Source organism: Mycoplasma sp. 3398 (assembly GCF_053851555.1).
Window position 1 is genome coordinate 1 of record NZ_JBSQAW010000006.1, and the last position, 47092, is coordinate 47092.

At 28.1% G+C, this 47092-nt stretch carries 47 protein-coding genes and 2 tRNA genes; 28 read left to right on the forward strand and 21 right to left on the reverse strand.

Going from position 1 to position 47092, the window contains the following annotated elements; genetic code table 4:
* Positions 1-1186, forward strand: a 1186-nt coding sequence (locus tag ACWXVK_RS02215; protein ID WP_456017113.1) for a hypothetical protein, incomplete at its 5' end; no start/stop codon positions are given.
* 432 nt (positions 1187-1618) lie between these two features.
* Here the strand turns inward: ACWXVK_RS02215 and ACWXVK_RS02220 are convergent.
* On the reverse strand, positions 1619-1744 hold the full coding sequence (locus ACWXVK_RS02220) for a hypothetical protein (protein ID WP_456012073.1): 126 nt from the start codon (positions 1742-1744) through the stop codon (positions 1619-1621).
* On the opposite strand from ACWXVK_RS02220, the gene ACWXVK_RS02225 reads away from it, so the two are divergent.
* The 5 genes from ACWXVK_RS02225 to ACWXVK_RS02245 all read left to right on the forward strand — a co-directional run bounded on the left by ACWXVK_RS02225 (position 1683) and on the right by ACWXVK_RS02245 (position 7668).
* A complete protein-coding gene (locus tag ACWXVK_RS02225; protein ID WP_438340915.1) occupies positions 1683-1898 on the forward strand; it encodes a transposase in 216 nt (71 codons plus the stop codon). The genes ACWXVK_RS02220 and ACWXVK_RS02225 overlap by 62 nt on opposite strands.
* Positions 1899-2300: 402 nt before the next feature.
* On the forward strand, positions 2301-3296 hold the full coding sequence (locus ACWXVK_RS02230) for a coiled-coil domain-containing protein (protein WP_456017115.1): 996 nt from the start codon (positions 2301-2303) through the stop codon (positions 3294-3296).
* A 242-nt stretch (positions 3297-3538) separates the two neighbouring features.
* Positions 3539-4690: a hypothetical protein gene (locus tag ACWXVK_RS02235; protein WP_456017116.1), complete on the forward strand. Its 1152-nt coding sequence runs from the start codon at positions 3539-3541 to the stop codon at positions 4688-4690.
* A 64-nt stretch (positions 4691-4754) separates the two neighbouring features.
* Positions 4755-6005, forward strand: a complete 1251-nt coding sequence (locus ACWXVK_RS02240; RefSeq protein WP_456017117.1) for an IdeS/Mac family cysteine endopeptidase — start codon at positions 4755-4757, stop codon at positions 6003-6005.
* Positions 6006-6195: 190 nt separating this feature from the next.
* A complete protein-coding gene (locus ACWXVK_RS02245; RefSeq protein ID WP_456017118.1) occupies positions 6196-7668 on the forward strand; it encodes an IdeS/Mac family cysteine endopeptidase in 1473 nt (490 codons plus the stop codon).
* 144 nt (positions 7669-7812) lie between these two features.
* Here ACWXVK_RS02245 and ACWXVK_RS02250 read toward each other — a convergent pair whose 3' ends face one another.
* The 5 genes from ACWXVK_RS02250 to ACWXVK_RS02270 form a co-directional block, all read right to left on the reverse strand.
* Positions 7813-9189: a M17 family metallopeptidase gene (locus ACWXVK_RS02250; protein WP_456017119.1), complete on the reverse strand. Its 1377-nt coding sequence runs from the start codon at positions 9187-9189 to the stop codon at positions 7813-7815.
* A gap of 17 nt (positions 9190-9206) precedes the next feature.
* Positions 9207-10586: a M17 family metallopeptidase gene (locus ACWXVK_RS02255; RefSeq protein WP_456017121.1), complete on the reverse strand. Its 1380-nt coding sequence runs from the start codon at positions 10584-10586 to the stop codon at positions 9207-9209.
* 77 nt (positions 10587-10663) lie between these two features.
* Positions 10664-11332, reverse strand: a complete 669-nt coding sequence (locus tag ACWXVK_RS02260; protein WP_444704958.1) for a uracil-DNA glycosylase — start codon at positions 11330-11332, stop codon at positions 10664-10666.
* Positions 11298-12152, reverse strand: coding sequence for a methionyl-tRNA formyltransferase (locus ACWXVK_RS02265; protein WP_456017123.1), 855 nt, complete (start codon positions 12150-12152; stop codon positions 11298-11300). Before ACWXVK_RS02265 ends, ACWXVK_RS02260 begins: the two co-directional genes overlap by 35 nt.
* A 54-nt stretch (positions 12153-12206) precedes the next feature.
* Positions 12207-14267, reverse strand: coding sequence for an MYPU_1760 family metalloprotease (locus ACWXVK_RS02270; RefSeq protein WP_444704960.1), 2061 nt, complete (start codon positions 14265-14267; stop codon positions 12207-12209).
* A 96-nt stretch (positions 14268-14363) separates the two neighbouring features.
* Between ACWXVK_RS02270 and rsmD the strand changes: the two genes are divergently transcribed.
* The 6 genes from rsmD (at position 14364) to ACWXVK_RS02300 (ending at position 18929) form a co-directional block, all read left to right on the forward strand.
* A complete protein-coding gene (rsmD, locus tag ACWXVK_RS02275) occupies positions 14364-14912 on the forward strand; it encodes a 16S rRNA (guanine(966)-N(2))-methyltransferase RsmD (RefSeq protein WP_438340562.1) in 549 nt (182 codons plus the stop codon).
* 88 nt (positions 14913-15000) lie between these two features.
* A complete protein-coding gene (gmk, locus tag ACWXVK_RS02280) occupies positions 15001-15624 on the forward strand; it encodes a guanylate kinase (RefSeq protein WP_438340563.1) in 624 nt (207 codons plus the stop codon).
* A gap of 13 nt (positions 15625-15637) precedes the next feature.
* Positions 15638-16390 (forward strand): PP2C family protein-serine/threonine phosphatase, encoded by a 753-nt coding sequence (locus tag ACWXVK_RS02285; RefSeq protein WP_456001683.1) that lies wholly within the window; start codon positions 15638-15640, stop codon positions 16388-16390.
* A gap of 2 nt (positions 16391-16392) precedes the next feature.
* Entirely contained in the window at positions 16393-17397 is a 1005-nt protein-coding gene (locus tag ACWXVK_RS02290; protein WP_438340565.1) for a protein kinase domain-containing protein, read from the forward strand.
* A 15-nt stretch (positions 17398-17412) separates the two neighbouring features.
* Positions 17413-18261, forward strand: a complete 849-nt coding sequence (gene rsgA, locus ACWXVK_RS02295) for a ribosome small subunit-dependent GTPase A (protein WP_456017124.1) — start codon at positions 17413-17415, stop codon at positions 18259-18261.
* An 11-nt stretch (positions 18262-18272) separates the two neighbouring features.
* Positions 18273-18929, forward strand: coding sequence for a ribulose-phosphate 3-epimerase (locus tag ACWXVK_RS02300; protein ID WP_456017126.1), 657 nt, complete (start codon positions 18273-18275; stop codon positions 18927-18929).
* Positions 18930-19255: 326 nt separating this feature from the next.
* On the opposite strand, the gene ACWXVK_RS02305 is transcribed toward ACWXVK_RS02300, so the two are convergent.
* Complete coding sequence (locus tag ACWXVK_RS02305) at positions 19256-21199, reverse strand: S41 family peptidase (RefSeq protein WP_456017127.1); 1944 nt, start codon at positions 21197-21199, stop codon at positions 19256-19258.
* Between the two features lie 76 nt (positions 21200-21275).
* Positions 21276-23225 (reverse strand): S41 family peptidase, encoded by a 1950-nt coding sequence (locus tag ACWXVK_RS02310; protein WP_456017128.1) that lies wholly within the window; start codon positions 23223-23225, stop codon positions 21276-21278.
* 543 nt (positions 23226-23768) lie between these two features.
* On the opposite strand from ACWXVK_RS02310, the gene infC reads away from it, so the two are divergent.
* The 4 genes from infC (at position 23769) to ACWXVK_RS02330 (ending at position 26470) form a co-directional block, all read left to right on the forward strand.
* On the forward strand, positions 23769-24383 hold the full coding sequence (infC, locus tag ACWXVK_RS02315) for a translation initiation factor IF-3 (protein WP_438340916.1): 615 nt from the start codon (positions 23769-23771) through the stop codon (positions 24381-24383).
* A 1-nt stretch (position 24384) separates the two neighbouring features.
* Positions 24385-24573 (forward strand): 50S ribosomal protein L35, encoded by a 189-nt coding sequence (gene rpmI, locus ACWXVK_RS02320; RefSeq protein WP_004416337.1) that lies wholly within the window; start codon positions 24385-24387, stop codon positions 24571-24573.
* Between the two features lie 33 nt (positions 24574-24606).
* Complete coding sequence (gene rplT / locus ACWXVK_RS02325) at positions 24607-24966, forward strand: 50S ribosomal protein L20 (protein ID WP_438340571.1); 360 nt, start codon at positions 24607-24609, stop codon at positions 24964-24966.
* 103 nt (positions 24967-25069) lie between these two features.
* Complete coding sequence (locus ACWXVK_RS02330) at positions 25070-26470, forward strand: hypothetical protein (RefSeq protein WP_455994138.1); 1401 nt, start codon at positions 25070-25072, stop codon at positions 26468-26470.
* A 587-nt stretch (positions 26471-27057) separates the two neighbouring features.
* Here the strand turns inward: ACWXVK_RS02330 and ACWXVK_RS02335 are convergent.
* From ACWXVK_RS02335 to ACWXVK_RS02350, 4 genes are all read right to left on the reverse strand, one after another.
* On the reverse strand, positions 27058-28320 hold the full coding sequence (locus ACWXVK_RS02335) for a hypothetical protein (protein WP_455966424.1): 1263 nt from the start codon (positions 28318-28320) through the stop codon (positions 27058-27060).
* Positions 28313-29611 (reverse strand): hypothetical protein, encoded by a 1299-nt coding sequence (locus tag ACWXVK_RS02340; RefSeq protein ID WP_456017129.1) that lies wholly within the window; start codon positions 29609-29611, stop codon positions 28313-28315. Before ACWXVK_RS02340 ends, ACWXVK_RS02335 begins: the two co-directional genes overlap by 8 nt.
* 176 nt (positions 29612-29787) lie before the next feature.
* Positions 29788-30249, reverse strand: coding sequence for an RpiB/LacA/LacB family sugar-phosphate isomerase (locus tag ACWXVK_RS02345; RefSeq protein ID WP_456013391.1), 462 nt, complete (start codon positions 30247-30249; stop codon positions 29788-29790).
* Between the two features lie 5 nt (positions 30250-30254).
* Entirely contained in the window at positions 30255-30722 is a 468-nt protein-coding gene (locus tag ACWXVK_RS02350) for a Sua5/YciO/YrdC/YwlC family protein (RefSeq protein WP_438340576.1), read from the reverse strand.
* Between the two features lie 47 nt (positions 30723-30769).
* Here ACWXVK_RS02350 and mutM point away from each other — a divergent pair, with 47 nt between their 5' ends.
* The 4 genes from mutM (at position 30770) to ACWXVK_RS02370 (ending at position 34059) form a co-directional block, all read left to right on the forward strand.
* Positions 30770-31594, forward strand: a complete 825-nt coding sequence (gene mutM, locus ACWXVK_RS02355; protein WP_456017131.1) for a DNA-formamidopyrimidine glycosylase — start codon at positions 30770-30772, stop codon at positions 31592-31594.
* A 3-nt stretch (positions 31595-31597) separates the two neighbouring features.
* Entirely contained in the window at positions 31598-31840 is a 243-nt protein-coding gene (locus tag ACWXVK_RS02360) for a Smr/MutS family protein (RefSeq protein WP_456017132.1), read from the forward strand.
* Positions 31841-32099: 259 nt separating this feature from the next.
* Complete coding sequence (locus ACWXVK_RS02365; RefSeq protein ID WP_438340579.1) at positions 32100-33077, forward strand: DHH family phosphoesterase; 978 nt, start codon at positions 32100-32102, stop codon at positions 33075-33077.
* The gene (locus tag ACWXVK_RS02370) at positions 33064-34059 is read left to right on the forward strand and encodes a DHH family phosphoesterase (protein ID WP_438340580.1); all 996 of its coding nucleotides are present in this window, start codon (positions 33064-33066) and stop codon (positions 34057-34059) included. Before ACWXVK_RS02365 ends, ACWXVK_RS02370 begins: the two co-directional genes overlap by 14 nt.
* Positions 34060-34204: 145 nt before the next feature.
* On the opposite strand, the gene ACWXVK_RS02375 is transcribed toward ACWXVK_RS02370, so the two are convergent.
* Both ACWXVK_RS02375 and ACWXVK_RS02380 read right to left on the reverse strand, forming a co-directional pair.
* Positions 34205-34840 carry a hypothetical protein gene (locus ACWXVK_RS02375; protein ID WP_438340581.1) on the reverse strand — a complete coding sequence of 212 codons (636 nt, stop codon included), beginning with the start codon at positions 34838-34840 and terminating at the stop codon, positions 34205-34207.
* A complete protein-coding gene (locus ACWXVK_RS02380) occupies positions 34840-35844 on the reverse strand; it encodes a nicotinate phosphoribosyltransferase (protein ID WP_438340582.1) in 1005 nt (334 codons plus the stop codon). The genes ACWXVK_RS02375 and ACWXVK_RS02380 overlap by 1 nt, the downstream gene beginning before the upstream one ends.
* A 113-nt stretch (positions 35845-35957) precedes the next feature.
* Between ACWXVK_RS02380 and ACWXVK_RS02385 the strand changes: the two genes are divergently transcribed.
* Positions 35958-36368, forward strand: a complete 411-nt coding sequence (locus ACWXVK_RS02385; RefSeq protein ID WP_438340583.1) for a hypothetical protein — start codon at positions 35958-35960, stop codon at positions 36366-36368.
* 52 nt (positions 36369-36420) lie between these two features.
* On the opposite strand, the gene yidC is transcribed toward ACWXVK_RS02385, so the two are convergent.
* From yidC to rpmH, 3 genes are read right to left on the reverse strand one after another with little or no spacing between them, the layout of a single operon-like run.
* Positions 36421-38460: a membrane protein insertase YidC gene (gene yidC / locus ACWXVK_RS02390; protein ID WP_456012777.1), complete on the reverse strand. Its 2040-nt coding sequence runs from the start codon at positions 38458-38460 to the stop codon at positions 36421-36423.
* Positions 38444-38776, reverse strand: coding sequence for a ribonuclease P protein component (gene rnpA / locus ACWXVK_RS02395; protein ID WP_438340585.1), 333 nt, complete (start codon positions 38774-38776; stop codon positions 38444-38446). Before rnpA ends, yidC begins: the two co-directional genes overlap by 17 nt.
* 43 nt (positions 38777-38819) lie before the next feature.
* A complete protein-coding gene (rpmH, locus tag ACWXVK_RS02400; protein ID WP_002881399.1) occupies positions 38820-38966 on the reverse strand; it encodes a 50S ribosomal protein L34 in 147 nt (48 codons plus the stop codon).
* Positions 38967-39294: 328 nt separating this feature from the next.
* Between rpmH and dnaA the strand changes: the two genes are divergently transcribed.
* Genes dnaA through ACWXVK_RS02415 form a run of 3 tightly spaced genes read left to right on the forward strand, consistent with a single transcriptional unit; the run spans position 39295 to position 41993 of the window.
* Positions 39295-40656, forward strand: a complete 1362-nt coding sequence (gene dnaA, locus ACWXVK_RS02405) for a chromosomal replication initiator protein DnaA (RefSeq protein WP_456017133.1) — start codon at positions 39295-39297, stop codon at positions 40654-40656.
* 21 nt (positions 40657-40677) lie between these two features.
* The gene (gene dnaN, locus ACWXVK_RS02410) at positions 40678-41775 is read left to right on the forward strand and encodes a DNA polymerase III subunit beta (protein ID WP_438340587.1); all 1098 of its coding nucleotides are present in this window, start codon (positions 40678-40680) and stop codon (positions 41773-41775) included.
* The gene (locus ACWXVK_RS02415) at positions 41775-41993 is read left to right on the forward strand and encodes an RNA-binding S4 domain-containing protein (protein ID WP_438340588.1); all 219 of its coding nucleotides are present in this window, start codon (positions 41775-41777) and stop codon (positions 41991-41993) included. Before dnaN ends, ACWXVK_RS02415 begins: the two co-directional genes overlap by 1 nt.
* Before the next feature lie 68 nt (positions 41994-42061).
* On the opposite strand, the gene ACWXVK_RS02420 is transcribed toward ACWXVK_RS02415, so the two are convergent.
* Positions 42062-42835 (reverse strand): MAGa3780 family membrane protein, encoded by a 774-nt coding sequence (locus ACWXVK_RS02420; RefSeq protein WP_456017134.1) that lies wholly within the window; start codon positions 42833-42835, stop codon positions 42062-42064.
* Positions 42836-43087: 252 nt separating this feature from the next.
* Here ACWXVK_RS02420 and rpmB point away from each other — a divergent pair, with 252 nt between their 5' ends.
* The 4 genes from rpmB to rsmA all read left to right on the forward strand — a co-directional run bounded on the left by rpmB (position 43088) and on the right by rsmA (position 45602).
* A complete protein-coding gene (rpmB, locus tag ACWXVK_RS02425; RefSeq protein WP_438340590.1) occupies positions 43088-43285 on the forward strand; it encodes a 50S ribosomal protein L28 in 198 nt (65 codons plus the stop codon).
* Between the two features lie 73 nt (positions 43286-43358).
* Positions 43359-44057, forward strand: coding sequence for a 5'-methylthioadenosine/S-adenosylhomocysteine nucleosidase family protein (locus tag ACWXVK_RS02430; protein WP_456013400.1), 699 nt, complete (start codon positions 43359-43361; stop codon positions 44055-44057).
* Positions 44058-44063: 6 nt separating this feature from the next.
* Positions 44064-44828 carry a TatD family hydrolase gene (locus ACWXVK_RS02435; RefSeq protein WP_456017136.1) on the forward strand — a complete coding sequence of 255 codons (765 nt, stop codon included), beginning with the start codon at positions 44064-44066 and terminating at the stop codon, positions 44826-44828.
* A gap of 3 nt (positions 44829-44831) precedes the next feature.
* Entirely contained in the window at positions 44832-45602 is a 771-nt protein-coding gene (gene rsmA, locus ACWXVK_RS02440; RefSeq protein WP_438340593.1) for a 16S rRNA (adenine(1518)-N(6)/adenine(1519)-N(6))-dimethyltransferase RsmA, read from the forward strand.
* Between the two features lie 247 nt (positions 45603-45849).
* On the opposite strand, the gene ACWXVK_RS02445 is transcribed toward rsmA, so the two are convergent.
* The 3 genes from ACWXVK_RS02445 to ACWXVK_RS02455 form a co-directional block, all read right to left on the reverse strand.
* On the reverse strand, positions 45850-46647 hold the full coding sequence (locus ACWXVK_RS02445; protein ID WP_438340594.1) for an arginine deiminase family protein: 798 nt from the start codon (positions 46645-46647) through the stop codon (positions 45850-45852).
* A 119-nt stretch (positions 46648-46766) separates the two neighbouring features.
* Positions 46767-46843: transfer RNA gene (locus tag ACWXVK_RS02450), tRNA-Arg, on the reverse strand.
* A gap of 6 nt (positions 46844-46849) precedes the next feature.
* Positions 46850-46924 (reverse strand) — tRNA-Cys (locus ACWXVK_RS02455).
* Positions 46925-47092 lie beyond the last annotated feature (168 nt).

Sequence of the window (47092 nt, forward strand, 5' to 3'; positions counted from 1 at the left end):
TCTATATCAAAAATACGACCCCTCAAAAGAGGAAGAAGGAATTAGATTTTCTTTTTCATTAGAAGAAGAAAATAAAAATCCATTAAATACTGATAAGATTATTTTTAATAAAGACATCATTATCGATGGTAAAAAACAAAAGCAAAAACAACAAGAATATTTAAAACAATTATCCAAAATCATTGTTTCTGATTTAAAAAATAACACACAAGCCTCTTTAAATGGTAGTAATAACAGTATAACATTATCTTTATTTGAAAAAGAACAACAAAAAGAAATTTTAAATACCTTTGAAGAACATATTAAAAATAAATGAAATGATATAACAAAATCTTTTGTTTATGATGAAACATTATTTACTTCTAACGATCTTAGTGTTGAAAGTTTTAAAAACAGCATAAGTGAATATTACAAAGCAGCTGATCCTGCAAAGAGAACTATTAAACAACTATTGCAAGACAAAGCAGATGTTGATAGATATTTCAATATGCTAAAACCTTTGTTGGGCGGGTATGTAGATTTAAAAGAATTTGGAGATAAATTTGTATTATTCGGTTCAAATTCAAGAATTATTACTAAGGAAGATATTAAAAAGAAAAATAACGCTATCAAAACTGGAGATTTTGAAAAATTAAAAACATATCGTAAAGAATCAATTAAAAAATTAGAAGAAAAAATCATATATAAAAATTGATTAGAAAATTTAAATGATAGTTTCTATGTCCTTCAAACAAATAAGGATATTCATCGTATGCAAAATTACAATATCGCTTTAACTCAATTGTTTTATGCACTTGATGAATTAAAAATAGGACAAGCACAAAACCTTTTGATGCATAATACTTCAAAACTTGATTCTTCTAAATATACAAAATCGCAAGTTATAGACGCAATAAATTCTCAAGGTAGAAAAAATAAGGAATTATTTGAAAAACTTAATGAGGCATTTTATGCTACATATAAAACTGATAAAGTAAATGTACTAACTCGATTATTTGAAAGAAATAATAAAAAAGAAAGATTTTACAAAACAGAACTATATTTTGTTGAATATTTAGTCGTTGTAGAAAGTGGAAATATTAAGACATTAAGAAGATTTTATTTTGATAATAAAGAAAAAGACGGGTTTGAAATAACAATTGACAATAGGGCTGGACAAACTCTTTACCTTGGTTGAAAAAACTAAAGAAAAAAAATTGATTCTTTTTTGGCGGTTTTTATTCCTTTGTTGCAAATATAGAGCAATAGCTAAAAATATTCAAAGAATATAAAAACCCTAAATTAAAAATTAGGTACCATAGATAATTTTGTTTAAAAATCTCCCAATGGCAAATATTTAAATTTAAAATATTTACACAGGAGATTTTTTAATATGCCAAAAAAGATATTAAAATGCTAAGCTCAAGAGAATTACATGATTAAATATAAACCAACAACCAAAGAAGATGTTTATGAAATTATTAAGAAAAATATAAAAGATCTTATAGAAATTATGATGCAAGAAAAAAATAAAAAACTTTCTTGCATGAGATAAATATGAACACGAAAGAGCTATAAAAGACAACTATTGAAATGGTAGTTATTCCAAAATGTAAGATCTAATTTCGGAGAAATTGAACTAAATTCCAAGAGATAGAAATTCAAGATTTGTATCGAAAGTAGTTTCTAAATTTCAATACGATATTTCCAAAATTGAAAGCCAAATTATTAGCTTATATTCAAGAGGTGTATTAACTAGGGACATATCAGATACATTAAAAGATATGTATGCTATAGATGTTGATCCAAGTTTTGTAAGTAGAGTAACTAATAAGATAATTCCACACATAACAGAGTGAAGAAATAGACCTTTAGAAAAAAACTTATGCCATAGTTTTTATTGATGAAATAAGATTTAAAGTTAAAGAAGAAAATAAACTTGTTGAAAAGTCAGTTTACATATTAATAAAAATAGTTTATTTTGCAATTCAAAATCAGTTGGAAAAATGAAATAAAGTTGTTCCTAATTGTGGGCTTGTTTTGTATAATAAATTTTGATTTGTGTAATTGCTATTCTCAAATTACTTATAAAAAAATAAGCCAGAAATTAATTTACACAAAATTTTCTACAGTTCCGATTTTAGAGTCATCTTATTTTTTATATTGATGGCTTAAACCAGCAGACTCAATTGATAAAGCAAAGAATAACTTTTATTTATAAAAACAGAGGTTTTTGATATTTTGTTGATAAATTTCACAAAAAAAAAAAAAAAAACTATGGTGTAATTTAGTAAATTGATAAACATTTTAAGGGGAAATTTATGAAAAAATCTAACAAAATTTTATTAACATTAGCAAGTATATCAATACCTTTTGTAACGGCTGCAGCTGTTATTTCATGCAGTTCAAATAATGATAATAAACCTAGTAATCCTAAAATAGATGATCAAAAGAAACCAGAAGATCCTAAAAAGAAAGAAGAACAAGAAAAGAAACCAGAAGATCCTAAGAAGAAAGAAGAAGGCAAAGAACAAGAAAAGAAACCAGAAATTGATGGTAAAAATAAACCTGGCGATGACAATAAAAAAGATGATCAAAATAAGGAAAATGGCTCAGATGAAAAAGATGATATAACACCAAAAATTAGTCCAGAAGCACAAAAAATACAAAATGAAATTAAGGTTAAAGAAGATGAAATCGATAAAAAAATCGTTGAACTTAAAGCCATTTCCAAATCAGAACTGAATGATTTAGAAGCAACTATTGAAGATGCAGAAGAACAAATTAAGTATTTAAATGAAGAGAAAACCTCTGATATGAGCAATGTAGAAACTTATGATAAACTTATAAAAGATTTTATGGATATAAAATCAGAGGCTAAGAAAAGACAAGAAGAAGTTAAAAAACTACTAGTTTATAATTCTAATGATCAAGAATTCTCTAACTTGATAAAAGATTTGGAACAAGAAAAAGTAGATGCTGATTTAGAAATTAATGATCTAAAAGAGCTTTTAAAAGATGATAGTGTGGACAAGAAAAGCGTTAATGATTTAGTCAAAATCTTTGAAGATAATAAAAAAGAAATTGATAAAAAAATTGATTTGTATAAAAATCTATCAATTGCCAATTCAATTATAGTAGATATAGACAATCAAATAGAACAACTAATGAAAAAAATGGATGACATGCCTGATAAAGAAGAATTAAAAAATGAATTAACAAAGAAGAGAAATTTGCTATTTGAATTAAGAAAGGAAATTAAAGAATTAATTGATAAAATTTCTCAAGAACAATTACAACTTGAAAAATACTTATAATGATTAGTAAAATTAATAAGATGATTTAATAATCATCTTATTTTATTATTTATATTTTTTTAATATTACTAAGATCTAATAAAAATAGAGTTTTACATTTTAGAAATAAATGAATAGAAAATTAAATTTTAATATTTTTAAATAAATAATAATTTTAATAAAGTAGATACACTTTGCAAAAAAAAAAAAAAAACTATGGTATATATTATATTGAAAAGCACATTAATTAAGAAGGGGAAAATATGAAAAGATCTAGTAGAATTTTGTTGTCACTAGCTAGTTTGTCTGTTCCATTTTTCACAACAATAGTTGTAATGTCGTGCAGTAAAGGCATGACTAATAAGCTAGAAAAAATGACTGATAAAAAAGACAAGCAAATTAGCGATGCGAAAGGTTTAGAAAAAAATACCGATAGCCCAAAACCCGAAACTCCTGAGGGAACAATGCCAAATATCGAGGGTAATAATTCAAGTGAAAATAGTCCCGAAACAAGCCCTGAAATAAAAAAACCAGATATACATGAAGATGAATCTAAAACGGATGAAAATGATGGTGATGATCCTAGTGATAAGGATTTTGATCCTAATAATCCCGATGCCAGCGATAGCGAAGAATCAGATGATTCTGGATCTAATCAAGATAATTCACAAGGCAATGATAATGAAGGCAATAATGAATCCAATAATGCAAATAAGGATGATGCAAAAGACATGATTAAGCCTAATCCTGAAGTAGAAAAATTAGAAAAGGAAATTAATGAAAATGAAAAAATAATTGATCAAAAGAGCCAAGAACTAAAAAATGTTATTAATCAGGAATTAGATGAATTAAATAACGAAATTAGTGAAGCGAATGAACAAATTAAAAATCTTAATGAAGAAAAAGAATTCGATAAGGAAAATGAATCTGTTTTTCAAGAGTTGATAAAAGAATTTGAGGAAATAAAAAAGAATGATGAACAAAGAAAATCAGAAGTTATTAAACTTTTAACTTATAATCCAAATTATTCTGAATCTAGTCAGGAAATAATGGAACTTGAAGATGAAAAAGAAAATATAGATACACAAATCATGCAACTTATGGAATTAAAGAAAGAGGAGCAAAATAATTCCTTTGATATTGATAATTTAATTAAGACATTTGAAGAATATAAGAAACAAATAGATAAAAGAATAGCGCTTTTTAAGGATTTATCGCTTGCTATTTCTGTTATAATGAATATTGATGACCAATTAGAACAAATAATGAAAAAAAACAGTCAAAATAGCGAAGATATGGAGCTAAGTTTAGAATTAAATAATAGAAAAACTAAACTTACTACTTTAAGAGAACAAATAAAAGATTTACTTGCCAATATTTTTCAACAAGAAGAACAATTATCTTTAATTCAGTAAATAGCACTAATGGTAAAAATATAGTTCATAAGAAAATCATCATTTTCAAGGAGGTTTTTCCAAATTGAAGCATAAAAAATCAACATTATTTACTTTTGAGATTATATCAGTAATTTCTATACCAGCAATTGTTTTGTCATGTCAAAAAATAGATGACATAAAACCAAAACCTCAACCTGAACCAGAACCAGTACCAAAACCTACTCCTGTCCCACCTGATCTAAAGCCAGCTCCGCCTCATAAACCACGAAAAACATTGGGTAATGATAGGACACAGCAAATCAAAGGAACAGAACTGGGCAAATTTTTACACAACGAGGGGGTTGTGGAATCTCTGTTTTTAAAGGATGTAAGTCCTAACTTTGCAAGATTTATTCACTATGTTAATCAAAAAGATGGTGTTGATAGCTGATGGTATGCTCATAATGATAATGAAGAAGGATGATTTGATATCAATAAGGAATTTACACGTGGCGATAACTTTTTATGTGGTGCTATTGTAGTGGTTAATGCTTTACATTATTGAATTAAACAAAATAGGCAATATTTAGATAAATATTTACTAGATCCTAGAAAGGGAGTAATTTCATTTAAAAACTCATTGCAGGATATTACAATTGATTTTCGCAACTTGAATACCTTTGTTAATCATATGGGAAATGATGGAATTCGAACTACAAGAGAAAATAGCGTACTTTTTGAATGGATTAAAAAAGATTATGGTGGTAATGTTGATAAAAGAACTGGGAAGGGCTTTGTTACACCATTTAAATTATTTGATGAATTAATAAATGGTTATCCGTACTTTCGCATTGGACCGAAATCGCAACAGTTAAATAATCCAAATAACTGGAGTCTTAAAGCTAACTGAAAAGGATTTTTTAAAGATGTGTTTGAAAGTAATATTTTATCAAATAGATGGTCATTTAGAAATGCACATAGTGCAAAGAATCTAAGCAAAAGATTAAGAAATGAAATAATATCAAATAAGGCACTTGCTATCTCTCATACCTATGGTTCAGTTGTTGTTAATCATATTGTTAATGTTTGGGGAGCTGATTTTGATAAAGACGGGATAGTTAAGGCCCTTTATGTAACTGACTCAGATGATCAGGAAGCCTTCTTTGAACAAGACGGAATTAAAAAACGTCTTGGTATTAAGAGATACAAGGTGAATTTTGATACTCAAAAAGGGAAAGTTTTTATCGGTGCTAAAAAAGAAAATATAGCTGAGGCATTAGATATTTACACTTTTAGTTTAGGAACCACATATTGAGAGCAATACTTTAAGAATTTATCTAAAAATAAGCAATAAAAATTTGGGTTATTAATAAAAACCCGAATTTTTTTCTATGCTTCAAAATGCTTTTTGAGTAAATTTTTTTCAAAAGATGCAAAAAAAAAAAAAAACTATGGTATAAATTATATTGAATAGGGCAACAAACATCAGCTAGTTTATTATGTTTTTTGCTTTGTTAAACTAATTTTAAATGAGGTATTCAATATTGAGCAAAAGGAAGTTATTTTTATTAACTTTAGGCATTATTCCGACTTTATCTATGTCGTCTTTTGTTTTATCATGTCAAAATAGAAATGTTATGGAGCCATCCCCTAAACCAGATTCTGAACAACCACATAATAATACACATATGCATAATCCTAATGAAAATAATGTTGAGGAAAGAATCAATGATTCAAAACCTTTAACTCCTCCGCATAAAAAGAAAAAAGAAGAAAAAAATCCGCAAATTATCCCGGATCCAACTATTAAAAATAAAGGCAACAATACTAATGTTATTCCGCAAATTAAATTAGGTCCCTCTATAAAAAAGAATAAAGAAAATAATATAATTCCACAAATACCGCTCGGACCATCAATTGATAATAAAGCAGATGAGCCAAAGAAAATTCCGCAGTTAGAATTAATTCCTGCCCCAAAGTCAGAAGTCCCAAATTTACCAAAAATTCCTTCACCAAACGATAAAACACAACAACTATTGAATACTCCGTTAGGTGATTTTCTAAAAAGTGAAGGTGTAGTTGAAACTTTATTTTTAAATGGTGTAAATCCTAATTTTAGTAAATTTTTCCATCATATTAACGCAAGCGACGATATCGATAGCTGATGATATGCTCATAATGATAATGAAGAAGGATGATTTGATATCAATAAAGATTTTGACCGTGGTGATAATTTACTTTGTGCTGCAGTAGTTGCAGCAAATGCTATTCACTATTGAAGCACACAAAACAAGGACTATATTAATAAGTATTTAAATGATCCACAAAAAGGAATAATAGGAAAAAATAATGAAATAGATTTTCGCGAAATTAATAAGTTTCTTGAGGCTAATAATGATAATATAAAAACAAAAACAGAACATAGTCAATTATTTGAAATTTTTAAGAAACTTTATGTCGGGCGCACTGTTTGGCCAGATAAAATTTTTGATACTTATATAAATGGTTATGGTTATTCTAATAGGCAACAACGCAACCAAGAAATTAATTATGAAAAAGGTAAATCTGGATTTCTCGGGTTCTTTAAGGACGTTTTTGGTAAACACTTATTAACGGACCGTTGACATTTTGGTTATGGTGCCTACGCAAAACCACTCTCAGATAGACTTAGACGAGAAATTGAAGCTAATAAGGCTATTGGTATATCTCATACATATGGTAGCGTTTCAATTAATCACATTATAAATGTTTGAGGAGCTGATTTTGATAAAGATGGGATAATAAAGGCTCTTTATGTAACTGATTCAGACGATCCGAGATTTGCATTTGAACAGGAAGGTGTTAGAAAACGTCTTGGTATTAAAAGATATAGAGTTGATTTTAGCGCTGCCGATGGAAAGGTATATATTGGAGCAAGAAAAGAAAATATAACGCAAGCACTAGATATATATAGTTTTGGGTTAGGCGTTAACTATTGGGAAGATTATTTTAATAATCAATCTAAAAATAAGTCATAAAAAATTCAGATTAAAAGATCTGAATTTTTTTATTATTTTGGTATCGTAGATAATTTTGTGTAATTACTATTCTCAAATCACTTACTAAAAAGTAAGCCAGAGATTAATTTACACAAAATTTTTTTTATAATACCCTTATTTATGTTATTTTGATACTAGTTCCGATATTGTTTTAACCATTGCAAACATTGGTTTTTCATTAATATCACATGTCCCGGCTATATCAAAGTGTATATATTCTATATCGTTGGTAAATTCTTTTAAAAACATCGCAGCTGAAGAAGAACCAGCATTTCCGGTAAAATCTGTATTTTTTAGATCCGCAACAATTGAACCTTTAATATATTCAGCATATTCATCATCAAGTGGCATTCTTCACACTAATTCATGTTGAATTTTTGCGGCATTTTTTGTATCTTCTCAACCCTTTTTAGTTGTTGATCATACCCCGGTGTATGTGTCACCTAAAGCCATAATCATTGCTCCAGTTAAGGTCGCAACATCAATTAATCTTGTAGCTTTTAGTTTTGTTGCACCATAGTATAAACCATCAGCCATAACTAAACGACCTTCGGCATCAGTATTATTTACCTCAACAGTCTTTCCACTCATTGAAGTTCAAACTGAATCAGGAAGTGAGGCGTCACCATTAACTCTATTATCGGTAATGCACATGATAGCTGCTACATTAGTTTTTGGTTTAGTTTGAGCAATTATTTTCATAACGGCAGCTACAGCAGCAGATCCACCCATATCATATTTCATTCCATTCATATGGCGACCGGTTTTAATATTGTAACCACCCGAGTCGAATGTAATACCTTTACCAACCAAAACGGTTTTTTCTTTTGATAATTCGTTACCATTATATTCTATAATAACAACACGTGGCTCGTAAATTGAACCTCTATTAACTGATAGTAGCAGACCCATATTTAGATTTTCAATTTGTTTTTTGTTTAAAACTGTTATCTTTAGATTTTGATATTGGCTTAGTTCCTCTTGTGCAATTATTGCTAGTTGTTCAGAGTTTAGCTCATTAGGAGGCGTAACGCCTAAATTTCTTGCTCAATTTAGTGCTTCAGATAGAATCACCGCCTTGTTAAAGTGGGCTATTAAATCGCTTGTAGGATTTTGTAAATATAGTGAAAGATTGTTATGATTTTCTTTTTTATAGATGGTTTTTTTATTATAAAGTTTGGCTGCTGAAAAATTTATTCCTTTTGTAAATGCATCAACAGTGTCATAGATACATATTTTGTTATCAACAGGAAATGTAGCGACATCGATTTGATAATTTCTTGCAGCATTTGTAGCTAATGATTTAGCAAAATCAAAAATATTATTATAATTAATTTTTTCTCTTTCTCCCATGTAAACATAAGCAACATTTTCGCTAAGAAATTCTGTAATTGTAAAATCCTTTTCGACAAGATTTTTTGGTAATTTATCACCCTTAAAGACTGCTTTTAACAATAGAAAATCATTACGTTTTTCATCAATTTTTTTAATTAGTTCCATAGTTTTAAATTACCTTTCTATTTTTGCTTTTCAGCTAGTTCAACTAATGTTGAAACTAGGATCCCCAAGCCCATATTTTTTGCATCAGCAGTTCCGGCAACATCACAGTGAATAAAATCAACTTTGTTTGCAAATTCATTCAAAAACATCGCAGCAGAATTGGAATCAGCCTTTGATGAATTATTGTAATTATTTAAATCAGCAATTAGTGATGACTTATTGGTTTTATGAAATTCTTCATGCATTGGAAGCCTTCAAACTTTTTCATGAGCTATCTCTGCTGCTTCCTCAAATTCTTCTCATCTTTTGTCACATGAAGAATAAATACCTGAGTATGTTTTTCCTAGTGCCCTTAACATTGCACCAGTTAGAGTTGCTACATCAACAATCAAAGAAGCATTTAGCTTTGTGGCACCATAGTAAATTCCGTCAGCTAAAACTAAGCGTCCTTCAGCATCTGTATCAGTAATTTCGACAGTCTTTCCACTCATTGATTTAATAACAGATTCAGGTAGAGTTCCATGGGTATCGATAGCATTATCTGTTAGCATCATGATTGCAGCTACATTTGCTTTTATTTTTAGCTGTGCAATTGATTTTAGTGCGTAGGCTACGATGGCAGAACCTGACATATCAAATTTCATCCCATCCATATGGTAACCCTTGGTGTTATATCCACCTGTATCAAAAGTTATACCTTTACCAACATAGACAAATTTTTCTTTGCTATTTGGATTTCCGTTGTATTCGGCAATAACAACTCTTGGCTCATATGAAGAACCAGCATTAACAGCTAACATTAGACCCATTCCTAGTTCTTCAATTTCAGCCTTATTTAATACTTTAATCGATAATCCTTCAACTCCATCAAAATCCTTTTTAACTTCATCGGCGATTCACTCACTTGTCGCTATGTTAGGTGGTGTGATTTGCAGATTACGTGTTTTTGAAACATTTTTGGAAATTATCGTTAATTTTTCAATATATTCAGCATAACTATTTTCTTCAAGAAAAAGTGTTAGTTTAATTTCGTTTTTTTCTTCTTCATTCTTATTTTCACATTTTTGTTTAGCAGAATATAATTTTGCTCCGTGAAATTCCATTCTTGTTATAAACGCTCTTAAAACTTCCTTAACAGTCAAAAAAGGAAGATTTGCAAATGATAAAACATCAATCTGATAACTTCTACGTTTTACATTGATAATATGATCAACCACTTTTATAAAACCGTAGTAATCCTTAATGTCTTTTGAAACATAAATATAAGCAATATTTTTATCAAAGTTTTCGCTAATAAACAAATGAGTTTTTGCTACGCAAGAACAAAATTCTTGTCCCTCATAAGCAACTTTTAATAACATATTTTCATTACGTTTTGTTTCGCAATTCGATATCATAAAGTCTCCTTATTAATAAAAAAATACTATTTACATAATAGTATTCTTAAATTATAATCATTTTTAGTTTAAATATATTATTTTGTACTTCAATCAATTTCATTCTTTCCTAGCGATATAAGTTTTTCATTTATTCTTTTAAATATATTACTATTAAAGAAACCCCGCCAACAAGATAGGGGCGAAGGATGTGCCGTTTTAAATATATATTCTTCCTTAATATTTAGAGTTTTAATAAAGTTTTGAGCATCGATTCCCATGGCTAGAAATAAAATCCCATCATAATATGAAAGAATTTCTCTTATAAGATTTAAGTTAAATATTTCTCAACCTTGATTTTTGTGAGCTTGTGTTTTGTTTTTGAGTGTTGTTAATATTGTATTTAATAATAAGACGCCTTGATTTTTTCAATTTGTAAGATCATTGCTATTAAACTTAATTTGAGGATAGGAATTTTTGATTTCTTTAAAAATATTTTTCAAGGACGCAGGCGTTATTTTATTTTTTGAAGAAAAACAAAGCCCGTCGGCATTATCATTTGTAGGATAAGGGTCCTGTCCTAAAATAATGAGTTTTATATTACTAAAATCAAAATTTGTAAAAGCGTTAAAAACATTATTTTTTGATGGTACTAGATCTTCATTTTTTAATATAATTTCAATCTTTTTTCAATATTCTTGTTCTTTTTGCTTAGCAAGAAAATTTTCAAAATTAAAATTCATGTTTAACTTTTTTCTTGCCTTCATATTGGTATTCAATTAGATATAAATAACCATCTGAAAACTTTATTTTTATTGGTGTTTGGATTTTGTTTTTTGTCGCGCGATAAATTTTTAACCTTTTATTATTAATAATTATGAAAGCGCCTGGCTGATCATTGAATGCCCTTATTTTATTTAGTGCTTCTTGGCAGGTTAATGTTTCAAAAATTTCAGCTTCCTCATTTTGAATTTTAGGAGCAAATGTTACTAGATTTTCATCTTGAATTTTTCTTGTGAAATCATTATTGTAAATTTGTTGCAACCAATTGCCAATTATTTTTGAAGTTTCTAAGCCTAATCTATCAAATAGTTCAATAGCGCTGTCTTGTTCTGATATTTCAATTTCTAATGTTTTTAAGATATCACCCGCATCCATTTTATCAATCATTTCAATCAAAGAGATTCCGGCCTTATTATCATTGTTTAAAAGTGTATATTGTATCGGCGAAGCTCCACGGTATTTCTCCAATAAACTGCCATGAACATTTAAGGGCAGTTTATTTGGTAATTTTAAAATGCTGTTTGGAATAAATTGCCCGAATGATGCTGTGATAAAAAAGTCAAAGTCAATTGCTTTTAGTTCTTCATAGATATCTTTGATTTTTTCTGGTTGGTAGAGTTTAATATTGAATTCATTAGCAAGTTGCGCAATTGGGGTTTGTAACACATTTTTGTTTCTATCGAATTTTTTGTTTGGTTGGCTAATTAGACAAGAGACTTCAAAACGTTCATCTTTTATTAATGACTTAAATATTGTTTTTGAAAATTCGGCGGTTCCAGCTAAAACTAATCTAATTTTTTTCATAAAAAAAATTATACTTGATATCCTAAATAAAAATAAAAGCTAACAAAAGTTAGCTTAATAGTTTTTAATTGTATAGTAATATTTTTTTGTTTCATTGTTTTGGTTGATGCTAAAAAGTTCATATTGTAAATTGTTTATAAAATTTGATCTGTTATTTCGATATGTTGTGGTGCGGCGCTTGTTATTTTTAAATCTAGCATAGAATTTTTTGCCGCTATTATTTCATACATTATCATTTAATAATGAAATAATTTCCTTATTATCCTTTTTATTCAGGTCATATGTGCCGTTGTTATCAAGGTCAACTCATAATTTAACATCAAACTTCTTATTTTTAAATTTCTTATTAAGAATATTCCTATCTATATTTTTAGCAAAATATGAAACATATTGATATTTGTCTTTAAATAACTTTGGATATACTCATGATTCATCATAGTAATCTTTTTGTTTGTTATCTTTGATATCAAAATAGTATATAGAATTTCAGACCTTTTTCGTTGTAAGATTATAATTTTGCAATTTATAATCAATTTCCAGAGTATTATTGTTATCATTTAGGTCTACAAAAATTAGTTTAGATTTGATACGATTATTTTTCTTTTGTTCAATAATTTTTTGTGGTAATTCAAAATACCCACCTAGATTAATATTCTTTGAATCGTTATTTTGAATATTATAATTTGCAAAACTTATAAGTTCTCCTCAGCCCATTAGGTCAACATAAGCTTTGAACAAACCTTTATGGTGCGAGTTACCAACATTTGCAAATGGACGCTCATATTCATTTGTTCTAATATTATAAATACTTGAACGGAAGTTTTCTAGTTGGTCTTTAAAAACTCAATTGGATGCAAATGTAGCTAATTCATTTGAATTTGAAAAATTGCCTTTTCTCAAGATAGCGATATTTTTTAGGATATCATCACCAGCAGCATTAAAAATTAATTCACCAGTTCGATTGTTTTTTCGAAAATAAAAATAGTTTTCAAATTGGCTTCGATTAGAGTTATAAAACCAAGCATTTGGCCCTAGCGAAAGCTTAATTATTTCTCTTGGTACAAGCTCAGTAAATGAGAAAAGATATCTTATTGATTGCAAATTAGTTGGTTCAATAAAAGAAACATTTTGATATTTATTATTATTGAAATAAAACCTTCTAGAATCAAGAGGTTCATATTTTTTAGCCTCAAGAGGTGTTATTTTAACGTTTGCTATCCTAAAAAGTTCATTGGCACTATAAAACTTGTAAACTGGTAATTGGTCTTGGTCATGCAGAAAATCTTGACTATTTCTTAACAAAAGTTTATTATCTCTTGTGTTATCATAGTTTAAATTTTTACGAAATTCATTCAAAAATTTAGCATTATTTGTTTCTATATGATAATAGTTGTGATCACCCTCATATTCAATAAGATCACTATTTGCAAGTTCATCACCCCTTTTTATTGATTTATTATACATATTATCAATATGATGAGTGTATTCATGCATTAGAGTACCAAAAATAATTTCAATTCTTTTTTCTACTGGTTGATTCAAAAGTTTTAGATTGTTTTCAACTATTTTATTTACAAAGATGTACATTTCGCGATTTGCAGGAAAATAAGCCCCGTTAGTTCGATCTTCTTGCAATTCATCATTTGGCACATTTATATTGATTCTTTTAATTGCGTTTATTTCTGGACCATAAAGTGCTCTTTGTTTAAACATTTTATTTAGTAAAAGCATTCCTTCTTTTCCTAGATAATAGACAGGTTCTCCGTTTGGTGTTCTAGCAATTGGTTTTTCGACAAAACTTAAATTTCCCACTTTAAAATTTGGATTAAGTTCTCTTGATGAATTACTTGTTTTTCTATTAAAAATAAGGGCATCATCGCTTGTTCTTATTTCAAAAGGAATATTATCTTCGTTTAATGATGTTTTGCTTAAATCATTTTCTGAATTTCGCAACGGAACAATCCCCTCATCAATAGCGCCACCATCTAATTTCTCAAAAACTGCTTTATAACCAAAATAACCAGCCGTGGCAATAAAACCTGCTGATATAGCAAAAATTGATAAACCTAGTAGAAATTTTTTTCCACTAGGTTTTTTCTTTTTTTCTTCTAACATAAGCCTCCAGTTTTTGAATATTATATTTTTTTAAGGCATTTAATAAATCAATATTAAATATTTTACTCTTATTTTAAAGTTATTATAATTATTAGTATGTTAAGAATTATAGCCGGAAAATACCGTTCAAGATTATTAAAACAACCTTCTTCTAAAACAACAAGGCCAACAACCGATAGAGCAAAAGAGGGCATTTTTTCTTCAATTCAATTTAATATTGAAGGTCGAGAGTTTCTAGATTTGTTTTCTGGATCTGGTTCATTTTGTCTTGAAGCCTTATCTCGTGGAGCAAAAAATGCCACATGTGTTGAAAAAGACTACGAAGCATATAAAATAATTATTGAGAATAAAAATAGTCTTAAAGAAAGCAATTTGTTAATTATTAATACTGATGCATTATCTTTTTTGTCCAAAAATAAGGATAAAAAATATGACTTTGTTTATTTAGACCCACCCTTTAGGGAAAAAGAATTGCTTGTTAAATGCATTGATATATTAACTTTAAATAATATGATAAATTCTAATGGAAAGATTATTATTGAAACTGATTGGAATAATTTCACATATAAAAATAATCATTATGAGGTAGTAAAACAAAAGAAGTATGGAAAAATTTTTATTTACTTTATTGAAAACATAAAGTAAATATTTTTTATATAATTAATTATTAATATAATTAATATTCTAATAGTACTTTAAATATTCTAAAATAAAAAAAGATGAAGGAGAAAGCATGGAGAAAAAATTAATTATTTTTACCGGACCTTCTGGTGTTGGGAAGGGCACAATTGAAAAATATTTGTTTGATAATAAGGACTTAAAATTAAAATTATCGGTTTCAATTACTACCCGTGAGCCAAGAGAAGGCGAAGTTGATGGTATTCATTATTATTTTGTTCCAATTGATACATTTGAAACATTTATTAAGGAAGATAAGGTTTTAGAATATTCAAAGCATTTTGATAATTATTATGGAACACTAAATTCAGAAGTGGCAAATATTTGTGCCTCAGGAAAAATCCCATTTTTAGAAATCGAAACTAATGGTGCCTTGCAAATTATTAACAAGTATCGTAAAGAAGGTAGAGAAGGTGAAATATGTTCAATATTCTTAATGCCTCCATCATTAACAGAATTGGAAAGAAGAATTGAAAATAGAAATACTGAAACATATGACCTTATTTTAAAAAGATTAGATAAAGCAAGAGAAGAAATAATTCTTTCTTCGATTTTTCAACATGTTGTTATTAATAATTCAATTGAAGAAACCGCTAATAAAGTTAAGGAAATTATCAAGCAAAATTTTTCTCATATTATTGATGTAAAACAAAAAGCAGAACCTGGTAGAAAGGCTTAAAAAAAGTAGAAAAATGAAATATGTTATTAAAACTGATAAAGGAAAATATCGTAACGAGAACCAGGATTGTGCATCAATCAGTTTTTTAAATAATTGAACATTAGCTATATTATGCGATGGGATGGGGGGTCATTTTGGTGGTGCCTTGTGCTCACAAAAAACAGTGGAATTACTAGTTAGCTATTTTCAAGAAAGTTTTAACGATAATATTCAATTTAATGATAGAAAAAATATAAATAAATGATTTAATACCACACTAAGCTATATTAAAAAATCACTTAAAGATATAGTTAATAGTAAAAATATTGTAAATTATCAAGATATGGGTACAACTTTAACGGCTGCCCTAGTTTTTAATTTAAACAAACAAACTTATGTATTTAATATTGGCGATTCTCGTACATATGCATATAATGGCTTATTACATCAAATAACTATTGATCAAAACGTTTTACATGAACTTGCAGAAATCAAAAAAATAGATATGGATATTGTTAAATTATTACCTGATGCCAATAAGTTAGTTAGTTGTTTGGGACCTAATAAGAATATGAAATGTGATAGTTTTTTATTGAAGAGCAGTGAAGAAATTAAATATATTTTATTAACATCGGACGGAATACATGATTTTGTTGATAAACCAACAATTGAGCAAATCCTTTTAGATAAAAAACTTAACCTTGATAAAAAAGCTCAAAAATTAATTGATATTGCGAAGAAAAATCAATCAAGAGATAATTTAACAGCATTGATATTGGAGCTTTAATTATGTTGAAGAGATTGGATAGATACGAAAATGTAAATAAACACTTTGAGGACTTTGTCTTAATAGGAAAAGGGGGGTATGGTGAGGTTTATTCTGCTTGTTATAAGAAGACACAAAAGAGAATGGCAGTTAAAATACTCACTGTTCCAGATATAACAAAAAAACAAGTTAATCAAATCCGCTTTCAGAACGAGTGCAACGTTTTGAAAACAATTAAATCGCCGAATGTAATCAAAATGATTGGCTACTATGTAAGCGCAGACGAATCTTATTATGCAATGGAATTAATCAAAGGAACCAATCTCAAGGCATTAATTGCAAAACACAAAAAAATACCTGTTGATGAAGCAATAAGAATTGCGAGAGAGATATGCAGGGGATTGTATGATATCCATTCATCCAATGTTATCCACCGAGACTTAAAACCAAGCAATATAATTATTGAAAATGATACCAATAGAGTTAAATTAATTGATTTTGGGATATCAATTAACGAGGATAGTTTGCGAGTTACAGCTGATAATAAAACAGTTGGCTCAGTTCAATATTTAGCTCCTGAGATTCCCTTGAAAAGTCAACCGGCCTCAATTCAAAGTGATATCTATGCTTTTGGTATGATTTTGTATGAAATGCTTTCAGGACATCCTGTTTATCAAGGGATTGATGCCCAATCTATTTTGCTGCTTCAAATAAACGGTACAATACCACCTTTAGAAGGTGTTGGGAAAACTATTCCGCAAGCTGTTGAAAATATTATAATAAAATGTACAGCTAAAAATCCTCAAAATCGCTATTTAAATTGCTTAGACATAATTAGTGATCTAGATCATTGTTTAACACCGCAAGCAAGCATGGAAAAGCGGCTTGATCTTGAAAATCATGAACAAAAGAAAAAAAAGAAATCACACAAGGTGCTAAACATTGTTTTGATAACACTGGGTTCCTCAATAATTTTTGGATTATTAATTTATTTAATTGTATATTTAGTTGAATATTATAAAAAGTAGAAGTGAAGGTGTTAAATGGAAAAAGGGAAAATTATTAAGTCGTTAGCAGGTTTTTATGATGTTAAGTCGTTTGAAGATAAACAAATTTATAGAGTGAGAGGTTCAGGAAAACTTAGATTACTTGATATGAAACCTATCGTCGGCGATAATGTTGAATTTGAAAAAGAAGGATTGATTCATCATATTTTAGGACGAAGAAATTTCTTTATTAGGCCTAAAATTGCTAATGTTGACCAAGCGATTGTCGTTATGTCATTAGTTGAACCAGAATTTAGTTCTCAATTAGTTGATAAGTTCCTTATTATTATTGAAAGTAAGAATGTAGAACCAATAATTGTTTTAACCAAGAAAGATCTAACATCTGCTTCAAGGATAGATTTTTACAAGGAACAAGGTTATAAGGTATTTGAAATAAATTATGAAAACGAAGCTAGTTTTGAAGGCTTGCGAGAAATTTTTAAACATAAGACTAGTTTTTTTGTGGGCCAAACCGGTGTCGGAAAAACGACACTAATAAATTATTTAGCTAGCACAAATTTTGAAACACAAGCCATTTCAAAGGCGCTAAACCGTGGTAAACATACAACAAGAGAAGTAAGTTTAATTAACTTTAATGGCGGCGAGATTATTGATACTCCTGGGTTTTCATCTATTGAGTTTGATTTAACAATTGATGAAATGCCTGTTGCTTTTAATTCTTTTAGAGAAGCATCCCCTTTTTGCAAATTTAGAAGTTGTAGACACTACCATGAAAGAATTGAGGATTGTGAAGTTAAAAGACGCGTTCAGTGTGGAACTATTAAAGAAGAAAGATATGAAAATTATAAAAGCTTTATGAAGCGTATGTTAGAACCAATATATTAAGGTGGAAAAAAATGGATAATAGACAAATAAGCCCTTCGATATTAGATGTAAAAAGTGATCAACTAATTTCCTATGTTAATTCATTGATTAAATGAGGTGTTAGTAATGTTCATTACGATGTTATGGATACCCAATTTGTACCCAATACGGCCTTAACATATGAAGAAATTAAAAAAATATTTGATCAGTGTCCAAAGCATAATATGGATATTCACTTAATGGTTAAAGATGTTTTTTCTTATTATCATAAATTTAAGGAATTTGGAGCTATTTTAACATTTCATTATGAAGCTTTTGAAAATGAAATAGAGCTCAAAAAACTTATTAAATTAGCAAAAAAAGAAGACATAAAACTCGGCTTAGCCTTTAATCCCGATACAGATGTAAGCAAAGTTATACCATTTCTCAAGGATTTAGATTTAATATTAGCCATGAGTGTCTATCCTGGCAAGGGTGGCCAGAGTTTTATTGAATCTACTTATGCAAAGGTAAGACAACTTAGAAAATATATTGATCAAAAAAAATTGAAAATAATAATTGAAATTGATGGTGGTATTAAGGACTTTAATATTAAAAAATGTTTTGAGAGTGGCGTTGACTTAGCGGTTGTTGGTTCTTATTTAGTCAAAAATTTTTCAAAGGAAACAATTAAATTGTTATTGAGTTAATTGCTATTTTTAAATCACTTACTAAAAAAGCAAGCCAGAGATTAATTTACACAAAATTATCTACAGTTTCTGTTTATAATCAATCCAATTGCAAATAATTTTCGAAGAAGAGTAATAATAATTTAAAATAACCAAATAACATTCAGAAGATTAAACTCTCCGATTTAGTTATGTTATTTGGTTATTTTTGTCTAATAAATTTAGATTTGTGTGATTACTATTCTCAAATCTCTTACTCAAAAAGTAAGCAGGAAATAAATTTACACAAAATTTACTACATTATCATCAGCATCAATTGCTGATGTCTTTTAACAATGAAAGGATGATTATTGTTTATTTTCGTCTTGTTTTTGATTTTGAGCGCTTAACATTTTATCGATTTTATCGTAGTTATAGAAATCTTTATAATCTAATTTGATGTCTGGTTGAACACCACTTTCAATTTCTTTGTTATCTTTGCCAAATGTAGCATTATTTGGACCACTTATTGTAATAGTTGTTCCATCGCTTAGAGCTAGAGGCATAATGGCTGACATACCGCCACCAGTTTTTTGACCAATAATTTTAGCAATACCCATTTCTTTAACAATACTTGTCAATTGGTTAGCAGCACTAAATGTATTTATACCAACTAGGATGTTTCAATTGTATTGTGTATATGCATCCCCTTCGTATTTATCGTCACCATTAGTATCAACTAAGCCTTTACTTAAACTACCTACTCTATTTAAAATATCGAATTCACGATTTAGAACTGGCTTGTCAGTCATAAAACCTAGTGTTTTAACCATTGATCCAACGCTACCACCACCATTAATAGCAATGTTTAGAACAATGTTTTTTATATTTTCTTTTTTTTCAACTTGTTCCATTAAACGGCGCATTAAGTAATATGTATCATATTTTCAAGCATCTGGTGATTTGTTTTGATCTTTAGTTCCATCTTCAAAATGTAATAGGGTAACAAAAGCAGTATTACCAACAAATTTTACATAGTCTTCAGGTTGGAATTTTTCAATTTTCTTTTTGAAATATGCTTCAAAGCCTTTAACCAATTCTGCTCTTTGTTTATTGAAATCAATTCTATATTGACCATAGTCTTCTGGGTTAAGTTTTAGAGGGTCTAGATAATTAGTTGTTTCATAGTATGAGAATGAGTTCATTCTTGTATGTAATTCATTTAATTGCTTATGGAAAATACTGATGTATGCTTCATTTCATTTTTTAGGATCAGTCGATAGAAGTTTTTCTTTATCTTCTTTTTTGATATAGTCTGCAAAAGATTTAATTTGTTTATATTCTCTTAAGCCATAAAAGTAGTCCATTGTAAATGATAAATGGTTAAAGTTTGCTTCTCTTTCTTCCTTGGTTGGTTTGTTTCCATGGAGATTGTTCTCTTGTCTAATTCTTTTTCTTGCGTCTTCTCCAGTTTTACCAAATGAGTCAAGTCCAGCAAAAACATTAGTGAATGTTTTTCCGTTATAGTAGATATTATTGAATGTTCAGCTCATAAATAGAGTGTTAAACACTGAAAATGGCACTAGAACTTTACCATCTTTGTAAAGGATATCCATATGATATTTACCTAGATCGAAAGTAACGCCTTTATCACTTTCTGGAATTCTTTCATATTCATATTTAGTGAATTCTCCACCATCTGTTAATTCTTGTGGTCTTAATATTTCATAAAAGAAGTCCGTTGTAGTTACAAAAATTGTATTTTTATTTCAATCAATTACCAACTTGTTTGAAATAGTTCCATCAGGATTGCTTGTGTAATAAGTTTTTCTATTCTTTTGTTTATCAACATATGAACTAAATTGTTCTGGGCCAACCAAGCCAGTTAGAGCACTTAAAAATTGATCAATATCAACATAAGCTGTCTTTGATTTATCATCCTTAATTTCATAAACATTAACATCTGAATCGTTAACTGTATATTCGGGATTATAGTTTTTGAAACTGTGAGAGGTAGAACTAATGTTAACCTTGTCATCGTTTTGAGGCTTGATATTGTTTTCTCTTTCAATATCATTTATTATTTCGTTTTTCTCATTTAGTTGGTCTTTGATTTTGTTTAATTCATCGTTAGTATTATTTTTTTCTTTTTGTAATTCTTGAATTTTTTGTTCTTTTTCTTGAATTTCTTTATTTAATTTATCGATTTGTCCAGATTGACAGCTTGCAGTTAGTATAGCAATTGGTGCTAGACCAATAGCTGATAATGGAAGTAAGCTTGCTAAAAGTTTAGCTTTTCCTGATTTTTTCATATTTTTTCCTTCTTTACAATAATTTCTTCATTTTAAGAAAACACCGGAATTTTTTGGCCGATGTTATTAATTATTATTAATTTTGTTTTGAGTTAGCGCTTGTTAAAGCCTTGTCAATTGCCTCATCATTATAGAAGTCTTTGTATTCGATTGCAATGTCGGTTGGAACACCACTTTCTATTTCTTTGTTTTCTATTCCAAAAACAGCATTGTTTGGTCCACTCATAGTAATAGTTGTACCATCTGGCATTACGTTTGACATAATAGCTGACATACCACCACCAGATTTTTGACCAATAATTTTAGCAATACCCATTTCCTTAACAATACTTGCTAGTTGGTTTGCGGCGCTAAATGTAGTTACACCAACTAACAAGTTTCAATTGTATTTATCATAAGCATCATTTTCGTATTTGCCATCACCATCGGTGTCAACTTCTGATTTGCTTAAACTATTTGTTCTATTTAGAATATCTTGTTCGCGGTTTAAAATAGGTTTATCGGTCATAAAGCCTAAAGTTCTGACCATAGCAGAAACGCTACCGCCACCATTTAAAGATAGATCTAATACAATATTTTTAATTTTTGAATTCTTTTTAACTTCTTCAATTAGATGTCTCATTAGGAAGTATGTATCATATTTTCATGCATTATCTTTATCACTTATTTCATCCTTTGTTCCATCTTTGAATTCAAGAAGGGTTACAATAGCTGTATTGCCGTGATATCTAATTAAATCCTTAGTTTCAACTTCGCTAACCTTCTTATCAAATCTTTTCTCAAATAGCCCACTTAACTCGGTTGCTACTTTTCGCTCATTCAACAATTTTTGTCCAAAGTCATTTCTTGTTAATGAGTCAAAAATATCGGCATTTCATTCTTTTTCACGATACGAAAAAGTATTTAGGCTTGTGTGTAAATCATTTAATTGTTTATGGAAGATATTTATATATGCTTTGTTATATATTTCTGGGTCAGTTGATAATAATTTATCTTTGTCTTCTTTTGAAATATAGTCTGCAAAAGATTTAATTTGTTTATATTCTCTTAGGCCATAAAAGTAGTCCATCGTAAATGATAAATGGTTGAAGTTTGCTTCTCTTTCTTCCTTTGTAGCCTTATTACCATTTAGATCATCATTCTTTCTTATTCTTTCTCTTAGCTCGTCATTTGCAGTTTCAAATGCATCAAGTCCATCACTTACATTTGTAAATGTTTTACCATTAAAGTAAATATTGTTTGATGTTGTACTCATGAATAAGGTATTGAATATTGAAAATGGAAGTAATACTTTATCATTACTATATAAGATATCCATATTGTATTTGCCCAGGTCAAAGTTGATAAGTTTGCCTTCATCACCTTTGATGCGCGATAATTCATATTCGGTTTTTAGGAATTGCTCACCATCAGTTAATTGTTGTGGTTTAAAAATTTCATAAAAGAAATTAGTGCTTGTTAATTGAATGGTGTTTTTGGCTCAGTCAATAATTAATTTATTTGATATTGTTCCATCTGGATTTTTTGTAAAATATGTTTTTGTATTTTTATCTTTTTCAACATATGAACTTAATTGATTTTGGTCAAATAAACCATCTAAAATCGATATAAACTGATCTAAGTCAATATAAGGTGTCTTAGACTTGTCATCTTTAATAAAAAATGCTTCAGCTTCATTTGTTTCTTTTACTGTGTATTCAGCATTATAGTTTTTAAAGTTATATTTTTTAGTCTCGAAAACTTTTTTATCATCATTTTGCGGAGTTACTTTTTCTAATTCACCCTTTAATTTTTTTATTTCTAAATCTTTTTTTGGAAGTTGTTCTTTAGCTCAATTTAGTTGATTGGTAGCTTTATCTTTTTCAACTTGTTCCTTTGAAAGTTGCTGTTCTTTTTTTATAAGTTCTTGGGTTAGTTTATCTTGTTCCCCCGATTGACAGCTTACTGATAGTATAGCAATAGGTGCTATGCCAACTATAGATAATGGTAAACTTGCTAGAAGTTTATATTTTCCTTGTTTTTTCATATTTTCCTTTCAATGTTGTATCTTTTTATCTAGTTTTATACTATCTAAAAACAATTTTATTACTTTTGGCTAAAAGCACAAAATTTATACTAAAAAACATAGAAAAGTTTTAGGTTCAAATAATTAATTAAATAGATAGTGCTTTATAGTTGCTGTTTTAAATGTTAAAAAATGATAAAATTTAGCAATTACCTTAAAGAAAAAAACTAGATTGTATTTTTGTTTTGAGTTTTAATTTGAAATTAACATTTTTTTGTGAAATTAGAAACTTTTATTAAATCTTACAAAGAGAATTACCATCCGTTTTTGCTTATTTGATTAATAAAAACATGGAAATAATTTATTTTGTAAGATATTTTGAAAATGTTATTAATCTTAAAATGATTTTATGTTAAAATTATTGTGCTTTTAATAGCAATAAGTAGATTCATTTCTCACCTAAGTGATTTTTTGCTGGGTCGCTACAGATAAAGATTATTTAATATTTTTGTAGTTAATGAGAAGTGGTCTAAACCCACTTTTTATTTATTTAAGGAGGAAGTTATATATCAAGATAACTCAAACTTTGCAAATAGTCAAAGTAAAAAACCGAAATCAGAACACGTTGTAAATAATGACATACCTTATAAAAAAGTTTTTGTTTTAGGCCCTGATAATGAAAAAATAGGAGTTTTAACTAAAGAGGATGCTTTAGAAAAAGCTTCTGAATATAAGATGGATTTGGTTCTTATCTCAATTGAAAATAACAAACCTATTACTAGAATTATGGACTATGGTAAGTTTAAATATGATAAGAAGAAAAAACAAAAAGCAATTAAGGAAAAACAGTCAGTAACTATTAACCGCGAAATAAGATTAACCCCTTTAATCGGACAACATGACCTTGAAACAAAGGCACGCAAAGTGCGTGAATTTATTTTGGAGGGAAATCGTGTAAAAGTGTCGGTTAAGTTTAGGGGTCGTGAGCGTAGCAGAACTGATTTGGGGCACGAAATTTTAGATAAGTTTTATGCGCTTGTCGAGGACATTGCAAAAGTATCAAAAGAGCCAACTTTAGTAAATGAACGTTTTTTAGATATGTATATCGAAAAAGATAAAAAGAAAGTTGAAGCCTTTAACAAAAAAAATAACGAACCTTCACAACCACAAGGAGAATAACATGCCAAAAATGAAAACCAAGAGCGGTTTAAAGAAGAGAATTAAAATAACTGCAACAGGTAAAGTTAAACGTGGAAATGCATATCGTTCACACTTAGCACAAAACAAAACAACTAAGCAAAAACGTCAATCTCGTAAATCATCAACCTTATCAGCATCAGATTTTAAGAGATATAAAGAATTAATTTAATTTTTTAATAAATTATTTGGAAAGGAAAATATTATGCGTACAAGAGGCGGAGTAGTAACAAGAAGAAGACGTGTTAAATGATTAAAACTTGCTAAGGGATACTGAGGACACAAATCTATTGGTTATAAAGTTGCTAAGCAAGCTGTTGTTAAATCATGAACATATGCATTTAGAGATAGAAAACAAGTTAAACGTGAATTCAGAAAATTATGAATTGCTCGTATTAACGCAGCAGCAAGAACAAATGGTATTACATATTCAAGACTAATCGAAGGATTAAATAAAGCAAATATAAATATCAATAGAAAAATGCTTTCAGAATTAGCAATTAACTATCCTGAATCATTTACTTCGATAGTGGAAACAGCCAAAAAAGCTCTATCATCAAAATAATTTTTAACAGCTTTAGTTAGCTGTTTTATTTTTTATGTATATTAATACATAATCATTTTATTTTTTAAAAAAGTGTTATTATTTTCTATTATATTGAGGACATATGAAAAAGACGTGCAAAATTAATAACCTAAGTCCAGAACAAAAGAATATAGATTTAGCTAAACAAAAACAACTTAAATCAGAAGAATATATAGCATTATCTAATGAGGAAAAAAAGCGAAAAAGTAAAAAGAACCCTTCAAAATTACCTTATGAAATAAATCCTTATGGAGTTAATTTCTTTAATGTATGAAAAAAGTTTCCTAAGAAAATGTTCTTTGTTTTTTGTTCAGCTATCCTATACAATATAGCTATCGCAACATTTTTAGCTAAGGCGGCAACGGTTGCAACTGGGGTTTCAGCTATAGTTCAAGCAATTACATTTACAGTCTCATCAACTGCACCATATTTTGCTTTTATTTATTTCTTTATGAATTTACCCTTAATAATTGCTTTTTGAAAGAAAAATTCACGATTATTTATGATTTTAACGACATACTGATTATTATGGCAAGTTGCGTTTCAATCGATATTATTAATTGGGCCAATTGGACATTTCTTTAATAAAATTTCGATTTATTATATTAATTGAATTTCTCCAGTTGATTCCCGTTTTACAAATGAATTTAAATCATTAATTCCTTGAGAATCATATGGAACTTATCAAAATTCATATCGTCATTTGTTCCAATGAATTAATACAAATCCAACATCTCAAGATGGTCTATATTTATTAAGTATTAATAATTCTTTAGAGGCAGGCGTAATCAAAGAGTTAGGATATATACATCAAATTACCCAGTCTCAATTTAACCAATTAAATCATTTTAAAAATATTATTGAAAATGGCTACGCCAATCCAACATGGCCAATTATTGTTTATGCTGTTATTGGTGCTTGTATGGCCGGATCGGCAAGTGGTATTTCATGAAAAAATTCAGCTTCTACTGCTGGTGGAGATTTTATAATTTATTATATTTCTAGAGTTAAACAAAAATCAGTGGGTCATATTTCAACAATTGTTGCCTTGATTTTTGGAGCATTCTCAATTGTGACAATTAGCATTGTTGAGTTATTAGGAGTATCATCAGATAGACCATTTAATATTGCAGCACTAATTTTAAGAATTTTAAGTTTTTTTGCATATGTTTTTATTTACATTTCATTTATTGATCTCATTTTTCCTAAATATCGTAAGATTAGAATTGAAATATACACAAAAAACCCAGACAAGATTATTGACCGTCTTAAAATTATTAATTATTGACATGGTTATAATATAGATAAGCTTACTGCCGGTTATACAAATACTGAAACTGTTAGAATTGAGACTTTTGCACTTTATTTAGAGCAAAATATTATTAAAAATGAAATCCTGTTAGCAGACCCTGCAGCATGGATGACTGTATCCAGAGTCCATAATATTATTGGAAAATTTGACACTTCAAGAGTTGAATCTTAATAATATCAAGAAGGTGATATAATCCCAAGTTTGGATAAAAAACGATAAAACACATTCCGAAAGGAGTGTGTTTTATTTGAGTTTTTCAGTTTTAAGATTAAAAAATCATAAATCCATTTTAAATTAAGATATATTTATGATTTTTCTTTAATTTTTTAACTATATTTTTTATATGTATTTTATTTTTTGCGACTACATCATACAAAATAGTGCTAGATTCAATGCTATATTGGTTGCCATGTGCTAAGTTAACTTCTTTTTTTGCATAATTTAGCATTTCTTAATTTTTGTTTTAATCTTTTTATGGTTGATATTGAACGTTTTGCTTTTAAGGATAATTGCTTATTTGTTAAATTAGAACATGTAGTTATAACATCTAATTTTTTCGTTTTCTATTTAATTGAAAATAGTTTAATTCTATTTCGCGCATAATAAAACCACCTATAACATTTATATATGTTAGGTGGCTCATTTTTGTTGCAATTTGATGAGTTATTTGGCCAAAATAAAGACCATATTTGTTTTGAAAATTAGCACCCCCTTTATTAAAGTTAGGACAAACTTGTTTAAAATTATGGGTGCCAATTTTATTTGTTTGCTTGTTGCTTTTTAATTAACATTTCTTTCTTTTTATGTTTAGATAAAAATATTTCCGAAACTGCAATTACAATGCTTGTAACTAGTATTAATGCTGTGAACACGGTAAACGTAACAAAATAGTTGATTTGATATGTTATTAGAGTTAATAATAAAATAATTAAAGACGATGAAATAACTTTAAAAATTAATGTTCATATTGTATTTTTTTTAAATTTGTCTTCTTTAAAAAGCAAATATGTATTTGTGTAAAAAATGGCAATAAATAGTGAGAAAAATAGTTGTTGCATACCTATTATTACTAAATAAATTATGTTTTTAATGTAATTACTAATTGATATAAATAAAATAGGAATAACTATTAGAATTACAATATTCATAGCTAATAAAATTCATCTTAGTTTGATATCTTTATTTCTTATCACTAAAGAAATTAGGCTTCCAATCAGGCCAAAAGATCCGAATATAATATTTAATATAAATGATCATTCTTCTGCATTAAATGAAATAGCTTTAAAAAATTGAGACATCCCCGCTGTTCGTGGAAAAAGAAATATTCCAACAATTAGACTACATGCAATAGTGTAAACTCATTTTCATATGTTGTAATTTTTGTTGTGTTCAAGTTGTAAATTGTCTACATTATTTTTAATAGTTGGTGTTGTTTGCAATGGCTCCTTATTTAACTTTAATATGAAGTATAAAATCCCCGATGCTAAATAAGTTATCATATTCATAACAATTAATGACCAGAAAGGCAATTTAGTAAATAATACAAATGAAAACACTGATGCCAATAGAAAAGCTAGCGCAGTAGCGATAGTCGTTAAAACGTTGTAAGTTTTTATATCTTTATTGTTATTTGATAAATAATATAAAACTGACTTAAGGGCTATGAATCTAAATGAGTGTATGATATTTAATATAATGTTAGTTATTAATAAAAATATTGAAAAAGCCTGGAGTGAATTATTTTTTATGAAGAAAAAAGAACTAATTAATATGACCATTAGTACACCTACGCTAATAAAATCAGTTGCTATAAGTATATTTTTTAGTTTTAATTTTGAAGCAATTTTTTTATTTAGTAGATACGAAATAAAGACCGGTATTTGAATTAGTAAATATAAAAGGGAAACAAGCCAAAAACTACTTGTGAACTTATAGATATAAATTGCTGTCCCAAGTTTAAAAGCCTCAGATCCAATCATTGAAATAATTAAAGAACTGGCATATTTTGTTTTATTAATCATTGTTTAGTTCCTTGTATAAAACATAAATTATTTGAATCATATGAACAATGTTTATGATGTTAATTTTAACATTTATATCAGTTTCTAAATCCCCTGGAATGCTAATGATAAAATCAACGATTTCATTTTCTTGCTTGCAGGTTGCGGCTCATTCTTTACTTAAGGAAATTTTATAGGGAATGCTATATTTGCTAAGTATAGACAAAATCTTTTTAGTTTTAATGTTATTTTGGTTATCTGAATTTACTAAAATCCCTTGATTTTCTCACTTGCTATCATTAGAGATTTTTAAATTAAAAATATATTCATTATTTACCTTTTTATTATTTTTAATTTGGTAATTGTTAATAAACCAGCTTAGTATAAAAGAATTAATTTTACTATTTTGATTTTGTTCGACAAAATTAAAGTTATTTATTGAGCAAGAACTTCTATTGCTATCTTGGCAAGAGTAATCTGTCTTAAAAATTATATTTGTGCTTTTTAATTTGCTAAAATCCTTTGTTGCATCAAATTCTTGGTATTCAGTAAAAAAATTTAAATAAAAGTTTTCTATTATTTTGCTATTGAAGTTTATATAGTCGCTAATTTCTTTATCATTATTTATTTGTTTGAATATATGCTTTATCTTATTAAAAGTTTGCAACAAGTCGGGATCTTGAATTTCGAAGTCTTCATATTCATTTTTCCATCATAAAAATTCCTTATATTTATAGTAGATAAAAATAAGAGTTGAATTATTGATAAGGTTCATGATTAGGGTTTTATAATTGTTTAATTTGAAGTTATCTAGAAATGAGGTTAGATTATCAAGGTGATTTAAATCGCTTATTGTTGCAATGATTTTTTCCATCTTATCATTGTGTGGATAATACGATGACATAACATATGTAAGCATTAAGATTTTTCCAATAATCATAAAATCAGAATTTACAAAGTAAAGGTTGTTATCAATTTTGTTTAATCAATCAACATGAAGATATTCAAAAAGAATAAATTCAACCTTTCCAAATTCGAAATTTTCAATTGTTATAAGGTTATCATCTTCTCTTAGTAGCTTGAAGTCTCCAATTTTTGTAATATATCTAATAAATGCTCTTTTTGTTTCTAAATTTTCATTGTTAAAAAAACAAATATCAATGTCATTGGGATTGCGTTTAATAAGTTCATTTAACTTTAAAACAGCAGACCCTTTGATAATAATTTTTATATCTGTACTATGCAATTCATTGAAATCATCAACATATTTAGAAATATAATTTATTTTTTCTTTAAGTTCTATTTTTTTCATTCTTAAACCCCATTTAAATTTTGATAAATTAAATTATTGTAATACTTTTTTTAGTATGCGTTTTATTTTTTAAAAAAAATTAATATTTTTTGTCAGTTTATGTTGCCTGGTCGATAAAATAAGATTAAAAATCAGGGCTAATTTTAGTCCTGATTTGTGCATTTTATACATTTAAATTATTCATCTTGGCCAAGTTCGCCTAGTTTACTAATTCTAATAAGATGTCTTCCGCCTTCAAATTCTGCATTTTCTCATGCATGAAACATGTTTAGAATTTCGTTATCTTTTAATAATCTTCCTCCCATACACAAGATATTTGAATTATTATGGGCTTTTGATAATCTCGCTTCTTCCTCATTTGTAACTCTAGCACATCTTATATCTTTAAACCGATTTAAAGCCATAGATATTCCAATTCCTGAGCCGCAAAAAGCAATAAGTTTTGTATTCTCCTTATTAAGATCTCTTTTTGTTTCCTTTGCAAATTCTATTCCAACATCGGTATACGAGACTGGCAATAATGAACTTGTTGAACCAAAAAGTTCTACTTTGTATCCTTCTTTTTTTAGCTCGTTAGCGAGCTTAATCTTTGCTTCATGTCCAGCGTGATCACTAGTTATCTTTACAATTTTGTCCATAAAATTTACTCCCTTAAAATTAAACCGTCTTCAACTCTAATAATTTGGCTAGGCTTTTGACTCATTTCTCCAAAGTTATAAACATTTGTTATTTCAGGAAAAAGAATTTTTGCATTTTCGATATTTTTGCATACTGGCCCATTTGATATATTGCAACTCGACATATATACTGGCCCATTTTTTTCAAGATATTCAAGTAGCAAGGGATGGTTTGGCATTCTAAAACCTTGGTCATTAACGATTAACGTTGTTGCACCTGGTCAATATTTTTTAGCATATTGCTCAGCTTGCGGATTTCATTGTTTAAACATTCGTGCCTGGTGGATAGAGGATACTAAAATAATTAGTTTTTTATTTCTATCTCTGCCTTTTATTTCATAAATTAAATCTTTAGTTTCATCGTTAACAGCGCCGCCGATTCCTAAAACGGTATCAGTTGTTGATATAAATAATTTTTTATATTTGTTTGTCATACTTTTATTATATTACATTATGTTATCTAAAAGTATATAATAGTAATATGCCTGAATTACCAGAAGTAAAAGTGGTTGTTAAAAACCTAAATGAGGTCATTTTGTATAAAAAAATTAAGGACCTAGAAATTATTAAACCGCATCTTTTTAAGGAGTGTTCGCCTTCAACATATAAGAATAATTTACGAGGGCATGAGATAACTCAAGTCAAAAATAAGGGTAAGCATATTATTTTTCAATTCGAAACCAACTTAATTTTGTTATCTCATTTAAGAATGGAAGGAAAATATCGTTATTATCAAAAACCACATGAGAACCATAAACATTTAGTTGCTAAATTTGTATTTGAAGATAATAGCGAGCTCCATTATCTTGATAGCCGAATGTTTGGTACATTTTACTTGCGCGATAGTGAAACTTATGAAAAAAAATTACCTTTATCAAAAGTGGCACTCGAACCTAAAGATACTAACATTGAGGAACTTTTTGATAAATTGAAGGGTAGTGAAAGCTCTATTAAAACTAAGTTGCTAGATCAATCATATGTTGCAGGTTTTGGGAACATTTATATTGATGAGGCTTTGTTTGCGTGCGCTATACACCCGTTGAGTAAATCAAAAAATATCCCATTAGCTAAACTTAAAGAGATATTAGAAAAAGGCCAGGTTATTATGGATAAGAGCTACAAACTAGGGGGAACAACTATTCATACCTATGAAAGTTTTAATAACGAGATAGGTTCTTATCAAGATTATTTAATGATTCACAGTGATAGAATAAAGTCATGTCTAAAATGCCAAAATAAAACTATAAAAATTAAGGTCAATGGGCGTGGAACTTACCTTTGTCCAAATTGTCAAAAGGAGTATTAAAATATGAATCTATATTCATTAGAGATTGATTTACACGGTTTAACTAGTGATGAAGCATCTATTAATGTTTTGAACGCCTTATTTACTTTAGATCAAAATGAATTTATGGAATATGTAGATATTATTGTTGGCAATGGCACCAAAACCCTTCAATTTACTATTTCAAATCTATTAGAAGATGAAAAATATGACTATGAATTTTTGAATTCTAATCATTCAGTTATTAGGGCATATAAAAAGAATTAATTTTATAAAATAGTATGAATAAATGTTGACTAAAAAGATATTAGATTTAAATAGCAATATTAGAATTTAGATTTTTTTACGCTTTAAATTTATTTATTTTTTTATCAACATGGCAACCTAGTTGAATTAGGCTAAACCTTGATAATTGTTTAGTTATCATAAAATGGTTGATTATTTTTATTATGTTTTATAATTTAATAATAAATAAAATAATCAATTAAATTTTTAAATAATTAATTTTTAATTACTAGGAGAAAAAATGGCAAAGAATACTTGAGAAATTGCTAAACAAGCAATCGAATCTCATGATAATATTTTTATATTTCATCATATAAGACCCGATGGTGATTGTTTGGGTTCACAGTTTGGTTTGAGAGAATTGATAAAAACTAATTACCCAGAAAAAAAAGTGTTTGTTTTTGGTGATAATATTGGTGCATTTCCATTCTTTGAATGAGATTTTGATAAATTTGAGGATGTACCAAAAGAAAATTTCAAAAACTCATTAGGCATTGTTGTTGATGCTAACTCATCAAATAGGATTCAATTTGCGCAATACATTCTTGATAAAAACTTTACTCATTTATTAAGAATTGACCATCATCCTGTTAATCCAGATATTGAATATGACTATACGTGGGAAGATCCAACATTTGCAGCAGCAGCTGAGCAAGTTGCTTATATTGCGATGATGTCCAACTGAAAAGTTACTGATAAGGCAGCAAAATATACTTATTTAGGTATTAATACAGATTCTGGAAGATTTCAATATGAATATGTTCAAAAAAGAACATTTGATGTTATGTCTTATTTACATGAAGGCAATAATTTTAGAGTATGGGATGTTAATTTTGATCTTGCTAAAAGAGATGAAAGAAAAGTTAGATTTTCTGCATATGTTTTATTAAATTATAAGAGTGATGGAAAGGTTTTATATTTTCATGTAACTAAGAAGATTCAGGAAAAATTTAATTTAAATGATAATGAAGCTAATGATGTTGGCATTTTAGCAAACATCGGAGATTGCAAAATTTGAGTATTATTTATCGATCTTCCCGACGGCAATATTAGAGCTAGAGTTAGATCGAACGGTATATGAATTAATCACATTTGTGAAAAATACCAACCTGGTGGTGGCCATGAAGTTGCTGCTGGAGCAACATGTCATTCTAGACGCGAAATGAAATCTCTAATTGAGGACTTAAAGGCTGAGGTTTTAAAAAATGATCAAAATTAGTTCTGAAAGATTAGAAATATTTAAAAAAATTGAAGATAAAATTAAAAAATACCAAAATATTGTAATCTTTCATCATATAAGACCTGACGGTGACTGTTTAGGTTCACAATTTGGTATGAAGCATTTAATTCAAGAAAATTTTCCTAATAAAAATGTTTATACTATCGGTGATTCCAAAGGAATTTATTCATACCTTGATTTTTCAATGGATAAATTGGAATTTAAGAAACTTGAAAATTCGTTAGCTATTATTGTTGATGCTAATTTTAAAGAAAGATTAGAGTGCCGTGAATATTTAGATAATAATCTGTTTGATGATGTTATTAGAATCGATCATCATCCTAATGATGACGACTTAAATGCTTCGTTGGTTTGGGTTGATAAGTACTCTCCTGCAGCGGCACAACAGGTGGCTGAAATTGCATATGGATTAAATTGAAAAGTTAATGCACAAGCAGCAACATATTTATATTTAGGAATTTATACAGATTCAGTTAGACTTACAACTAACCTAACTGATGATAAAACAATGTTTTTAGTTGCTTGATTATGATCTCATAACGCTAATAAAGATTTACTACATGAAAATATGGCCAAAAAAACATTGGAGGATATTAAAATAAACGCTTTTGTTCAACAAAATATGAATATAAAAAATGGCGTTGTATCATTTTACTTTACCTTAAAGGATCAGAAGAAACTTGGGATTTATGACCCATTAAAAGCAAATCGACCTTTTTTGCTTTCCTCAATTGATGATAACAAGGCGTGAGTATTTTTTACGCAAGAAAAGGAAAATCAAATTAGATGTGAATTTAGATCGAATGGTGCCTGCGTAAGAAACGTAGCTGTCAAGTGGGGTGGTGGTGGCCATCATCGCGCGTCGGGTGCTCAAATTAGCGACGCATCATTAATCCCCCAAATAGTAGCCGATTTGGAACATGAAATAACCATTTCTGAAAATTATGATAAAAATAATTAAGCAATAATTTACTTTATTTTACAAAAAAAGCCAAGGCTCAAATCGTTATATATGATTCGGGTCTTTTTTTGTTTTAACATAGCTCAATTATAAAAAAACTGACCAATTATAATGGTCAGGCAATGTTGTTTATAAATTTTTAATTTTATTTAATAAAATATTTGTTATAAATGTAATCATCGGCAATGTGATATATTTTTCTTATATATTCAAAGTAGATTTTATACTTTTTATGGTCGCCTTTTCAAATAAATTTTTTATTAATTGTCTTTGAAAACTCAATTACAAGATATAGGTCAAAAAAACCATATTTTTTTATACCATCAATAATCATTTGTTCAATAAGCATTCTTACTTTTGGATGATTTATATCAATGTCTTTTTTATAATGTTTTTGTTCAATTAAAACAAAGGCACCAAAGTAGATGTTTAGACTTGATATTTCTTTATGATATTCTTCTAAAAATAAGTTGTGGGTGTTTTTTTCTTCTTCATCTAGCTCTACGCCCTCAAATATTTTATTGACATCAATTGCGTTTTTTGCGTATTTGTTTTCTGAAGCAATAATTAGAAATATTTTTATTATTATTAGGATAAATAAAATAAGCGAAATTGAGCCAAAGATATATGATGCTATAGTTCCTCCTCTGCCTATAGAACCAAAAACATGAGACGCAACTAAAAACAAAATAATTCCTATTGCTAAAAAAAGAAAAATAACTAAGTAGCCAATAAAATTAAAGATATTATCTTTTATTTTTTTCTTGTGATTTTCTTCCATTAAATAATTTCCCCTCTATAAGTTTTAAGTTTGTTATTTTTTAGATATCCTCTTCCCTCTTTTGCGATATATTTATCATTTAATTTAGTTGCGTCGGCACTAAAATTTATTCATACTTTCAATAATGATGCTCCAACGCCGTATGTATCTACCGGTGTATTTTCATCCTCAAATTCTTTAATTCTTTTAGCATTAAATCCTGATGAAACAGTTATTTTAACATGTTTTCCATTGTTATTATCTAGAGCTTCTCTTAATCTCTTTACTTGATTTTGAGTAACACCATATTCTGCTTCTCCCTCAATAAACATTTTGTCAATTAATGCTTTCGAGGTGTCAATTCTTACTGCCTTGAGTTTTTTGCCAAATTCTTTTAAGCAGGCAAGTGAGTCTGAAATAACATCATTATGAAAATCAACAAGAGCATAAAGGTCATCGTTTGGAAATGTTTTATGGTAAGCCTTAATTGCCTTAACAATATCTCCTTCAAACATTTGAATTAAGGCATGCGGCATACTGCCAAACGTATGCTTTAGGTCGTAATTGGATGATGCAAGAGTAGAATGGTTATATATTCCACCAACTTTAAGAGCATACGCATCATTTAGCTGGTTTATATAATGATCTGATCTATCAGCCATGCTTACAACATTTTTTCCATTAGCTGCCTTAATAACATTGTGTGCATTTGTGGCAATTGAAGTTTGCCGGGCAAGAATGCCATCTATAATGCCTTCTCAGATGCCAAAATCATAGTAATGTCCTTCTAGTTCGAGTACGACTTCTCTATTATGTATTATTGACCCTTCTTCAAGATATCTTATTGTGTATTTAGACGTATCAGTGTTTTTACACAACAATTTAATGACCTCATTTATCCCACATAATTTTACATTATTGTGACGTTGAAAAAACTGTAGTGTTACTGTTTCGTTTTTGCGGTATTTCTGTGAAATTTTTTTGGTCTTAAGAAAATATATCGAGATATAGTCTTTTAGTTTCATTATACCTTCTTTATTTATAAAATGAATTACATTTTTTGGTTAGCAAAATAAAAATTAATATTAAAATTATATATTATATTGTGATTAGGTAGAATAACTTTAGGAGTTATGTTATGGAACAAATTGATAAATCTGAGAATAATTATGTTGGCAAATTGTATAAGATGCAGTCATGAGCTAGCATTTGTTTTATTGTTTTTTTGTGTGCATTTATTAGCATTTTATTGGCTATATACCTGAATGGCAATGAAAATAATTATGGAAAATGAACATCTAATCCGGTTTATATTGTAATAACAATTTTATTTATTTTTAGTATAGTTTTCGTTATTAGTTCATCTATTTTAGGATTGAAATATGCTAAAAAAAACAATAATGCAAGACTACATATTTATTTCTTATTGTCTGCAATATTTATTATTCCCTTTTTGTCGTTATATTGTATGATAGTTTCTGCTATTAAAATGTATGATTTGCATCAAAAAATAAAAAAAGAAAAGCATGGAAACAAATTAAAAAAATAGACTATAAAAATAACGAGCTTTCTTAAAAAAGCTCGTTATTTTTATATTTAAATTATTTGAATAGGAAAGGTTGCAATTTATTTTTATATCATCTTGTTTTTTGAATGTAATGAACAGCAACGTGTTGAAGAATTGTAAATATACCACCTATTATTCAGTATATTTGCAAACCAGCACTAAAAAATATCCCTATAAAAGCAAATATAATTGGAATTAGAAATGCCTTTTTATTTGATTTTTTTATTGCAGCCCGTTGATAGGCATCAGCTTGAAGTGATTTCTTCTTCTTTAGTTTAAGAATTTTAGGCATAAATTGAGCTATTAATTGAACTGCAATTGACAGAACAACAATTGGTAAATATTGGAGCTCACCAATTTTAAATATTCTATAAATTGAAGTAGCTGAAAGCTGTATTGTATATAATGTGGATTGTTTAATTTCTGGCGAAGTTGAAATTATTCTAAATACAACAATTAATATTGGGAGGGTTATAAATGATGAGACAAGTTGTGAGAGCGGTGAAATTTTTTCTTTTTTGTATAATTCACTAATTTCCATTTGCTTACGTTGGTTCATTTGTTTATCGCCCTTGTAAGCATCATATTTAGCTTCAATCTTTGCTTTCTTTTGGTTTAATTCTTCCATCTTACTTGCGCTAAATATTGTTTTAGTTGTAAGGAAGAAAGTGATAATTCTAACAAAAATAACTGTGATAACCAACGCCAGTACCACGCTTCATCCAGTAGTTCCTAACGGTCTAATTATGGAGTTCATAAACTGAGCAACTGGATATACAAAGAAGCCGTAAAAAGGACCTTGTTCTCAGTGCTCTTTATAGGTAGTTATTGGCTTGTTGGGTACAAATGCATCTGAGGCCATTAATTTAAATTTTCAGGCATCAGGAGCATAATTTCCTGCATCATTGATTGAGGAAAAGTTAAATACGCTGATTTCCCTACCGATTTTTTTATCATTTACCTTAAATAATGATTCATTTAGAGAGGTTAATGAAGCATAGTTTTTCATAACAGATGAAACCGAAAGAAAGATTTTATTTAATTCTTTACCTTCTTCTTCGCTAATTCCCTTTGCGGGACCTATTGAATTTTTATAACTAAGAATGAAATCGTTCCATTCGCTAATTAAACTATATTTATCTAACGCTCTTAATTGAGAAATACTTTTTCCTGATTTTTTAGAGATTGCCTTGGCGAAATCAGATCTATTATTATCTTGGTCTACTCAAATCTTAAATGTTTCTGCTAATAATGTTGTGTATATATCCGCTAGAAAAACGTTATAAACATTTGAACCATTTACACCAGTTAATTCAACTCTTGAGAGGTTTAAATCTTTAACGTGTGAATAGTCAGTGACAAATTCTGTTCTTGTTTCATTTGAACCGGGAACCTTAACTTTTTTCTCATATGTTTCAAAAACAATTGAGTTAGGTAGGTAAATATCGGTTAATTTACTTACAGGGGTATATGCTTTTGTTTTTCCTTCACCTTTACTATTACCAAAATTAAGATAAATGTTGTTTAAACCATTACCATAGATAACACCTCTATGCCCATCTTCGTTTTTTATTTCGATGTTAGAGATATTTTGTCAATCATCTGGCTTGTTTGATAAAGCGGCATTGTCATTTTTTGGCTTTTGTAATTGCAATGCAAATGATGTACCACCATATATACCATATTGTCCACCGGTTTGAGCATCTTGTTTTCTTAACTGATTAATCTGTTCGTGATCTTCTAGGCCAAGATAAGTATTTGCAACTATACCGGTTTCTGTATTGATGTTTGGAACATAGAATTCATTGCGATCTTTATTCCATCTTAGTGTTGCGATGTTTGGTGAAACATAGTCGTTCTTTGTATATATTTCTTGTCCTGAACCAACTTTAGTTCCCGATTTTGTTGCAATTGATTGCACGCAACCTACTAGGCCGATAGAAATAATGATGAATATTAGAACAACCCTAATTCATTTTCAAACTTTTTTTCAGACAGCCTTTGGTTGCTTATCAATAGGAGATTGGTTAATCCGAAAAGAATCATAGTGCTTAGAACTACTTCTTTTTGCCATCGGTTATCCTTTCATAGATTTTGTGAATAGCTTTGTTTTTTTCCTCTCAATTGAGATGGAGAAAATTTTTTCTTGCTATTATAACGGTGTCGTAATTAATTTGACTTATGTCCATTTTTCTTAGAATCGATCTGATCTGATTGCGGTAGTGATTTCTTTCAACAGCATTAGCAAACTGCTTTGGAATTGAAATTCCGCATCTGAAAAATTGCGACTTAGTAAAATAAACAATTAAATTTCGTGAAATGACTTGATTATGTCCATTAAGAATTTTTTGAAATTCTCAATTTTTTTTAACAGTATTTTTTTTATTCATAATGCAAAATTATTAATTTAAAGTTAAAACAAAAAGCATCAAATTATTTTTCATCTGATACAGTTAATTTATGTCTTCCCTTTGCACGTCTTGCTGCAAGAACTTTACGGCCATTTTTTGTTTGCATTCTAGCCATAAAACCATGCACCTTAATATGTTTACGTTTTTTAGGTTGGTATGTTCTTTTCATTTTTCTCTCCTTTTCAAAAATATTTATTATGTAAAAATACTTATATTATTTTACCAAAAAAGCAAAAATCCCCCTTGCATTTTATTAATTATTAATTAATAATTTACTTTAGTGTTATTTTATGTCTTTTAGCTAACTTCTAATAAAAGTTTTTAACAAACTACTCATTTAAGTATCTTTATTTGTTGATAATTTATTTTATTATTTTTTTCAACTTAATTTAAGAAAGAAAAATAATAATAGAACTGTTAATAAAATGTATGTAAATACATTATGTTTAATTAAAAAAAATAGTTTTGCATCAATTTAAAATATAATTTATATTTATATGAAATACCAAGAAGCTCAATTGAATCTAAATGTAGAGAATAAAATACTTCAAAATGAACTTAAAAATAACTCTAGCGATGAAATGGTTTATGAAACTTTTTTTTCTCGTCTTCAACTAATTAGTACCGATGAAAATAATGCTTATATTTTAGCACCAACATATATTATTGATTATGTTAAACAAACATATCTTCAAACTATTCAACGAGCAGTAATTAATACACTAGAAAAAAAATTAGTAGTTGTTTTGATTTCATCTATAAATGAAATAAAAAAGATCATTGATAATGAGGAAGCTCATAAGTTCATTAATTCTGAAAAGATAACTAATGTTAAAAATGATTTAACGTTTAGCAATTATTTTATTGGCAACTTTAACAAGATAACTTTTAAGGCGGTTAAACAAATTTGTAATGAATATAACGATAGTTTTAATCCCTTGTTCATTTATTCGAGTAGCGGGTTAGGCAAGACACATTTATTACATGCTATTGGCAATGAATTTAAGAAGAAAAATAAAACATGTTTATACATCAATCCGGACAATCTAACCCGAAAGTTAGTGGAACAACTTAAATCAAGAAATCAAGAGCAAATTAATAAAATTGTTGACGAACTGACTTCTTATGATTGTTTAATGTTTGATGATGTCCAACAATACGGTAATAAAGAAAGCACCTTAAATGTTTTATTTAATATTATTAACACAATGAAGTCACAAAAAAATCAAATTATTTTTTGTGCTGATAAGCAACCGAACCAACTTGGCGGCTTTGAGCAAAGATTCCTGACAAGATTTGAGGGCGGTCTAATAACTGAAATTAATGATTTAAGTGTTGAGGATGTTATTAGCATTTTGAAATTTAAACTTAAAGAGAATGATGTAAACCCTGATTTATGAGAAGAGGAATCATTTAGATATATAGCAAGAAACTTTTCTTCATCAATTAGAGCGCTTGAAGGAGCAATAAGTCGCATAAAATTATTTGCTGATGGTGATGGTTTCTTTACATATGATTTAAGGACAATTCAAAATATATTTAAAAATGTCACAAAAGCTGCTGAAACAATAACCCCTGAAAAAATTATTGAAACAGTAAGTAAATACTATGGCATTGATAAAAAGAAAATATCTAGCCCAACAAGAGTTAAAGAAGTTGTAATGCCTCGAAAAATAGTTATTTATTTATTGAAACATAATTTTGATTTTACTTTGAAGGAAATAGGAAAGATTGTCGGGGATCAAGCACACTCTACTGTTATTGCTTCTTTGAACTGAGTTGATGCTAATTTACAAAGTAATTCTGCTATAAAAACTGCTATTGAAAAAATTCAAAATACATTAAAAAAAGTAATATAACAATTTAAGGAGTAAGATTTCATGGAATTAAAGATTAATAAACTTTTATTAGATGCTGCTATCGAAAGGGTGGCAAAAGCAATAGATGCCAATCCTTTTATGCCAGAATTAAAAGGCATATTACTTAGTGCTGAAGGAAATAAAATTACATTAATTGGATCAAACGGATCAATCAGCATTAAACACGACATAAATGTATCGCTTGATGCTGAAATTATTCTTCCTGGCAAAATTCTTGTTGATCTTTCATTATTTAGAAACATAGTCAAAAAGTTAGATAACGATATTATTTTGAAATCAAAGGAAAATACTCTTGAATTAATCACTGAAAACGAACGTTTTTCAATCAATTTATATAATCTTTTTGAATATCCAGTTATTGATTTTTCTGTTTATGGTGACCAAGTCAAAATTAGTTGACAAAAACTTAAAAATATGGTAAAAAATGTTTCTGTTTCAGCTTCGACACTTGAAACAAATATTATTTTATGTTGTATCAATATATCTGCTCAAAATAACCAGTTTAAATTAGTTGCAACTGACAAATACCGTTATGCCGAAGAAATTGCTGAAATTGCTGATGATGTTAATTTTAATATATCAATACTTGCTAAGAATTTAAAAGATGTTTTGAATTTTGATTATAGTGGTGATGTTATTTTGAATATTTCAGATCAAAAAATATTATTTGAGTTAGACGGAACAGTGATCGAATCAAAAGTCGTTGACCAAGTTTATATTGACGTATCTAGAATTATTCCGAAATCATTTGCTTATGAATTGATTATTACTAAAAAGGAGCTAAATAGTTTATTAAACAAGGCATCGGTTATTATTTCAGAAAATTATAATAAGATTAGATTACATATTAATGACAATATTTTAACAATATCTTCCACACGTGATGAGATAGCTAATGCCGAGATTAAAACACAAAAATTTAGCTATAATGATAGCGAGCTTAAATTAGCGTTGAATTCAAAATTTTTAAAAGATGCTATTCAAAGTTTTGATGATGAGATAAAGTTATCATTCACTGCTGATAAGATGCGAATTGTTATAACATCACAATCAAATCCTAAACTTTATCATTTAATTACACCGCAAAGAGGTTTTTAATGAAAATTGAAATTTACGGAAGTGAAATTAAATTGGGTCAATTTCTCAAAAAAATAAACCTTTGTCGCACCGGCGGAATGGCTAAAATATTTTTGTCATTTCACAAAGTAAAAATAAACGATAGAATCCCTAAAGGCCGGAATGCTACTATTAGAGTAGGCGACACAGTTTGAATTGATGATCAAATCTATTTAATAAGAGAAGCGATTAATGAATAACGGCCTAATAAGTATCCAAAATTAAAAACCAACGGAAGTTGGTTTTTAAAAATTTAATTAAATAATTTCTACTTATTTTCAGAAATATTTATGCATTTTGATTGTTGAAGATTTTTATTTTTGCGGCTTATGTATTTAATTCTATATACTGCCTTTCAAAAAGCACATAGGGCAATTGGAATAACAAATCCTAAAGCGAAAATTAATATATCTAAAACAATAATTATTCCTTTATTATTTCCTTTATAAAAGAAAGGATTTTTAAAATCTAGAAATGTATAAATAATAACACCATGATTTTCCTTAATTTTATTAAATGTTGCAAAGTACAAAATAAATGCAAACATGAAGTATCCAAACAAAATTAGCATTGCTGTTAAAATTGTTTTAAAAGTTATTTTTATTTGTTTTTTAATTAGAAATAAACCAATAAAACCAAGGGTAGGATTAATTGCATGAGTTGTTAGGGATTTGATTGCATTAACTCAATTTTCTCATGTTTCTCTTCGATATGAAATTAAGGTTCAATAAATTAAAAAAGTAACTGTAATTAATACAACAGAGATAAAAAACATTTGTTTTGCTTTTTCATTTTTTGGTTTTAGTGCCACTGAAATTAGGGTTGCAGCTAATAAAAAGTTTGATAAATAGGTAAAATAGAATAATGATGAAAAACGTTTAAAAACTAAATATAAAGTTGGTATTTCATTGTCAAAATTGTCCTTTTCTTTGTATGAAAGAATATTAATGATCAAAAAACCCAGTGATGTTAATCCCACAAAAATGCCAAAAATTAAGTTAATAGTATTGTTTTTGCTAAGTTTATTTTTTGCTTCTAGCATATAATATACCTCCGTAATTAACTGTGTAAAATTATAATAAAATAAAATTTTCATATTACTTAAAAAATAATTATTAACTTTAAAGTGTTGTTAAAGTAATATTGTAAAATAAGCGTCTCTAAAAATGATAAAAACAGGTAATTTAGTTTATCTAATTTATTTTCCAAATGTGAATATGAACAAAAATTAAAAAAAAAATTAATTTAATATAAAATATTAAAGATACTGTTTTACAAAATTAAGGAGATAATAATGCCAGGAAGAGATCAATTAACAGGTCAAAAACCATTGAGTGGAAACAAGAGATCACATGCTTTGAATACCTCAAAAAGAACATTTGACCTTAACTTGCAAAAAGTAACTGTTTTAACTGAAAATGGCACAAAGAAAACTGTTAGAGTAACAGCAAAAAATGCTAGAACTTTAAAAAAATACGGTTTAGTAGCTTAATTCATATGTATAATAAGTTCTTGGAATTCCCAAGAATTTTTTATTATAAATTATTATATTATAAGGAAATAAAATGAAAAAAATTAGCCTATTTGTTGTTGCTGAAAAAGGTGAGATAGACATTCTAAATAATATTTTCTTTTTGGAAGATAATTTATTTGAAAATGAGAATACAAGCTTACATTTGTGCTTATCAAATTATTCAAAAAAAGAATTTGCATTATTGTATTGCGGTGTTGGTAAGGTTAATTCCTCATTTAGCTTAACACAAAGCATTGCTAAGTTAAAAGAAAAAGATTATCAGGTTGAAAAGATTGTTAATATTGGGCCGGCGGGTTGCATTTTAGATGTTAATGTTGGCGATGCTTTTATCATTGAAAATTCATATTATTTTGATGTTGATCTGACTAAATTACCGAATTACAAGCTAGGCCAATTACCTAATAATCAATACAAGTTTATGACAAATTCCATTTTATCTAAGGAAGTTAATAGCATTTTAGGTCTAAAAAACACTGATTTATTGTCTGCTGATAAGTTTTTTTCTAAAAATGATATTGAAAAAATTAAGGATAATTTTGAAAATATTGGGATCTTAGATATGGAGGCTTGTGCTTTAATACATTGCGCTAATTTATTAGGAATAAGAATTGCTGTTATAAAGGTAGTGTCAGACTTCTTACATAAAAATGAAAATTTTTATATTACTAAAAAAAGTGTATGAAAAGAGAAAATATTTTTGATTTTTAAACAATTATTGGAGGAGTTATAAAATAAAATGAAATACGTAGACGTCCATACCCATCCTTTTAAGGAATATTATGATGAACCATATAGTGTTATTTTAGATTGAAAGAAGCAAGATATGGAAAAGCTTTTTATTGTAGGCACTTCGAAAAACGATTCAGTTGAAGTTATTAATTTATGCAAAAAAGATAAAGAATTTTTACACCCAATTATTGGGATTCATCCTACTGAAGCAGTTGGAAGTAGCGATGGCAATTTTATTGAGTCTATTATCAATGATGATGTTATTGCTATTGGTGAAATTGGACTTGATTATCATTATGATAATTCTCCAAGTAAAGAAATTCAGAAGGAAAGTTTTATTTCACAATTAAATGTAGCTAGAAAACACGGCATTTCTGCAATGCTTCATGTTCGTGAAGCCTTAGACGATGCTTTTGAAATAATTAAGAATTCTGAATTTAATGATATAAATATTATTTTTCATTCCTTTAGTGGGGATCTTGATTTTGTTAAGAAAACATTGCCTTATAAAAATATATATTATTCAATTTCTGGCGTAGTAACATTTAAAAATGCAAGAGCTTTACAAGAAGCTGTTATTAATATTCCTATTGATAGAATTTTGTGTGAAACAGATACACCATATTTAGCGCCAACACCGATGCGCGGTAAACCAAATATTAGTCCATATGTCAAATATACATACCAATTTATTGCCAATCTTAAGGGTATAGATGAGGAGTTACTTGTAAAGCAGGTAAGACTAAACATTAGAAAGGTTTTTGGTGTATAGAAAATGCAAATAAGGGCTAAAAAAAGTTTTGGGCAAAATTTTTTAATTAATAAAAAAATTCAACAAAAAATCGTTGAATCAGCTGACGTGGAAAATGAAAACGTTATTGAAATTGGGCCTGGTTTGGGGGCGATTACAAACTTGTTGATTGATAAGGTAAAAAGTCTTGAAGCATATGAATTAGATAAAGATTTATATGATATATGAATTAACAAGGAAGTACCAAAAAATATTAAGTTTTTAAATAAAGATTTTTTAGATGCTGATTTGGTCTCAAAATTTAAAAAAGTCGTTGTCGGTAATATTCCTTATAATATTACATCTCCCATTATATTTAAATTAATTGATAATTATAAATATGTTAAACATGCTGTTATAATGGTGCAAAAAGAAGTGGGGGATAGATTAATTGCAAAGCCTAATTCAAAAACCTATTCTAAATTAAGTGTTGCGCTTCAAAGTATTGCTAATGTTTCAAAGGTTATTGTTGCAAAACCTTCTGATTTTAATCCCAGCCCAAAGGTTGATTCGATGGTTGTAAGAATTGATTTTGCTGATAATATAGATTTTGAATTATCGCCCTTTTTAGATTTTTTAAAATTATGTTTTCAATTCAAGAGAAAAACATTAATTAATAATTTGATATTAAAATATAATAAAAGCACTGTTTTATTAATATTAAAGAGATTGAATATTCATCCAATGTCTAGACCTGAAAATATTGGTGTAAATGACTATAAAAAGCTCTTTTTTGAGTTTTTAAATTGTTTTTAATCAAAGTTATTAATAAAAAAATATATGCTTTATAATTAAATTATATTTCATAAAAAAATATATTAGCATGCAACCCACAAGCATGCTTTTATTTTTTATTTCAACACATTTTGATCACTTTATTTAATATAAAGAAGTACCTATTAAACATATAAATTATGTTTTGATATATATGTAACAATAATTTTCATTGCTTTATTTTATATTTAAAACATTAAGAAACTGGGTTTGAACCCAGTTTAGTGTTTTAAAATCTTAACGATAAGCAGCTTAGTCCGCCATCTAATTTTTTATATTCAGATGTATCACAAGTAATAACCCTGTAAATTCCTAAATCTTGAATTGCTTTTAGAGTATGTGGATATCCTTCTGGTACAATCACTGTCTCATTAACTCAAATGCAATTAGCAGCATATGCTTCGCTTTTATCAACAATAATTTGATTAAATTCTTTAAATGTTGGGTAGTGTATAAATTCCCCAGAAATTAACAGATTATTATGTTCTAGATAATTAACACCAGTCTTTAGATGTAGCATTTCTGTCATAGGAACTGGAATGCATTTTTTTCCTACACTAGCTAAAATATTATGAAATTGTCGAATACCTTCGCGGTTTGTTCTATCAGACATACCAACGTAATAAGTATCTTTAACCATCATAACATCACCACCATCAAGCGTTCCAGGGGCTTCGATTTTAAAAATGTGGTCTTTGTCAAAGAATTTTTCTAGATATGTCAGCATTTCATATTTTTCGCCATTACGTGATGCTGCACCAGGATTAGATAATATTGCAATTTCTCCTGTAACAATTACAGCTGTGTCTTCAACAAAACATGAGTCAGGAAAATCTTCATTTTTTGGACAAATGGTAACATTTACGCCGCAGCTTTTTAAAGCATCAATATATTTTTCGTGTTGAATTAGAGCTAGACTATAAATTGGCTTCCCTAATTCAGGAGCCGATGTTATTCCCATTGTCATTGAAGAAGCTGGTGTCTTAACTATAACATTTTTAAATTTATCTTTCATTTGATCTTTCATTTTTAAGTACTCCTAAAATTAAGTAGTTGTGAATTAATTGTATTTTATTCACAATTTAATTTTATCTAATGAAATAAATAAAAAAACGCATTCGCGTTTTTTTGGTCATTTTATTGAAATGGCGCGCCCGGCAGGAGTCGAACCCGCAACCTCTTGGGCCGTAACCAAACACTCTATCCAATTGAGCTACGGGCGCATTAAATGGAGCCACCAACCGGATTCGAACCGGTAATCAAGGTGTTGCAGACCTATGCCTTGGCCATTTGGCTATGGTGGCAACACTATACATTGCTTTATAATTATAAACTTTTTATTATTTTTTTTAACAATATTTGTAAATTCATTAATTAGCATGAAAAATGAGCCACTAATATTTTGAGCTTGTTTAAGTATACATTTTGCATAATTTCTGATAAAAAAATATAAAAAAATAGTTCTACTAGGA